This window comes from Bradyrhizobium denitrificans (assembly GCF_013179005.1).
GTDB lineage: Bacteria > Pseudomonadota > Alphaproteobacteria > Rhizobiales > Xanthobacteraceae > Bradyrhizobium > Bradyrhizobium denitrificans.
Map to the genome: position 1 here is coordinate 1 of NZ_JABFDP010000038.1, position 57090 is coordinate 57090.

50 protein-coding genes and 1 pseudogene (1 of these 51 only partly in view) are annotated in these 57090 nt (G+C 65.4%); 25 read left to right on the top strand and 26 right to left on the bottom strand.

Annotated features, from left to right (window positions below; genetic code table 11):
• Positions 1–203: 203 nt before the first annotated feature.
• Positions 204–1334 (bottom strand): annotated as a pseudogene (locus HL671_RS32750) (alpha-hydroxy acid oxidase); the annotation flags it as partial.
• 393 nt (positions 1335–1727) lie between these two features.
• Here HL671_RS32750 and glmM point away from each other — a divergent pair.
• From glmM to HL671_RS32775, 5 genes are all read left to right on the top strand, one after another.
• A complete protein-coding gene (gene glmM, locus HL671_RS32755) occupies positions 1728–3077 on the top strand; it encodes a phosphoglucosamine mutase (protein ID WP_012042050.1) in 1350 nt (449 codons plus the stop codon).
• 445 nt (positions 3078–3522) lie between these two features.
• Positions 3523–4368, top strand: a complete 846-nt coding sequence (locus tag HL671_RS32760) for an outer membrane protein (protein ID WP_083780627.1) — start codon at positions 3523–3525, stop codon at positions 4366–4368.
• Between the two features lie 180 nt (positions 4369–4548).
• Complete coding sequence (locus HL671_RS32765) at positions 4549–5439, top strand: outer membrane protein (RefSeq protein ID WP_172242293.1); 891 nt, start codon at positions 4549–4551, stop codon at positions 5437–5439.
• Positions 5440–5522: 83 nt separating this feature from the next.
• Entirely contained in the window at positions 5523–6113 is a 591-nt protein-coding gene (locus tag HL671_RS32770) for a glutathione S-transferase family protein (RefSeq protein ID WP_172242296.1), read from the top strand.
• A 34-nt stretch (positions 6114–6147) separates the two neighbouring features.
• Entirely contained in the window at positions 6148–6603 is a 456-nt protein-coding gene (locus HL671_RS32775) for a GNAT family N-acetyltransferase (protein ID WP_172242299.1), read from the top strand.
• Positions 6604–6609: 6 nt separating this feature from the next.
• Here the strand turns inward: HL671_RS32775 and HL671_RS32780 are convergent, their stop codons facing one another.
• Positions 6610–7461, bottom strand: coding sequence for an amidohydrolase family protein (locus HL671_RS32780; protein WP_172242302.1), 852 nt, complete (start codon positions 7459–7461; stop codon positions 6610–6612).
• Positions 7458–8444, bottom strand: coding sequence for an aldo/keto reductase (locus tag HL671_RS32785; RefSeq protein ID WP_012042056.1), 987 nt, complete (start codon positions 8442–8444; stop codon positions 7458–7460). The genes HL671_RS32780 and HL671_RS32785 overlap by 4 nt, the downstream gene beginning before the upstream one ends.
• Before the next feature lie 116 nt (positions 8445–8560).
• Between HL671_RS32785 and HL671_RS32790 the strand changes: the two genes are divergently transcribed.
• The 5 genes from HL671_RS32790 to HL671_RS32810 all read left to right on the top strand — a co-directional run bounded on the left by HL671_RS32790 (position 8561) and on the right by HL671_RS32810 (position 15939).
• Complete coding sequence (locus HL671_RS32790; protein WP_012042057.1) at positions 8561–8851, top strand: hypothetical protein; 291 nt, start codon at positions 8561–8563, stop codon at positions 8849–8851.
• A gap of 142 nt (positions 8852–8993) precedes the next feature.
• Entirely contained in the window at positions 8994–10166 is a 1173-nt protein-coding gene (locus HL671_RS32795) for a phosphoserine transaminase (RefSeq protein ID WP_012042058.1), read from the top strand.
• Between the two features lie 264 nt (positions 10167–10430).
• A complete protein-coding gene (gene serA / locus HL671_RS32800) occupies positions 10431–12020 on the top strand; it encodes a phosphoglycerate dehydrogenase (protein WP_172242305.1) in 1590 nt (529 codons plus the stop codon).
• A 197-nt stretch (positions 12021–12217) separates the two neighbouring features.
• Complete coding sequence (locus tag HL671_RS32805; protein WP_172242419.1) at positions 12218–13873, top strand: mucoidy inhibitor MuiA family protein; 1656 nt, start codon at positions 12218–12220, stop codon at positions 13871–13873.
• A 491-nt stretch (positions 13874–14364) separates the two neighbouring features.
• Complete coding sequence (locus tag HL671_RS32810; RefSeq protein WP_172242308.1) at positions 14365–15939, top strand: ABC transporter substrate-binding protein; 1575 nt, start codon at positions 14365–14367, stop codon at positions 15937–15939.
• Between the two features lie 84 nt (positions 15940–16023).
• Here HL671_RS32810 and HL671_RS32815 read toward each other — a convergent pair whose 3' ends face one another.
• The 9 genes from HL671_RS32815 to HL671_RS32855 all read right to left on the bottom strand — a co-directional run bounded on the left by HL671_RS32815 (position 16024) and on the right by HL671_RS32855 (position 24413).
• Positions 16024–16371, bottom strand: a complete 348-nt coding sequence (locus tag HL671_RS32815) for a RidA family protein (protein WP_172242311.1) — start codon at positions 16369–16371, stop codon at positions 16024–16026.
• Positions 16372–16378: 7 nt separating this feature from the next.
• Entirely contained in the window at positions 16379–17512 is a 1134-nt protein-coding gene (locus HL671_RS32820) for an NAD(P)/FAD-dependent oxidoreductase (RefSeq protein ID WP_172242314.1), read from the bottom strand.
• Positions 17509–18915, bottom strand: coding sequence for an NAD(P)/FAD-dependent oxidoreductase (locus HL671_RS32825; protein WP_172242317.1), 1407 nt, complete (start codon positions 18913–18915; stop codon positions 17509–17511). Before HL671_RS32825 ends, HL671_RS32820 begins: the two co-directional genes overlap by 4 nt.
• Complete coding sequence (locus HL671_RS32830) at positions 18912–19208, bottom strand: (2Fe-2S)-binding protein (RefSeq protein WP_012042065.1); 297 nt, start codon at positions 19206–19208, stop codon at positions 18912–18914. The genes HL671_RS32825 and HL671_RS32830 overlap by 4 nt, the downstream gene beginning before the upstream one ends.
• A 31-nt stretch (positions 19209–19239) precedes the next feature.
• Entirely contained in the window at positions 19240–20379 is a 1140-nt protein-coding gene (locus HL671_RS32835; RefSeq protein WP_172242320.1) for an NAD(P)/FAD-dependent oxidoreductase, read from the bottom strand.
• An 8-nt stretch (positions 20380–20387) separates the two neighbouring features.
• On the bottom strand, positions 20388–21197 hold the full coding sequence (locus HL671_RS32840) for an ABC transporter permease (protein WP_172242323.1): 810 nt from the start codon (positions 21195–21197) through the stop codon (positions 20388–20390).
• Positions 21194–22075 (bottom strand): ABC transporter permease, encoded by an 882-nt coding sequence (locus HL671_RS32845; RefSeq protein ID WP_172242326.1) that lies wholly within the window; start codon positions 22073–22075, stop codon positions 21194–21196. Before HL671_RS32845 ends, HL671_RS32840 begins: the two co-directional genes overlap by 4 nt.
• On the bottom strand, positions 22072–23112 hold the full coding sequence (locus tag HL671_RS32850; RefSeq protein WP_172242329.1) for an ABC transporter ATP-binding protein: 1041 nt from the start codon (positions 23110–23112) through the stop codon (positions 22072–22074). Before HL671_RS32850 ends, HL671_RS32845 begins: the two co-directional genes overlap by 4 nt.
• A 269-nt stretch (positions 23113–23381) precedes the next feature.
• Entirely contained in the window at positions 23382–24413 is a 1032-nt protein-coding gene (locus HL671_RS32855) for an ABC transporter substrate-binding protein (protein ID WP_172242332.1), read from the bottom strand.
• 204 nt (positions 24414–24617) lie between these two features.
• Here HL671_RS32855 and HL671_RS32860 point away from each other — a divergent pair, with 204 nt between their 5' ends.
• The 3 genes from HL671_RS32860 (at position 24618) to HL671_RS32870 (ending at position 29313) form a co-directional block, all read left to right on the top strand.
• Complete coding sequence (locus HL671_RS32860; RefSeq protein WP_049795480.1) at positions 24618–25565, top strand: LysR substrate-binding domain-containing protein; 948 nt, start codon at positions 24618–24620, stop codon at positions 25563–25565.
• 97 nt (positions 25566–25662) lie between these two features.
• A complete protein-coding gene (ftsH, locus tag HL671_RS32865) occupies positions 25663–27519 on the top strand; it encodes an ATP-dependent zinc metalloprotease FtsH (RefSeq protein ID WP_172242335.1) in 1857 nt (618 codons plus the stop codon).
• Between the two features lie 108 nt (positions 27520–27627).
• Positions 27628–29313 carry a methyl-accepting chemotaxis protein gene (locus HL671_RS32870; RefSeq protein WP_012042073.1) on the top strand — a complete coding sequence of 562 codons (1686 nt, stop codon included), beginning with the start codon at positions 27628–27630 and terminating at the stop codon, positions 29311–29313.
• Positions 29314–29380: 67 nt separating this feature from the next.
• Here HL671_RS32870 and HL671_RS32875 read toward each other — a convergent pair whose 3' ends face one another.
• A complete protein-coding gene (locus HL671_RS32875; RefSeq protein ID WP_172242338.1) occupies positions 29381–30736 on the bottom strand; it encodes an esterase-like activity of phytase family protein in 1356 nt (451 codons plus the stop codon).
• Positions 30737–30834: 98 nt separating this feature from the next.
• Positions 30835–31809, bottom strand: coding sequence for a DMT family transporter (locus tag HL671_RS32880; protein ID WP_172242341.1), 975 nt, complete (start codon positions 31807–31809; stop codon positions 30835–30837).
• Between the two features lie 181 nt (positions 31810–31990).
• Between HL671_RS32880 and HL671_RS32885 the strand changes: the two genes are divergently transcribed.
• Together HL671_RS32885 and HL671_RS32890 are read left to right on the top strand one after the other, a co-directional pair.
• Positions 31991–32596: a TetR/AcrR family transcriptional regulator gene (locus tag HL671_RS32885; protein WP_172242344.1), complete on the top strand. Its 606-nt coding sequence runs from the start codon at positions 31991–31993 to the stop codon at positions 32594–32596.
• A 37-nt stretch (positions 32597–32633) separates the two neighbouring features.
• On the top strand, positions 32634–33416 hold the full coding sequence (locus HL671_RS32890) for a sulfite exporter TauE/SafE family protein (RefSeq protein ID WP_172242347.1): 783 nt from the start codon (positions 32634–32636) through the stop codon (positions 33414–33416).
• Positions 33417–33437: 21 nt separating this feature from the next.
• On the opposite strand, the gene HL671_RS32895 is transcribed toward HL671_RS32890, so the two are convergent.
• A complete protein-coding gene (locus HL671_RS32895; RefSeq protein ID WP_172242350.1) occupies positions 33438–34367 on the bottom strand; it encodes a DMT family transporter in 930 nt (309 codons plus the stop codon).
• A 144-nt stretch (positions 34368–34511) separates the two neighbouring features.
• Complete coding sequence (gene mgtA / locus HL671_RS32900) at positions 34512–37076, bottom strand: magnesium-translocating P-type ATPase (RefSeq protein WP_172242353.1); 2565 nt, start codon at positions 37074–37076, stop codon at positions 34512–34514.
• A 207-nt stretch (positions 37077–37283) separates the two neighbouring features.
• On the opposite strand from mgtA, the gene HL671_RS32905 reads away from it, so the two are divergent.
• From HL671_RS32905 to HL671_RS32935, 7 genes are all read left to right on the top strand, one after another.
• Positions 37284–38549: an efflux RND transporter periplasmic adaptor subunit gene (locus tag HL671_RS32905; protein WP_172242356.1), complete on the top strand. Its 1266-nt coding sequence runs from the start codon at positions 37284–37286 to the stop codon at positions 38547–38549.
• A complete protein-coding gene (locus HL671_RS32910; protein WP_172242359.1) occupies positions 38546–39772 on the top strand; it encodes an ABC transporter permease in 1227 nt (408 codons plus the stop codon). Before HL671_RS32905 ends, HL671_RS32910 begins: the two co-directional genes overlap by 4 nt.
• Positions 39765–40469 carry an ABC transporter ATP-binding protein gene (locus tag HL671_RS32915; RefSeq protein ID WP_172242362.1) on the top strand — a complete coding sequence of 235 codons (705 nt, stop codon included), beginning with the start codon at positions 39765–39767 and terminating at the stop codon, positions 40467–40469. Before HL671_RS32910 ends, HL671_RS32915 begins: the two co-directional genes overlap by 8 nt.
• Before the next feature lie 324 nt (positions 40470–40793).
• Positions 40794–42086, top strand: a complete 1293-nt coding sequence (locus tag HL671_RS32920) for an adenylosuccinate synthase (RefSeq protein ID WP_012042083.1) — start codon at positions 40794–40796, stop codon at positions 42084–42086.
• A gap of 36 nt (positions 42087–42122) precedes the next feature.
• Positions 42123–43763, top strand: coding sequence for a hypothetical protein (locus HL671_RS32925; protein WP_172242365.1), 1641 nt, complete (start codon positions 42123–42125; stop codon positions 43761–43763).
• A gap of 54 nt (positions 43764–43817) precedes the next feature.
• The gene (locus HL671_RS32930; protein ID WP_012042085.1) at positions 43818–44264 is read left to right on the top strand and encodes a DUF5413 family protein; all 447 of its coding nucleotides are present in this window, start codon (positions 43818–43820) and stop codon (positions 44262–44264) included.
• Between the two features lie 48 nt (positions 44265–44312).
• A complete protein-coding gene (locus tag HL671_RS32935; RefSeq protein ID WP_012042086.1) occupies positions 44313–44864 on the top strand; it encodes a DUF4112 domain-containing protein in 552 nt (183 codons plus the stop codon).
• 84 nt (positions 44865–44948) lie between these two features.
• Here the strand turns inward: HL671_RS32935 and HL671_RS32940 are convergent, their stop codons facing one another.
• From HL671_RS32940 to msrA, 3 genes are all read right to left on the bottom strand, one after another.
• Positions 44949–45233: a hypothetical protein gene (locus tag HL671_RS32940; protein ID WP_012042087.1), complete on the bottom strand. Its 285-nt coding sequence runs from the start codon at positions 45231–45233 to the stop codon at positions 44949–44951.
• A gap of 398 nt (positions 45234–45631) precedes the next feature.
• Entirely contained in the window at positions 45632–46042 is a 411-nt protein-coding gene (msrB, locus tag HL671_RS32945) for a peptide-methionine (R)-S-oxide reductase MsrB (RefSeq protein WP_172242368.1), read from the bottom strand.
• A gap of 105 nt (positions 46043–46147) precedes the next feature.
• Positions 46148–46864 carry a peptide-methionine (S)-S-oxide reductase MsrA gene (gene msrA, locus HL671_RS32950; RefSeq protein ID WP_172242371.1) on the bottom strand — a complete coding sequence of 239 codons (717 nt, stop codon included), beginning with the start codon at positions 46862–46864 and terminating at the stop codon, positions 46148–46150.
• Positions 46865–47416: 552 nt separating this feature from the next.
• Between msrA and HL671_RS32955 the strand changes: the two genes are divergently transcribed.
• Positions 47417–47683 carry a hypothetical protein gene (locus HL671_RS32955; protein WP_172242374.1) on the top strand — a complete coding sequence of 89 codons (267 nt, stop codon included), beginning with the start codon at positions 47417–47419 and terminating at the stop codon, positions 47681–47683.
• 60 nt (positions 47684–47743) lie between these two features.
• Here the strand turns inward: HL671_RS32955 and ppk2 are convergent, their stop codons facing one another.
• From ppk2 to napE, 7 genes are all read right to left on the bottom strand, one after another.
• Complete coding sequence (ppk2, locus tag HL671_RS32960) at positions 47744–48871, bottom strand: polyphosphate kinase 2 (protein ID WP_172242377.1); 1128 nt, start codon at positions 48869–48871, stop codon at positions 47744–47746.
• A 147-nt stretch (positions 48872–49018) separates the two neighbouring features.
• Complete coding sequence (locus tag HL671_RS32965) at positions 49019–50128, bottom strand: ATP-dependent DNA helicase (protein ID WP_172242380.1); 1110 nt, start codon at positions 50126–50128, stop codon at positions 49019–49021.
• A gap of 271 nt (positions 50129–50399) precedes the next feature.
• Positions 50400–51062 (bottom strand): NapC/NirT family cytochrome c, encoded by a 663-nt coding sequence (locus HL671_RS32970; protein WP_246579741.1) that lies wholly within the window; start codon positions 51060–51062, stop codon positions 50400–50402.
• A complete protein-coding gene (locus HL671_RS32975; protein WP_374050124.1) occupies positions 51059–51511 on the bottom strand; it encodes a nitrate reductase cytochrome c-type subunit in 453 nt (150 codons plus the stop codon). The genes HL671_RS32970 and HL671_RS32975 overlap by 4 nt, the downstream gene beginning before the upstream one ends.
• Positions 51512–51534: 23 nt before the next feature.
• Positions 51535–54039, bottom strand: a complete 2505-nt coding sequence (napA, locus tag HL671_RS32980) for a nitrate reductase catalytic subunit NapA (RefSeq protein ID WP_012042095.1) — start codon at positions 54037–54039, stop codon at positions 51535–51537.
• Between the two features lie 15 nt (positions 54040–54054).
• Positions 54055–54375, bottom strand: a complete 321-nt coding sequence (locus tag HL671_RS32985; RefSeq protein WP_172242386.1) for a chaperone NapD — start codon at positions 54373–54375, stop codon at positions 54055–54057.
• Between the two features lie 17 nt (positions 54376–54392).
• On the bottom strand, positions 54393–54578 hold the full coding sequence (napE, locus tag HL671_RS32990) for a periplasmic nitrate reductase, NapE protein (protein ID WP_012042097.1): 186 nt from the start codon (positions 54576–54578) through the stop codon (positions 54393–54395).
• 384 nt (positions 54579–54962) lie between these two features.
• Between napE and HL671_RS32995 the strand changes: the two genes are divergently transcribed.
• Positions 54963–55919, top strand: coding sequence for an aliphatic sulfonate ABC transporter substrate-binding protein (locus HL671_RS32995; protein ID WP_172242389.1), 957 nt, complete (start codon positions 54963–54965; stop codon positions 55917–55919).
• A 34-nt stretch (positions 55920–55953) separates the two neighbouring features.
• Positions 55954–57090, top strand: partial view of an FMNH2-dependent alkanesulfonate monooxygenase gene (gene ssuD, locus HL671_RS33000; protein ID WP_172242392.1) — the 5' portion only. Its footprint extends 39 nt past the window's final position; only the first 1137 of its 1176 coding nucleotides appear in the window; its start codon is at positions 55954–55956; its stop codon lies off the right edge, out of view.

A 57090-nucleotide genomic window follows, 5' to 3' on the forward strand; every position in this document is an offset into this window, starting at 1 on the left:
ACACTCAAATCCGACCGAAAGCAGACTTCTTCAACGGCCTGTTAGAGCATGATCCGGAAAAGTGGAAACCGTTTTTCCGAAAAGATCATGCTCAAACAAAGAGGAAAGATCATGATGCGTTTCCGTGGAAACGCATCATGATCTAGTCCGCCAGCACCTTGCGGTCGATCTCGGCCACCGTGTTGACGCCGCACAGGCCCNTCCGCCAGCACCTTGCGGTCGATCTCGGCCACCGTGTTGACGCCGCACAGGCCCATTGTGGTCAGCAGCTCGTTGCGGATGATGTCGATGGCCTTGGCGACGCCGGCCTGGCCGCCGGCGCCGAGACCGTGGGCATAGGCGCGGCCGATCATGCAGGACTTGGCGCCGAGCGCGAGCGCGCGCATCACGTCCTGTCCGGAGCGGATGCCGCCATCGAACATGATCTCGATCTTGTCGCCGACCGCGTCCGCGATGCCCGGCAGCACGTGGATCGAGGACGGGGCACCGTCGAGCTGGCGGCCGCCATGGTTGGAGACGACCATCGCCTGCGCGCCGGTTTCGACCGCGAGCTTGGCGTCCTCGATGTCATGGATGCCCTTGATGATCAGCTTGCCCGGCCAGATCGAGCGGATCCAGTCGACATCCTTCCAGTTCAGCGAGGTGTCGAACTGCGAGGCGGTCCAGGCCGAGAGCTTGGTGAGATCCTCGGTGTTCTTCACGTGCCCGGCGATGTTGCCGAAGGTGCGGCGCTTGCCCTGCAGCACGCCCTGCACCCAGGCCGGCTTGGTGGCGAAGTCGAACAGCTTCGACAGCGACCATTCCGGCGGCACGCTCATGCCATTCTTGATGTCCTGATGGCGCTGGCCGATCACCTGCAGGTCGACCGTCAGGCACAACGCGGTGCACTTGGCGGCGATGGCGCGCTCGACGAGCGCCTTGATGAAGCCGCGGTCCTTCATGACGTAGAGCTGGAACCAGAACGGCTTCTCGACGCTGCCCGCGATGTCCTCGATCGAGCAGATCGACATCGTGCTCTGGGTGAAGGGAATGCCGGCGGCCTGCGCGGCGCGGCAGGCGTGGATCTCGCCGTCGCCATGTTGCATGCCGAGCAGGCCCACCGGGGCGAGGATCAGCGGCATCGACGAGGGCTCGCCGAGGATCGTCGTCGAGAGATCGCGCTTGGAGACGTCGACCAGGATGCGCTGGCGAAACTTGATCTTCTGCAGATCGTCGCGGTTGGCGCGCAGCGTCTCCTCCGCATAGGAGCCGCGATCAGCATAGTCGAAGAAGGCTTTGGGAACGCGGCGCTTGTGCAGCAGACGCAGGTCTTCGATACAGGTAATGTGTTTCATCGCGGTCTTCGGCTCCCCACCGACGGTCTTGCTCAGCTTGCCAGTCCTCTAGCATCTTTGCGGCGGCTGCCAAATCCGGCGCGGGCGATCCGCCGCAACCGCGCCCGACCAGCAAACCTCTGGATGTTGTGCGGCATATAAGCACCTCCAGCGAGCTGCCGCAGTGCGGGCCGCCGCCGTCAAGGCGCCGTCCTATGCCGTCGCGGCATCAGGGAAAAATTAGTCTTAACAATGTCTTATGGACGTGATGGCGGTTTCGTGGTAATGATTCATCACATTTTTTGAAGCCATCTTAGCTTTAAGGCGACTATAACCCGCGGACTAAACGGGCGGCCGGATGCCGTGATTCGGCGCGGTCGGCCCGGACTATCGAGAGCTGTTGCTGGGGGTCGTATGAGCCGTAACTATTTCGGGACCGATGGGATTCGTGGCCGCGCCAATGGCCTGATCACGCCGGAACTCGCGCTCAAGGTCGGACAGGCCGCGGGTCTTCTGTTCCAGCGCGGCGAGCACCGCCATCGGGTCGTGATCGGCAAGGACACGCGCCTGTCCGGCTACATGATCGAATATGCGATGGTCGCCGGCTTCACCTCGGTGGGCATGGATGTGCTGCTGGTCGGTCCGATGCCGACGCCGGCCGTGGCGATGCTGACCAAGTCGATGCGCGCCGATCTCGGCGTCATGATTTCGGCCTCGCACAATCTGTTCGAGGACAACGGCATCAAGCTGTTCGGCCCTCAGGGCTTCAAGTTGTCCGATGACGTCGAGAAGCAGATCGAGCAGCTGCTCGACGAGTCGCTCGACAAGAAGCTGGCGCAGAGCGCGAGCCTCGGCCGCGCCCGCCGCATCGATGGCGTGCATGATCGCTACATCGAGTTCGCCAAGCGCACTTTGCCGCGTGACCTCTCGCTCGACGGCCTGCGCGTGGTCGTCGATTGCGCCAACGGCGCCGCCTACAAGGTGGTGCCCGAGGCGCTGTGGGAGCTCGGCGCCGACGTGATCTCGATCGGCGTGGAGCCGGACGGCTTCAACATCAACAAGGAATGCGGCTCGACCTCGCCGGAGGCTCTTTGTCGGAAGGTCCGTGAAATGCGCGCCGACATCGGCATCGCGCTCGACGGTGACGCCGATCGCGTCATCCTGGTCGACGAGCGCGGCCATATCGTCGACGGCGATCAGCTGCTCGCCGTCATCGCGCAGAGCTGGAAGGAAGACGGCCGCCTGGCGCGGCCCGGCATCGTCGCGACCGTGATGTCCAATCTCGGCCTGGAGCGCTTCCTGCAGGGGCAGGGGCTCGAACTGGTACGTACCCCGGTCGGCGACCGCTACGTGCTCGAGCGCATGCTGGCCGACGGCTACAATCTCGGCGGCGAGCAGTCCGGCCACATCATCCTGTCGGACTATGCGACGACGGGCGACGGCTTCGTTGCCGCGTTGCAGGTGCTTGCGACCGTGCAGCGGCTGCGCCGTCCGGTCTCCGAGGTCTGCCACAAGTTTGACCCGCTGCCGCAGATCCTGAAGAACGTGCGCTATCGCAGCGGCAAGCCGCTCGACGCCGACGCGGTGAAATCGGCTATCGACACCGGGCAGAAGCGCCTCAACGGCCATGGCCGCCTGCTGGTGCGCTCCTCCGGAACTGAGCCCGTGATCCGCGTGATGGGCGAGGGCGATGATCGTGATCTGGTCGAGGAGGTGGTCGACGATATCGTCACCGCCGTCGGCAACGCCGCAGCCGCAGCCTGATCAGCCGCAGCCAGATTGGCAATCGAGGCCTGCCATCCCGATCGGGTGGCAGGCCTTTTTCGCATCTGTCCATGACCGAGGCCGTGATCGGCTCGCGTCTGCCGCAGCCGGCAGTGCATCGGCATGCGAGGAGCAGGCGTGTGGTCGGCTTCGTTCCATCGCGCCGTGGTTGCTTCGTCCGTAGCGCGCTCCGCTCGCTTCGGATCCTGATCGGTTCGCCGGCGGCAACTAATTAGTTGGTGTGCCGCAAGCCTGACGCGAAGCGTCGCTAACGATTTGTTAGGATGCGTTGACGGGCGATGAATAGCTGTAGATCGATCAGGGAACGTCAACCTTAATTATTAGGGTTAAGCGCTGCTTAAGCATTTGCTGCGATTGTACGGAGGTCAGTTTTGATGTGGGGCCGCGCTTTCCGATGGCCTCACCGGCCGAAGGGACGAAGCCAATGCGTAGCGTTAAGTCTTTGATCGCCGCCGGAGCGGCCTCTCTGTTTTCCACTTTGGCCTTCGCGGCCGACATGCCGATTGCTCCTCCTCCGGTCTACGCGCCGCCACCGGCGGCGGACTTTGGCGGCTGGTACCTGCGCGGCGACATCGGCTTCAGCAATCAGAAGGTCAAAGACGTTCATTACACGCGCGAATCGGCCTATACGCCGATGACGTCGTTCAATCAGACCTCCGCGTTTGACACCGCCGGCATCTACGGCGTCGGCGTCGGCTATCGCTTCAACAGCTGGTTCCGTGCCGATATCACCGGCCAGTATCGCGGCAATTCGAACTTCAAGGGCACCGATCGCTTCAACGCCACTGCGAACGGCGTGCCCTACAGCGGCATCGACAATTACAGCGCCAGCAAGTCCGAATGGCTTGTGCTCGCCAATGCCTATGTCGATCTCGGGACCTGGTGGTGCATCACGCCGTTCGTCGGTGCGGGCGTCGGCGGTGCGCGGGTCACGATCGCGAACTTCACCGACACGGGCATCAACAGCTTCACGAACGCGCCCAGCCTCGCCAGCGCGCCGACCTCCTCGAAGTGGAATTTCGCCTGGGCCGCACATGCGGGCTTGGCCTACAATGTCAATCCGAACCTGGTGCTCGAACTGGCGTACAGCTATGTCGATATGGGCGAGGGACGAACTGGCGTGCTGACGACCTATGATGGCCAGACCACCGGCAACATCTTCAAGTTCAAGGACATCACCTCGCACGATCTGAAGCTCGGCCTGCGCTGGAATTTCGACAATCCGCCGCCGCCGCCTCCGCCGATGATGCCCCTGATCCGCAAGGGCTGAGAGACGCGCGACTCCATCAGTTGGTCTGACGGCGCGGGGCCCCCCCGCGCCGTTTTGCTTTTTCCGAGTCGCGGGCAGGTTTGGTAAAAGAATTGTCAGTCCGCGTGCCGCGGCAACCAATGATTAAGGTTAACGCGCGATGATCGCTCCAGAGTGAAGTGGCTGATTTGGAGCGTTGCGATGCGTAGCCTGGTGATGGCGGTCTCGGTGTTTGGCATGGTCTCGGCTGCGCAGGCGGCCGACATGCCGGATCTCCCGGTCCTGCGCGGTGGCTTGACCGAAGGGCTCAACGGCGCACGCGCCAATTGGGACGGATACTATGTCGGTGGCCAATTCGGCTACGGGACATCGGACATGGATTTCAGCGGCGGCCAGCGCGCGCTGACGAATTACATTTTCCGCAACACCGAGCTGCAGTCCCCGACCTCGAATTGGTCGGTTCTCAACAAGCAGCACGTGCAGGGATCGAGCTTCGGCGCGTTTGTCGGCCGCAATTGGCAGTGGGACGATGCCGTTTTCGGTCTTGAGGTCAACTACAACTACATGAATCGCATGGCCGGCGCGTCATCGGGCACCCTGGGGCCGATCCTGGTACCTGCCTCCGGCGCGCCTCAGAACCATGTCTATAACTACAGCACGACGATCAGCGCTGGATCAGCCCTGACGATCAAGGATGTGGTGACGCTGCGCGGGAGGGTCGGCTGGGCGGCCGACAATTTTCTGCCATATGTGTTCGGTGGCTTGGCTGTCGGGCGCATGGAGGTGTCGCGGTTTGCGACCACCAATGTTCAGCTGAGGGATGACTATACGCAAACCGTTACGATCACGGGCCTCGGAACCGTGACAAACACGACGACGACTTACAGCCCTTTGGCAGGGGTTTCCAAGACCTATGGCGAGAGCCGCACCAACAGCTTCGTCGGCGGCTGGACGGGCGGTCTCGGATTTGAATACATGATGTGGGGCGGGCTGTTTGCGCGCGGCGAATGGGAATACGTCAAGTTCATGACGGTGAAGGATACGGCGGTGACGCTCAACTCGTTCCGCGCCGGCGTCGGCTACAAATTCTAGGCTGCTTCGCCCTGCGGATCGCCGGGCGATTGACAGCGCCGGCTGCGCCTGATGCTCTCCATTCGACGGCAACGGAGGATGGAATGCGGATCCTGGGCGATCTCAAATCGGGCAATTGTCTGAAGGTCAAATGGGTGTGCGATCATCTGGCGCTGCCCTATGACTGGGTTGACGTCGATATCATGACCGGCGGGAGCCGCACCCCGGATTTCCTGGCGCTGAACCCGTGGGGCCAGGTCCCCACGATCGTGCTGGATGACGGCCGTCCACTGGCGCAGTCGAACGCGATCATCCGCTTTCTTGCCCGCGGCAGCCGGCTCATTCCGTCGGACGCCTATGCACAGGGACGGATGGACGAGTGGCTGTTCTGGGAGCAGTACAGCCACGAGCCTTACGTCGCGACCTGCCGCTTCCACATGGTCTATCTCGGCAAGCCGGCCTCCGAGCTCGATCTGGAGAAGGTGAAGCGCGGTTATGCGGCGCTCGATCATCTGCAGCGTCAGCTCGCGCGTTCGCGCTTTCTCGTCGGTGAAACCCTGACCTTGGCCGATATCGCGCTGCTGGCCTATACGCGCGTGGCGCACGAGGGCGGTTTCGATTTGTCGGGCCGTGATGCGGTCAGGCGCTGGATCGGCGACGCCGAGCAGGCGCTCGGCCTGCGGCCGGCCGGCTGAGCGACATGGAGATGACAGGGGAATGACAGGGCGCATGGCGGTCACCATTCGAGCGGCGCGGCGCGACGATGTCGGCGCCATCGTTGCCATGCTCGCCGACGATCACCTCGGCCGGGCACGGGAGCGCGTCGAGGATCCGTTGCCCGCGTCATACTATGCGGCGTTCGAGGCAATCTCGGGCGATGCCAATATCAGTCTGATGGTGGCCGAGGACGCGGGCAAGGTGGTCGGCTGCCTGCAGCTCTGCATCCTGCCTGGCCTGAGCTCGCAGGGCGCATCGCGCGCGCTGGTCGAGGATGTCCGTGTCGCGGCGGACCGGCGCAGCCGCGGTATTGGCGAACTGCTTCTGCGATGGGCGATCGACGAGGCGCGCGGCCGGGGCTGCAACCTGGTCGAGCTGATGACGCATCAGAGCCGCACAGATGCCCAGCGCTTCTACGAGCGGCTTGGCTTCGCCAAGAGCCATTTCGGCATGGTGATGCGGTTCTGAGATCGATCAGGCTGGCAGCCGGTAGGCAGCGATCGTGTTGGGGCCGAACGCCTTGTTGCGGATATCGGAGCCGAGCTGCGTCAGGCAGTGCTCCAGCGCCTGCTTGATGGCACCATAGTGGCCGGCGAGCAGACAGACCGGCCAGTCCGAACCGAAGATCAGTTTGTCGGGGCCGAAGCAGCGCGCCACATGCGCCACATAGGGCGAAAGCCGCTCGGCGTTCCAATCGCGCCAGATCGCCTCGGTCGCCAGCCCTGAGATCTTGCACCAGACGTTGCCGCAGGCCGCGAGCTCCGCGATGCGATCGGCCCAATTCTGATCGAACCCGTTCGCGATCGGCGGTTTGGCGGCGTGGTCCAGCACAAAGTGCGCCTGCGGAAAGGCGCGCACCGTCGCGATCGCGGCCGGCAGCTCGCGCGTGCGGACCAGGAGATCGTAGGTCAGGTCGTGAGCGAAGACCCGCTCGAGGCCGCGCCTGACATCGCCGCGATAGATCCACGCCGGATCGGCTTCGTCATGAACCTGATGGCGGATGCCGACCAGCCTGTCGCCGCCAGGCAGGCGGCGCAGCCGATCGATCGTGGCGTCGAGCTGCGGATCGGTCAGGTCGACCCAGCCGACGACACCGGCAACGAACGGCGTCTCCTGTGCAATGCGCAGGAACTCCTCGGTCTCGTCGAGCGATGACCGCGTCTGCACCAGGATGGAGGCGTCGAGACCGTTTTCAGCGAGCAGCGGGGCGAGATCCGCAGGGCCGAATGGGCGACGGATCGGCGCCAGCGCGTCGCCCGCCATCCACGGATAATCGGCGCGGCCGGGATCCCAGAAATGCTGATGCGCGTCGATGGTGCGGCTCATCGTGCCTCTCCCGGTAGCGGTGCATGCGCATCGATCAGCTGGCTGGCACGCAGCGCGTGCCAGAACGCCGCAGGGATCGGGGCATGGGCCATCGCGATATTGTCGGCCGCCTCCTGCGCCGTGCGAGCCCCCTGCAGGCCGATGGTGACGGCAGGATGGGCGAGGCAGAACTGGATCGCAGCCGCCTTCAGCGCGATGCCATGCTGTTTGCACAAGGCATCGAGCGCGCGCGCACGGGCCACCAGGCTGGCATCGGCATCCTCATAGTTGAACTTCGCCTGGCCATGAGGGTTCGCCAGGATGCCGCTGTTGTAGATGCCGCCGAGCAGGATGGCGATGTTCTTCCTCGTGCAGATCGGAAACAGCGTCGTCAGCGCGCCCTGATCGAGCAGCGTGTAGCGGCCGGCGAGCAGGAAGCAGTCCACCGGAGCGGCGTCCGCGAAGCGCGCCAGCATCTCGGATTGGTTCATTCCGGCGCCGATCGCCTTGATGCTGCCGTCGTCGCGCAGGCGCTGCAGCGCCCGGAACGCGCCGGCAACCGCCTCGTCGTAATGATCGTCGGGATCATGCACCAGCAGAATATCGATCCGGTCGAGGCCGAGCCGGACCAGGCTCTCTTCCACGGAACGCATCACGCCATCATAGGAGTAATCGAACCGTGGTCTCAGCGGCGGGGTGCCCTTGTAGTGCGGATCCTCGCGCGGTGCGCCCACATCGGGTCGCAGCAGCCGCCCCACCTTGGTCGAGAGCACATAATTGTCGCGCGGCTGCTTGCGAAGGAACGCGCCGAGCCGCTGCTCGGCGAGGCCGAAGCCATAGAGCGGGGCGGTGTCGAAGAAACGGACTCCATGCGACCAGGCGGTTGCGATGGTGGCTTCGGCATCGCTGTCGCTGACCGGCTCGAACAGGCCGCCGAGCGGCGCCGTGCCGAGGCCGAGGCGGGTGACCTCGAGCGAGCTCCTGCCGAGACGGACGCGTTCCATATCTGTATCCTTCTTGTTGTGTGGGCGCGTGCAGCTTCGCGTCATTCTGCATGGATCGCCCGAGGAGACAACGTCGTCGCATTGTGCGGCACGGCAGCGGGGAGGATGAAGCAGAGATGTCGGCGATCAATCCAATCACGGCGCTCGGCGTCGTGCTGGCGACTGCGGCCACCGACGCAGTCTATGTCATGTTCACCTCGGCGGTCGTTGCGCGGCGGCGCCTTTCGGCCGCGACGTGGAGCTCGATCTGGTACATGCTCTCGTCATTCGCGGTGATCAGCTACACCGAGAACTGGATCTATGTTGGCTTTGCGGCCATCGGCTCGTGGATCGGCGCTTACGCCTCGATGACCTTCCTGCATCGGCCACCCAGCGGGCAGGCGCCCGTCGGCGCGGCGCCGGAATGAGGTTGTTTGCATGCCAGCCAATTCTGCGTGAACGCGCGACCAACAGCCCGCGAAGTTCCTTGACGCGGAACGGCCGTTCCCTTAATCACGCCAGCGGGACACCTCCCCCCAACGGGAGGCTTACTATCTGGAAGGATAGACGATGACTGCAGCGAAGCCTTCGCAGCGGCCTGCCGTGCCGCATTTCTCCTCCGGCCCCTGCGCCAAGCGCCCCGGATGGACCGCCGAAAATCTCAAGGACGCCCCGCTCGGCCGCTCGCATCGCGCGAAGATCGGCAAAGCCAAGCTCAAGCAGGCCATCGAGCTGACGCGCGACGTGCTCGAAGTGCCGGCCGACTACAAGATCGGCATCGTGCCGGCGTCCGACACCGGCGCGGTCGAGATGGCGCTGTGGTCGCTGCTCGGCGCGCGGCCGGTCACGACGATCGCCTGGGAATCCTTCGGCGAAGGCTGGGTCAGCGACATCGTCAAGGAGCTGAAGCTCAAGGACGTCACCAAGCTGCATGCGGGCTATGGCGAGATTCCGGATCTGTCGAAGGCCGATCCGGCCACCGACATCGTCTTCACCTGGAACGGCACGACCTCCGGCGTGCGCGTGCCGAATGCCGACTGGATCAGCGCGAGCCGTGAAGGCCTGACGATCTGCGACGCCACCTCGGCCGCCTTCGCGCAAGCCCTGGATTGGCCGAAGCTCGACGTCGTCACCTTCTCCTGGCAGAAGGCGCTCGGCGGCGAGGCCGCGCATGGCATGCTCATCCTTTCGCCGCGCGCAGTCGAGCGGCTCGAGACCTACAAGCCGGCCTGGCCGCTGCCGAAGATCTTCCGCCTCACCAAAGGCGGCAAGCTCAATGCCGGCATCTTCGAGGGCGAGACCATCAACACGCCGTCGATGCTGTGCGTCGAGGACTATCTGGATGCGCTCAACTGGGGCAAGTCGATCGGCGGCCTCAAGGCGCTGATCGCGCGCGCCGACGCCAACACCAAGGTGCTGGCGGACTGGAAGGCGCGCACGCCCTGGATCGATTTCCTCGCCCAGGATCCGGCGATCCGCTCCAACACCTCGGTGTGCTTGAAGGTGGTCGATCCCGCCATCACGGCGCTGTCGGCCGATGCCCAGGCCGAGTTTGCCAAGAAGCTGGTGTCGCTGGTCGAGAAGGAAAACGCCGGCTTCGATTTCGCGCATTACCGCGACGCGCCGGCCGGCCTGCGCATCTGGTGCGGCGCGACCGTGGAAGCCAGCGACGTCGCGCTGCTGACGCAGTGGATCGACTGGGCGTTCGCGGAAGCCAAGGCCGCGCTGCCGAAGGCCGCCTGAGGTTCGCGCGACGCCGCCATTGCGAGCGCAGCGAAGCAATCCAGGGCCGAACAGGACGTCTGGATTGCCTCGTCGCAAGTGCTCCTCGCAATGACGAAATAAGTTGCGAGAGTTGAGCTAAGCGTAGCGCGCTGTGCCCAACATCTATGTAACCTGACGCGAGAGAGCGGTGGGCACGCTTTGCTTTGCCCACCCCACGAGCTTTCCCCTCATCCCGGCGCGCTGCGCCGCCCTCCTCGATGGAAGGCGTGAAGGACCATCGTCATGTCAAAGCCCAAGGTTCTCATCTCCGATGCTCTGTCCCCGGCCGCCGTGCAGATCTTCAAAGATCGCGGCGTCGAGGTCGACTTCCAGCCCAATCTCGGCAAGGACAAGGATAAGCTCGCCGACATCATCGGCGATTATGACGGCCTTGCCATTCGCTCGGCCACCAAGGCGACGGCCAAGATCATCGAGCGCGCCAAGCGGCTCAAGGTGATCGGCCGCGCCGGCATCGGCGTCGACAATGTCGAGATTCCCGCGGCGACCGCCAAGGGCATCATCGTGATGAACACGCCGTTCGGCAATTCGATCACCACCGCCGAGCATGCGATCACCATGATGCTGTCGCTGGCCCGCGAGATCCCGCAGGCCGACGCCTCGACGCAGGCCGGCAAGTGGGAGAAGAACCGCTTCATGGGCGTCGAGATCACCGGCAAGACGCTGGGCGTGATCGGCTGCGGCAATATCGGCTCGATCGTCTGCGACCGTGCCCAGGGCCTGCGCATGAAGGTGATCGGCTTCGATCCGTTCCTGACCGAGGAGCGTGCGCGCGATCTCGGCGTCGAGAAGGTCGAGCTCGACGAGCTCTTGAAGCGCGCCGACTTCATCACCTTGCACACGCCGCTGACCGACAAGACCCGCAACATCATCGACGCCGCCGCGATCGCCAAGATGAAGCAGGGCGTGCGTATCATCAATTGCGCGCGCGGCGGCCTGATCGACGAGCAGGCGCTGCTCGCGGCGCTCAACAGCAAGCATGTCGCGGGCGCCGCCCTCGATGTGTTCGCCGAGGAGCCCGCCACCAGCAATCCGTTGTTCGGCCACGCTTCCGTGATCTGCACGCCGCATCTCGGCGCCTCGACTACGGAAGCGCAGGAGAACGTCGCGCTGCAGATCGCCGAGCAGATGTCCGACTATCTGCTGACCGGCGCGATCTCGAATGCGATCAACTTCCCCTCGATCACCGCGGAGGAAGCGCCGAAGCTGAAGCCGTTCATCGCGCTCGCCGAGAAGCTCGGCTCGTTCGCCGGACAGCTCACCGAGAGCAGCATCACCAAGATCCAGATCACCTATGAGGGCCAGGTCGCGGAGATGAAGACCAAGGCGCTGACCTCGGCTGTGCTGGCAGGCCTGCTGCGGCCGATGCTGGGCGAGGTCAACGTGGTGTCGGCGCCGGTCATCGCCAAGGAGCGCGGCATGATCGTCGACGAGGTGCTGCGTGCCGGCGAGAGCGACTATGAGAGCCTGATCACGGTCGCGGTGACGACTGAGCAGCAGGAGCGCGCGGTGTCCGGCACGGTCTATGCCGACGGCAAGCCGCGCCTCGTGGACATCAAGGGCATCCGCGTCGACGCCGAGTTCGGCAAGTCGATGATCTATGTCACCAACGAGGACAAGCCGGGCTTCATCGGCAAGTTCGCAAGCCTCTTGGGCGACGCCAAGATCAACATCGCGACCTTCCATCTCGGCCGCGTCGCCGCCGGCAGCGACGCCATCGCGCTGGTCGAGATCGACGGCGCCGTGCCGGCCGAACTGCTTGCCAAGATCCAGGCGCTGCCGCAGGTCAAGCAGGCCAAGGCGCTGACGTTCTGACCGCAAGGCGGGATCCCGACGTCCCGAAAAAGGCAGCGCGGAAGATCGCCGCGCTGCCTTTTTTCATTCTCGACGACGCTCGAATGATCGTCTTCGGACCTGATTGAACCCGCTTCACTTTCCCCACGTCTAAAAGCCCGATGAAGGGCCGGCTGATCCGGTCTCGTGGGCGCTGGGCTGCGGAGAAAGTGATGATCATGCGACACAGAGGCCTGACGGCCACGGGGCTCGTTCTCGGCGCAGCGCTGAGTGCTGCGCCCGGCCATGCTGCCAACCGCGACGTGACCTCGACCGTCGATGCCGTCACCGTCTATCCCGACGGCGCCAGCGTCACGCGAGTCATCGCGCTCGACCTTCCCGCCGGTGATACGACGGCGATCGCCAAGGATTTTCCGCTCGGGCTCGATGCGTCCTCGCTGCGCGTCGAGGGCGAGGCCGGTGCAAAACTCGTCATCGGCACCGTCGATGCCAAGCCGCCGCGCGCAGCTCCGTCGGCCAACGTGCCGGAGATCGACAAGCGCATCGAGAGCTTGAAGGACGAGCGTGCCAATCTCGACGGTGCCATTGCTGCCGCCCTTGCGCGCAAGAAGTTTGCCGAGCGGTTCGCCGCGGCGTCGCCGGCCGGTCTCGGCGAGAAGGGCGAGGCACGGCCTGTCGCGGAGTGGCGCAACGCCTTTGCCGCGGTCGGCGAGGAGGTCGGCCAGGCCGATGCCGCGATCCGCGACGCCGAGCGCAAGCAGCGCGACATTGACCGCGAGATTGCGCGGCTGCAGGCGGATCGCGCGGACAAGCCGCCGAGCAAGCTGGAGGTTCAGATCGAGCTCTCGGCCGCGGCCGCGACCAAGGCTGTCTTGCGTGTGACCTACACGGTCCGCAACGCCCATTGGATGCCGCTTTACGACGCGCGTCTCGAGACGTCGGCGAAGGACCGCAAGCCGGCGCTGGAACTGGTGCGACGCGCGGAGGTCCTTCAGGCCACCGGCGAGGATTGGTCCGATGTCGCACTCTCGGTCTCGACGGTGCGAACGGGACGGGGCGGCAGCGCGCCCGAGCTCAAGACGGTGATCGCGCAATATCCGCCGCCGCCGAGGCCGGCGGTTCCCAGCGCGGCACGCGGACTCCCGGAGATTCGGCAGGAATTCCGGTTCAACGGCGGGACGAGCTTTGGCGACGTCGCGGACAAGGCCCTCGAGCAGGAGACGGTCGCGGAGATCAGCGCGTTCCAGACCGTCTTCCGTCTTCCCGGCCGCGTCACTGTCGGGGCGAATGAGGGCGCCAAGAATCTGCGCATCTCGACCGCGACGATCACGCCCGATTTGATCATCCGTTCGGCGCCCATCGTCGATCCCACCGCCTATCTCGAAGCGAGCTTCCCGCAGACCGAGGACGCGCCGCTGCTGCCGGGCAAGGTCTCGATCTATCGGGACGGCATGTTCGTCGGCACCTCGAACATGGCCCATGCCGGCAAGGGCGAGCCGGTTCGCGTCGGCTTCGGCGCCGATGACAAGGTCAAGATCGAGCGCAGCGTGATCAAACGCAATGAAGGCTCGGCGGGCCTGATCGTGACGACCGCGAAGATCGATGAGCGCGCCTTCAAGACCACGATTCGGAACGCGCATGATTTCCCGGTGAAGGTCGCGATCCAGGATCAGCTGCCGGTCAGCGAGAATGAGGAGATCGCGGTCGAGATGCTGCCCTCCACGACGCCGCCGACATCGCTCAATGTTCGCGACCGGCGCGGGGTGACCGAATGGATCGTCGATGCCAAGCCCGGCGAGACGAAGGACATCTCGTTTGCGTGGCGGGTGCGCTGGCCGAAGGACAAGACCATCGTGCTCAATCCGTCAGGCTAACTGATATTCAGAGCCTATCATTCAACGGACCGCCTGGTCAGACGGTCCGTCGAACGCGCGCCTTTCATCAACTCGAGATCAGGCCGCAGCTGTCGTTGAAACCCGAGGTGTTAGTTCGATCCGGGCCAATGCAGCTGCGGCATCATTGCGTCGCGCTTGCCCTCATCTGAACTCAAAGCGGTCGTAGATGCCGGGAATGTCGTGTCTTTGCCCAGACACGGACGCAAGTCACAATCGGCGGTATTCGGACATCAACGCTGCGGGATACGGGAAAACAATAGCTTTCGCGCGATCCAGGCGGCGGCAGGAAGAATTGACCGGCCCCGACTGTCGGGGCCGGCTAGCAGAATTTTCCTGATGTTTCCGGCATTCCCCATCGTCATGACGATATCCGAATTACCGCAATCGATGGTCATCCCGGTTGGCCTCATCCTTGCGTTCGGTCTATGCGAGACGCGCGGCGGAGAGCAACGGAGGTCTCGGTCTACCAGATGCAATATCTGTCTTTCGCCTCGTGCATCACGCGGCATTCGCTTCGACCGGCGGTGTTGTCCGCCGTCATCATCGCCGCACATGCGAGTGGGGCCGCCGCGGCCGACAGTGTGAACGTGGTCCGCGAGCTGGCCGGCCGTGTCGGCCCGATCCTCGGTTCCGCCCAGGCCTGCACCAGCATCGCGACACGCCGCGTTCAAGTGATGCTCGGCAAGTTTCAGCAGGCGATCCGCGAGGCCTCGGCCAACCCGAACGACCGCAACGAGCTGGCACGCGAGTTCGAGAAGAACATCGCCGATGGCCGGACTGCGGTGAATCGTGGACGGGCCGATTGCAGGCTGGTCGAACGCCAGCTCGCCGATCTCGAAGGAAGCGTCGGCGCGCCGCCGGCGCCGGCCGCCGCGCCGCTCGCCGGCAATGCGGCCAGCCCTGCACGGCCGGCCGCTGCTGGCCAGGTGCGAGGCGTGACCGATCAGGAAATCCGCTTCGGAATGGTGATCCCCTACACGGGAAGCGCCAAGGAGAACGGGCAGAGCTACAAGCGCGGTATCGAGGTGGCGTTCGCGCGGGCCAATGCCGGCGGCGGCGTCCATGGCCGGACGCTCAAGCTGATTGCCGCCGACGATGGTTTCGAACCGACGCGGACCTTGGACGCGATGAAGCTGCTTTGGGACAAGGAGCAGGTGTTCGGCTTTCTCGGCAATTTGGGCACGCCGACCGCGGCGGTCGCCGTGCCATTTGCGCTCGAGCGCAAGGTGCTGTTCTTCGCGCCGTTCACCGGCGGCAGCGTGGTGCGGCACGATCCGCCGGACCGTTATGTCTTCAACTACCGGCCGAGCTTCGTCGAGGAAGCCGACGCCGCGGTGCGCTATCTCCTGAAGATGCGCAAGATCAGGCCGAACCAGATCGCCGTGTTTGGCCAGAATGACGATCTGGGCGAGCAGGGCTTCGCCGGTGTCGCCAAGGCCTATCGTGCCGCCGGTCTCAACGACTCGACGATCCTGCGGCTGGTCTATAACCGCAACTCCATCGACATGGACGAGGCCGTCGCCCAGTTGAAGCAGCAGAGGGTGCCGATCAAGGCGATCGTGATGGTCGGCACCACGCGCCCGGCGGCGAAATTCATCGAGAAGACGCGCGATCTGTTTCCCGGCATGATCTACACCAACATGTCGATCGTCGGCGCCACGGCGCTGGCGCAGGAATTGATGCTGCTGGGACCGCGCTTCACCGAGAATGTCATCGTGACGCAGGCCGTGCCGGCCGTCTCCGGCTATTCGAGCACCGTGCTCGAATTCAAGACGGCGCTGGCCCAGGTGGCGCCCGGCGAGGTGCCGGACTACATCTCGCTCGAAGGCTATATCGCGGCGAACCTGCTGATCGACGCGCTGAAGCGCTGCGGACCGCAGCTCGACACCGAACGCCTGGTGGAGACGCTGGAGAGCACGCGGAATCTCGACATGGGGCTCGGCGCCGCGCTCAATCTGAGCCGCGGCGATCACCAGGCCCTGCACAAGGTCTGGGGCACCCAGCTCGACAAGACGGGCGTCTATCAGCCGATCGATCTGGAATGAGTCTGGGGGACGGGCCGGGCGGCCCGTCATCCCAATGCGTCTGCGCCGGCCCGAACCGCCGGGCCGGCAACGGCCGTGGCGCGATCAGTCCTTGACCGCGGTCACCACGATTTCGATCAGCGCGCCACCGCCGAGATCGGCGACGCCGACGGTGGCACGGGTCGGCAGATCCTCGCCGAAGAATTCGGTCCAGGCCGCATCCATCTCCTTCTTCTTCGACAAGTCCGTCACGAAGATCTGGCCGGAGACGACACGCGACCGGTCGGTGCCGGCCTCTTTCAGAAAGCCGTCGATCTTGCCGAGGATGTTGCGGGTCTGCTCGCCCATCGACACCGATGTGTCGTCGGCGATGGTGCCGCCGATGAAGACGAAGCCATTGGCTTCGACGATGCGGTGATGGATGGCCGAGCGGATCTTGCGGGTGATGGTCATGCTGTCCTCATGCTGTTGCTGAAGGGGAGGCGTTGCGGAAGCGCTCGATGCTGAGCTCTCGGATCCGGGTCTGCGTGCCGCCATGCACGATCAGTTCGGCCATGACGGCGCCCGCGCCGGGGCCGAGCTGGAAGCCATGCAGCGAAAAGCCGAATTGATGAAACAGGCCCTCATGCACGGCGCTTGGCCCGAACACCGGGATGTCGTCCTGCATGCGCGCCTCGATGCCGGCCCAGGCCCGCATGATGGTGGCGCTGCGCATCGCCGGGAATAGCTCGAACACGGTGCGCGCGCTGATGGCGAGGCTGCGCCAGTCGAGCACCGTCTCGTTGCGATCCTGATCCGGCGCCGCGAGATGGCCGCCACCGATCAGCACGGTACCGTTCTTGAACTGCTTGAACGACAGTTTGCGGCCGCGCAGGATCACCACGGGATCGATGAAGTGCGGGACCGGCGAGCTGATCATCAGCATCGGCGCCACGGTCGTGACCGGCACCGGCTCGCCGAGCGCGGCGGCGATGTGGCCGCCCCAGGCGCCGGCGGCATTGACCAGAATGGGGGCGGCATAGGTGTCGCCGCCGACATCGACGCGCCAGAGCCGATCCTCCTTGCGGATGTTGCCGGCGGTCACGCCCTCGCGGATGATGGCGCCGAGCTGCTCGGCCTTGCGGCGAAACGCCGTCGTGGTCTTGGCGGGCTGTGCCGCACCGTCACGGCGCGAGACGATCCCGCCAGGACAGCTCTCTGCCACCGCCGGCACCAGCCGGCGCAGCTCGGCGCTGTCGATCAGCTCCTCATGGCTGAAGCCGCGCGCGTTGAGATCGGCGACCCGCTCACGGCAGGCGGCGAGCTCGGCCGCGTTCTCCGCGACAAGCACCTGGCCATGGCTTTCGAAGCCGCAATCATCGTCGACCAGTGCGGCGATGCTCTCCCAGATTCCCATCGACCGGATCGACAACGGAATCTCGGCGACGTCGCGCGCGAGCTGGCGCACGCCGCCGGCATTGACGCCGGAGGCGTGGCGGCCCGCATAGTCCTTTTCGATCAGCACCGGCTTCAAGCCGGCGAGACAGAGATGCAGCGCGGTCGAGCAGCCGTGGATGCCGCCACCCACGATGATGGCATCCGTGTTGATCGTCATCCGCGCACCACCGCCTTGGTGGCCTCGTCGCTCTTGGGCAGGCTTGCGAGCTCCGACAGCATGATCGGCTTCACCGGCGCGCGCAGCCGATAATAGCCGATTTCCTGCGGGCTCTTGCCGCGCGCTTCCGCCATCAGCTCGGTGACGGTAAGGCCGCACAGCCGGCCCTGGCATGGGCCCATGCCGGTGCGGCGATAGGCCTTGAGCTGGTTCGGCCCAGTCGCGCCGATTGCGACGGAATCGAGCACGTCTTTGGCGGTGATCTCCTCGCAGCGGCAGACGATGGTGTCGCCTTGCGGAATGCGGAACTGCTTCGCCGGCTTGAACAGGATGTCGAGGAAGGCGCGACCGCGCTCGGCGCGCTTCAACTGCGGTGAAAGATCGGAGACCTTGGCGGTCGGGCGAAGCGCCTTGATCGCGCGTTCTGCCGCAATGCGCCCGCGCCACAGCGCCGCCTGCGCGCCGCCGATGCCGGCGCCATCGCCGGCGATCGCGATGCCGGGAATCGAGCTGTTGCCGTCGGCATCGAGCACGGGCGTCCAGCACAATTGCAGCTCGTTCCAGCGATGCTCGACACCGGCGGCCATCGCCAGGTTGACGTTAGGTACCACGCCGTGATGCAGCAGCAGCAGCTCGACCGGCAGCGTCTCGCGCCGGCCGCCGGCCGTGACATAGCTGACCGACTCCAGCCGGTCCGTGCCCGCCGCCGCCAGCTCCGTCACGCCGGTGGTGACTTTCACGTTGGCGCGGACCTCACGCATCATCGCCAGCCCCTTCACGAAATAAAGCGAGGTCATGAAGGCGAAGGCATGGGGCAGCGCGGCCAGGTAGTTGGCGCGCGGCGTGGTGTCGAGCACGCGGTCGATGCGGCCGCCGAGGCGCAGGATCTGCGCGGCGAGCAGCCACAGCAGCGGTCCCTGGCCGGCGAGGACCGTCGGGCCATCCGGCACCAGGCCGGACGATTTCAGCATCGTCTGCGCCGCGCCGGCCGTCATCACGCCGGGCAGGGTCCAGCCTGGAATCGGAAACGGCCGCTCCTGGGCGCCGGTCGCGATGATGACCCGCTTGGCCTTGATGAAGGCCGAGCCGCCGCCGACGGAGACGCCGAGCTCGAGATTGCGGTCGAGACTCCACACCGTCGCGCGATGGATGATCTCGGCGCCGCCGTCGCGGGCGGCCCTGGCGATCTCGGCGCCCGACCAGTAATCGGCGCCGAGCAGCGCTTCATTCTTGACTGGCGTTGCGCCGATCGCGCGCCAGACCTGGCCGCCGGGACCGGCGTTCTCGTCGAGCAGCAGCGTCGACAGGCCGGCGCGGGCCGTTGCGGTTGTCGCGGCGAGTCCGGCCGGACCGGCGCCGATCACGACGACGTCGTATTGCTCATGCTTCGGCGCGGCGCTCATTTGCCGATCTCCCGCTTGCCCTTCTGGATTTCGATTTGCATGCCCTCGGCCACGGGCACGAGGCAGCCCTGGCGGTTGCCGACGCCGTCGATGGTGACGAGGCAGTCGAAGCATACGCCCATCATACAGTAGGGCAGTCGCTTGGCGCCGCTCACCGCGGTGTCGCGCCTGACGTCGAGACCCGAGGCGAGCAGCGCGGCCGACACCGTGTCGCCTTCGCGCGCCGAGATCGCCTGGCCCTCGACATGGATGGTCAGCGCTCGCCTGCCATCATCCTCAGCTCGTTTGAACATCATCGTCTCCGTGGCGGCGTTCGCCGCGATCTCAGTAATAGCCACTGCCGCCCGCGCCGATTTCGTCGGCGAAGCGCTTGGCTGTGAAGGCGCCGACCAGTTCGGGCTCCAACGCGCCGTCCTTCACCATGCGGGCGATCTCGAAGGCGTGGTTGGCGGCCAAGGTCACGCCGGAATGGCAGCAGGCGACGAAGGCCCCCGGATGGGTCTCGGACTGCTCGTAGATCGGGAAGCCGTCCTTCGGCATCACCCGGATGCCGGTCCAGCTCCTGACGACATTGAGGCGCGCCAGATGCGGGAACATGCGCTGGGCCCGGTCGGCCATCACGGCGTTGATCGGATGGTTCTGGACGCGATCGTCGAGCTCGTCCTCCTTGCTGTCGCCGATCATCACCGTGCCCTCATCGGTCTGGCGGATCGTCGTCAGCGGATGCGGCAGGAACGGCATCGTGCGCTCGGTCACGACGATCTGGCCGCGAGTCGGTCCCATCGGCGCCGACAGCCCGACCATCGGCGCCAGCGTCTGGTTGGCGTTGCCTGCCGCGAGCACGACCTTGGCGGCCCGCAGCTCGCCTTGCGCCGTGGTCAGCCTGAACTCGTTGCCCTCGCGCGCAATGGCGCTGACGGCGCGCTCGGGCAGATAGTCGACCCCGAACTGCTTCATGCCGGCATGCAGCGCGCGGAAGGTGCGCAGCGAGTTCACATGGCCGTCGAACGGACAGAAGCTACCGCCGGACACGTCGGGCCCGATCAGCGGCAGCATCTTCTTCACCGCTGCGGCGGTCAGCATCTCCATGTGGTAGTCGGCCGCACCGACCTGGTTGTGCATGCGCGCGACGAGCTGGCTGCGCTGCTCGTATTCGGCCTCTCCCAGGCAGAGATGAAAGCCGCCATTCTGCTGCAGCACGACGTCGAGCCCGGTCTGCGCCTTCAGCTCCTCCGCGAGCTTCGGCCACGCCTTGGCGCCGCGCACGGTCCAGCCCGTATAGGCCGGCATGCCCAGTCCCTTGCTCTGCACCCAGACCAGCGCGAAATTGGCGCGGGACGCCCGCTTGGCGATGTCGCCCTCGTCGAGCACCGCGACGCGCTGGCCGAGCCGGCCCAGCCCCCAGGCGATGGCAGAGCCGAGCAGGCCGCCGCCGACGATGGCGACGTCGTAATCTCTCATCATGGTCTCTCCTATCGCCCTGCGTCGCCGCCCTTGGCGGTGAGCACCCGGTCGAGTCCGTAGCAGCGATCGAGCAGGATCAGGACGGTCATGGTGATGGCGATGACGCTGGCGGACACCGATGTCACCAGCGGATCGATGTTGTCCTGGATGTACAGGAACATCCGCACCGGCAGCGTCTCGGTGCCGGGCGTTGCCAGGAAGATGGTCATGGTCAGATCGTCGAATGATTGAATGAAGGCGAGCATCCAGCCCGAGACGATGCCGGGCAGGATCGCCGGCAGGGTGACGCGGCGGAACATGGTCCAGCCGTCGGCGCCGAGCGAGATCGCTGCCATCTCGACCGAGCGATCCATGCCGGTGGCCGCCGCCAGCGTCAGCCGCAGTGCAAAGGGAAACACGACCACCACATGCGCGATCACCAGCGCCAGAAATGTGCCGCCGATGCCGGCCGACGTGAAGAAGCGCAGAAAGGCGATGCCGAGCACGACATGGGGAATCATCAAGGGCGAGAGAAACAGCGCCGACAGGGCGTCGCGGCCGCGGAACTGATACCGGCTGAGCGCGAGCGCGGCCGGCACCGCAAACAGCAGCGCGACACAGGACGACAGCGCCCCGAGCCACAGGCTCACGGCGAAGGCATGGACGAATTCCGGATAATTGGCGAGCGCCTTGAACCAGCGCAGCGAGAAGTTCGTCGTCGGAATCGACAGGAAGCCCTCGGGTGTGAACGCGACCCAGCAGACGACGACGATCGGCGCCACCATGAACACCACGAACAGTGTGTGGAAGACCAGCGCGACGGGACCATTCCGGCTCATCGGAACATCTCCTGATAGCGGCGCTCGATCAGCGCATTCGATCCGACCACGATCAGCACCAGCGCGATCAGCAGCAGCACGGCGACCGCCGCGCCGAGCGGCCAGTTCAACGTGTTGAGGAATTCGTCATAAGCGAGGGTCGCCGCGACCTTGAGCCGGCGTCCGCCGATGATCGCGGGCGTGGCGAAGGCACTCGCCGACAGCGAGAACACGATGATGGCGCCCGACAGCACGCCGGGCATGATCTGCGGCAGGACGATGCGGCGGATCACGGTGAACGAGCCGGCGCCGAGCGACAGCGCGGCGTTCTCGACCTGCGGATCGAGCCGCTGCAGCGCGGTCCACACCGCGAGCACCATGAACGGCATCATCGCATGGGCCAGCGCGATCACCATGCCGGTCTCGGTGAACATGAAGCGGAGCGGCGAGGCGATCAGTCCGGACGTCATCAAGAGCTTGTTGACGAGGCCGTTGTTGCCGCCGAACAACAGCGCCCAGCCGAGCGTCCGCGCGACCACTGAGATCAGCAGCGGTCCGATGATGATGAGCAGGAAGAGACCTTTCCATGGTCCCTGCATGCGGTTGAGAATGTAGGCCTCGGGCACGCCGAACACCGCCGTGATCAGGGTCGCGAGGACGGCGACGCGGAAGGTGCGCCAGAACATCTCGGCATAATAGGGATCGTCGACAATCTCGATCCAGTTCTTCAGGATGAAGACCGGCTCGATGCCCTTGTACTGGCCCCAATCATGGAACGACAGCAGCACGGTCATCGCCAGCGGAATCACGACGACCCCGGTGAACAGCATCAATGCCGGCAGCGCCAGCGTCAGCCCGGTTCGCGCGTCGGACGGGTTCGCGGAGACGGTCGTGCTCATGCGGCCACGCTCGCCCGCAGGCTCATGTCGGAGTTCTGCCAGATCAGGTGCACTGTTTCGCCCTGGTCCGGCTGCGGCTGGCCGTCATTCTGACGGATCACGATCGCGGGGCCGCATTCCGTGTCGCACTGGAACAGCCAGTGATTGCCCTGGAAGATGCGGCTGGTGATCCGCCCCGCGAGGCCGGAACTGCCGAAGCTGATGCGCTCGGGGCGCACGCTGATGGTCACCGTCCCGGTGGCGCCGGCCGGCGCCGGCGCGCTCCACGAGCCCGCAACGAGCCTGGCTAACCCGGCAGTGCGCTCCACCTCGGCCGCGAACTCATTGGTCTTGCCGAGAAACTGCGCGACGAAGGCCGAAGCCGGCTGCTCATAGACCTGCTGCGGCGTGCCGATCTGCTCGATCTTGCCTTTGCTCATCACGACGATGCGGTCGGACAGCGACATTGCCTCGATCTGGTCGTGGGTCACGAGGATCGTCGTGGTGCCGAGATTGCGCTGGATCTGGCGCAGCTCGATCTGCATGTCCTCGCGCAGCCGCGCATCCAGATTGGACAAGGGTTCGTCGAGCAGCAGCACCGAGGGGCGGATGACCAGCGCGCGTGCCAGCGCGACACGCTGCTGCTGGCCGCCGGACATGCGGCGCGGGTGCCGGCCTTCGTAGCCGGCCAGACCGACAAGCGCGAGCGCCTTGCGCACGCGCTCGTCACGCTCGTCGCGCGGCACTTTGCGCATCTCGAGCCCGAAGGCGACGTTCTCGGCCGCCGTCATGTGCGGAAACAGTGCATAGCTCTGAAACACGATGCCGAGCCCGCGCTTGGCCGGCGGCATGGCGACGAGGTCCTTGCCTTCGAGCCTAATCGTGCCGTGGGACGGATCGAGGAAGCCCGCGATCATCTGCAAAGTCGTCGTCTTGCCGCAGCCGGACGGGCCGAGAAACGAGATGAACTCGCCCTTGGTGACAGCGAGGCTGAACTCTTCGACGGCCGTGTTGGGGCCGAAGGATTTTCCGACGCGGTCGAGTTCGAGGAGGGACATGCGGGTTTCCGGGACGACACAAGGATGGCGCTGGACAAGGCGATGCTTCTGCAATGCCAGACATCATCGGCGTCTAGCAACGCGTTCGCTGCAACCTCGCCCCGCTTGCGGCGAGAGGTCGGATGGCATCGCAAGATGCCATCCGTGTGAGGGGGGACAGGTCTAACAATTCGTACCGATCGGGCCGCTGCCCCTCACCCCAGCCCTCTCCCCGTGAAGAACGGGGAGAGGGAGCGCAGCGGTGCGAGAGAGAGCTCGCGGCAAACTTCTCAGCGCTCGACCTCGCGATTCCAGCGCTTGGTCCATTCCTCGCGCTTCTCGTTGACCACGGTCCAATCGGGCGCATAGACCTTGGTCGCACGCTCGCCGATCGGCGCCATCGCGCCGACGCCTTCGGGCACCACGACGGATTTCACGACCGGGCCGTAGCCATATTCCTTGAGCATGGTGAGCTGGATCTTCGGATCGAGCAGCAGCTTGATGAAGCTCGATGCCAAAGGCGAGGTCGAGGTCTTGGCGATCGGGCACGCCGTCGTCAGCAGGCTGACCGCACCTTCCTTCGGATAGACGAAGTCGACCGGGAAGCCGGTGTTCGCAAAGCTCTGCACACGGCCCGAGCCCCACACCGCGATAACGGCCTGGCCCGACTGGAACAGCTCGGTCATCTTGCCGGGCGAGGGCTCATAGGCCAGCACGTTGGGATTGATGTCGTTCTTGAAGATCTTGAAGCCGGGCTCGACGTTGGTCTCGCTGCCGCCGTTCATCTTCGCCAGCATCAACAGGGCGTTCAGGCCGTAGGTGTTATTGATCGGCGGAATGACCAGCTGCTGCTTGTATTTTGGGTCCTTGAGGTCGTTCCACGAGGTCGGCGGCGCCCAGCCTTTCTCGGTAAACACCTTCTTGTTGTACATGAGGCCGGTGGCCACGAGGCCGATGGCGACGGCACGGTCGTCCTTGAAATGCGCGATGTCGAGGAGATCGCCGGGGAGGCCCGTCACCTTGTCGCAGAAGCCGAGCTGGATCGCCTGATACATCGGACCATCGTCCAGGATGGCGACGTCGATCTGCTGGTTGCCCTTCTGGGCCTGCAGCTTGGCCAGCGTATCGGTGGAATTGCCGGCGACATATTCGACCTTTACGCCATTGGCCTGCTCGAATGGCGGGATCACCTCGTCGCGGATCGTCTTCTCGAACGAGCCGCCATAGCCGGCCACGTACAGCGTCTTCTGCTGAGCCCAGGCCTGAGAGGCCGAGGCGAGGACGGCAAGGCTGACCATCGTCAGAACGTTCAGGTGCTTCATGAAGGATCTCCCCTTATGTGCGCGCCGGTCTCGAGGACCGCCGTGAGATCCAGCTGCGCGTTCGGACGTCCCACCCCGCGTTGCGGCCGGGTAGCCTAAAAAACGAGCCGTCTCTCCAACTGATGAAAAAGATCGCAGCCCCACCTTTTATCGTCCAATGAATAATGGCAAGCTATTCATGCTCAAATGTTATGAATGGCGGCCATGGCCAGGATCAATTCGCGACAAGTCGAGGCCTTCAGGGCGATGATGCTGACGGGCAGCGTCACGGAGGCGGCCAAGCTCATGGCGGTGACGCAACCGGCGGTCAGCCGCCTGCTGCGCGACTTCCAGGCGCTGCTCAAGATGGAGCTGTTCGAGCGGCGCGGCACCGGCCTGGTGCCGACCGCGGCGGCCACGGCCCTTTACATGGAGGTCGAGCGCTCCTTTGTCGGGCTCGATCGCATCACGGCGGCGGCCGAGGAGATCCGCGGCCGTCGCACCGGCACGCTGCGGATCGCGGCGCTGCCGGCGCTGGCCAATGGTTATTTGCCCCGGCTGGCCGGGCACTTCCTGATCGAGCGGCCGAATCTCAACCTGGCGTTTTTCGGCGTGATCTCGCCGATCGTGATCGACTGGGTGCTGAATGCGCAATGTGACGTCGGCTTTGCCGAGGTCCCCATTGCCCATGCCGGTTTGCCGAGCGTCAAATTGCCGGCGCTGGCGCGCGTGGCCGTTCTTCCGGCCGGTCATCGTTTGTGTGCCAAGCAGGCCTTGATGCCCGGCGATTTCGAGGGGGAGACTTTCATCTCGCTGTCGGCCGGATCCACCAGCCGGCATGTCATCGACCAGATCTTTCATCGCGAGGATGTCAGACGGGTGCTGCGGGTCGAGACGACGCTGTCGGAGATCATGTGCGGCATGGTGTCGTCGGGATTGGGCGTCGCGATCTGCGATCCGTTCACGGCGCGCGAGTTCGACGGACGCGGCGTTACCGTGCGTCCGTTCCTGCCGCGCATCGATTTCGAGTTCGCGGCCGTGTTTCCGCCGCAGCGCAGCCCGTCGCCGGTCGCCTTGGATCTCGTCGAGACGGTTCGGCGCGCGCTGGAGGCGTTCGGCCGCGATGCGCCGTCGATGCGCGACACGGTGGCCGCGCCGTCGCTTGATCCATGACAAGCCGTGCTGCCGAGAGCCTGTTATGCGCGACGGGAGCCATTCGGTCCCGCTCCCCCGATGAGCGGCGAGCGAGCTGCCCGAAAGAGAGCGTGACATGGAATCCGATCCCAACACCCGCAAGCAAGCCATCGCGGTCAGCTACATCTTTCTTGCCGGGGTCGGCATGCTGCTGCTGCAATGGCTGCTGACGACCTACAACACGGTCGAGACCATTCCCTACAGCCAGTTCGAGCAACTGGTCGAGCAAGGCAAGATTGCGGAAGTGTCCGTCAGCCAGGACACCATCCAGGGCAAGTTCAAGGACAAGCAGCAGGACGGCAAGACCTCGTTCATCACCGCGCGCGTCGATCCTGCGCTGGCGGAAAAGATGGCGTCCAAGGGCGTCACGGTGACCGGCGTGCCCTCGGGCGGTGTGATCCAGACGCTGCTGTCCTGGATCGTGCCGGCGTTGATGTTCTATCTGATCTGGGTGTTCCTCGGCCGCAAGGTGATGGACCGGCAGGGCTTTGGCGGGCTGATGTCGATCGGCAAGTCGCGCGCCAAGGTCTATGTCGAGACCGACACCAAGGTCACCTTCGCCGACGTTGCCGGCGTCGACGAGGCGAAGTTCGAGCTGCAGGAGGTGGTGCAGTTCCTGAAGGACCCGAAGAGCTATGGCCGTCTCGGCGCGCATGTGCCGAAAGGCATTCTGCTGGTCGGCCCGCCCGGCACCGGCAAGACCCTGCTGGCGCGCGCCGTCGCAGGCGAGGCCGGTGTGGCGTTCTTCTCGATCTCCGGCTCGGAATTCGTCGAGATGTTCGTCGGCGTCGGCGCCGCGCGAGTGCGCGATCTGTTCGAGCAGGCGCGCAAGGCCGCGCCCTGCATCATCTTCATCGACGAGCTCGACGCGCTCGGGCGCAGCCGGACCGCCGGCGGCGGGCTCGGCGGCTATGACGAGAAGGAGCAGACGCTCAACCAGCTGCTCGCCGAGCTCGACGGCTTCGATCCGAGCGCCGGCGTGATCCTGCTCGCCGCCACCAACCGGCCGGAGATCCTCGATCCGGCCCTGCTGCGCGCCGGTCGCTTCGACCGCCAGGTGCTGGTCGACCGGCCCGACAAAGGCGGACGGCTGGCGATCCTCAAGGTGCATGTCCGCAAGATCACGATGGCCGAGAGCGTCGATCTCGACAAGGTCGCCGCGCTGACCGCGGGCTTCACTGGCGCCGACCTTGCCAATCTGATCAACGAGGCCGCCATCGCTGCGACCCGCCGCAGAGGACATGAGGTCACCTTCGACGATTTCACCGCCGCGATCGAGCGGATCGTGGCCGGCCTGGAAAAGAAGAGCCGAGTGCTCAATCCCGCTGAACGGCGGCGTGTCGCCTATCACGAGATGGGCCATGCGCTGGTCGCCGCCAATCTGGCCGGCGTCGATCCGGTGCAGAAGGTGTCGATCATTCCGCGCGGTGTTGGCGCGCTCGGCTATACCATGCAGCGCCCGACCGAGGACCGCTTCCTGCTGGCCGTCAGCGAGTTGAAGAACCGCATCGCAGTGCTGATGGGCGGACGCGCGTCCGAGCAATTGATCTTCGACGGTGATGTGTCCACCGGCGCGGCCGACGATCTGCAGCGTGCGACCGAGATCGCGATCGAGATGGTCACCAAATACGGCATGGACGCGACGGTCGGCCAGCGCACCTACGCGCCGCGGCCGCAGGCCTCGTTCCTGCAGCCGCAGGATCAGCTCGTGTCGGCGGCCGAGCAGACTGGACGGGAGATCGACCTTGCCGTGCGCGATCTCATCGCGGAGGGCGGCGCGCGCGCCCGTGCGATCCTCGATGCGCATCGCCGCGATCTCGAGCAGGGCGTCGCGCTGCTGATCGCAAAGGAGACGCTGACCGCCGAGGAGTTCGCGCCGCTGCGGCCGGTGTCCATGAAGGCACCGGTGGACGACGTCCGCGCGACAGGTTGATCCGGGTTTTTACGGGTCTTCCCGGCAACGGAGCTCTAACCATCGCGTGATGAATTCATCGGCAGTTTACGTTTGGCGACCGATCGCGTCGGTCGGGTGGAGTGTCGCGTGCTGCTGAACAATATCAGGATCGCCCCCAAGCTCGGGATCGTCGTCGGCGTTGCGCTGTTGGGGCTTGCAGCCGCGGGCACATTTGCGGGCAATCTGATGCAGCGGGAGATGGTCAACGCGCGCATCGAGCAGTGCCGGGCGATCGTCGAGACGGCACGCAACATGGCGCTCGGCCTGATCAAGGAGGTCGAGGCCGGCAGGATGACGAAAGAGGCCGCGATCGACGAGTTCGTCAAGCGCGGCAGCACCATGACGTTCGACAAGGGCATGGGCTATTTGTTTTCCTACACGATGGAAGGCAATGTCATCCTGTCCCAGGATCCCAAGCAGCGCGGCCAGAACGTCATCGATTTCGAGCTCAACGGGCGCAAGCTCGTGGTGGAGCTGCGCGACGGCGTCGCCAAGAATGGCGAGGTCACCTTGCATTATGAATATCTCCGTCCCGGCCAGGAGCAGCCGACGCGCAAGATCTCCTATGCGCTCGCCATTCCGGCCTGGAACGCCTTCGTCGGCACCGGTGTCTATGTCGACGATCTCGATGCCAAGCTGAAGCCGCTGAAATGGATGATGTGGCTGGCTTGCGCGGGCATCGCCGTGATTGCCGGCGGCATCGCCTGGCTGATCGGCCGCAGTATCAGCGTGCCGCTCGATCGCCTCGGCGGCCGCATGCGCGAGATCGCCGACGGACGGCTCGAGGGTGAGATTCCCGGCGTCGGTCGCGGCGATGAGATCGGCTCGATGGCGGCCACCGTGCAGATTTTCAAGGACAACGCGCTGCGGATGCGCGAGCTCGAGCAGGCGGAAGCTGCGACCCAGCAGCGCGCGCTGGCCGAGCGCCGGTCCGCGATGGAAAATCTCGCTGCCGACTTCGAACGCAGCGTCAACGGCATTGTCCGTTCGGTGGCGTCGGCTGCGGAGGGCATGCAGCACACGGCGCAGTCGATGACATCGACCGCCAGCGATGCCAGCGCGCGCGCCTCTACGGTCAGCGCCGCCACGCAGAGCGCGAACGACAATGTCGGTACCGTGGCCGCCGCCGCGGAGGAACTGTCGAGCTCGGTGGCGGAGATCTCGCGTCAGGTGGCTCGTTCCAGCGAGGTCGCGAGCCAGGCGGTGAACGATGCCGAGCGCACCAATGCCACGGTGCAGGTGCTGTCGAGCGGTGCCGAGAAGATCGGGGAAGTCGTCAAGCTGATCCACTCGATTGCGGCCCAGACCAACCTGCTCGCCCTCAACGCGACCATCGAGGCGGCGCGCGCCGGGGAATCCGGCAAGGGCTTCGCAGTCGTCGCCTCAGAGGTCAAGGCCTTGGCCAATCAGACCGCCAAAGCGACGGAGGAGATCTCCGCGCAGGTCGTGGCCATGCAGACCTCGACCCAGGATGCGGTCGCCGCCATCACCGGGATCACCCAGACCATCGCGCAGATGAGCGAGATCACCAACTCGATCTCGAGCTCGATCGCGCAGCAGGGCGATGCGACGCGCGAGATCGCGCGCAACATCCAGTCGGTGGCCGCGGGGTCGAACGAGATCAGCGCCCATATTGGCGGTGTCACCAAGGCCGCGGAGGCGACCGGCATGGCGGCCTCCGAGGTGCTCTCCAGCGCACGCGAGCTCGACAGCCAATCCGGCCTGTTGCAGCAGGCCGTCGACGGCTTCATGGCGAAGGTGCGAACGGCTTGATTTGTCTGCGGTCCGCCGTCGACCGAGACAGGCTCTCGGCGCGACGGCGGCTGCAATCGATGTGCCGTTACTTCGCCTTCAGGAAGCCGCCGACTTCGAGCAGCACGAACTCATCATCATCCGCCTTGTTCGGCTCGCGGCTTGACGAGAACGGCAGGTTGTTGTCGTTGCCGACGATGATGTGCGTGTCGTCGACGCGATCGACATTCTCGATCGTGAAGAACGGGAAGGTGAGGACGCCGTCGTTGAGCGGCTTGCGCGCCTTCTTGTCCGGATCCTTGATCTTCATCAGGTCGATATAGGCGATCTTGCGCACCGGCTTGCCGACATTGGCGTCGGACAGTTCGATCTTGTAGACGCGCTTGAACTTCGCGACGTCCGGGAAACAGTTCTCGCCGCGGACGCCCTGCGGGCAGGCCTTGTCGCTGGTGCCCTCGCCATTGTCGCGCTCGATGACCAGGCCCTGGCTCGGGTCGATCATGTTGAAGTCGCCGATCGCATTGCCGTTCTGCTCGAACGCGTATTGCCAATAACGGCCGGTGAACTTCTCGGCGGCGACGTCAAATTCGAGGATGCGCGACGCTTCCTTGCCATCGACCTTCTCCCATTCCTTCTTCTCGCCATCCCAGAGCGGGCCTTCGAGCAGGCCGTAGATGAATTTACCGTCGACGGACGAGGCGAAGCCCTCGAAGCCCTTCGAGCGCCGCAGATTGACATTGCTGTAGGTCGCGCCGGGAGCGCCGGGCGATTGCACCGCCCAATGGTCGGGCGATCGAACCGGCTTGCCGTCCGCAACCGTCTCGAACACGGCGAGCACCTTGCCGCCTTTGTCGGCCTTGATGATGTAGGGACCGAACTCGTCGCCGATCCAGAGATTGTCGCCGATGATCTGGAAGCCTTCGGTGTCGAAATCGGCGCCGGTGAGATAGCGCCTGGCGGTGTCTTCGTGGATGATGCGGAACGGCACCTTCCGCTCAGGATCGTGCAGGAAGATGGTCTCGAGCCGTTCGACCTTCCCGGTGCTCCAGTCGATCTTGTAGTGGTTCAGATAGAGCATCGAGTCCGGCGAGTTGTAGCGCGAGCCCATGCCGTTGTCGGTAAGTACCCAGAAGGTGCCGTCAGCCATCTTCTTGATGCCGGAATGGCCCTGCAACGGCTGGCCCTTGAACGGCAGGGACACCCCGGTGGCGCGTTCGTAGGACTTGCCCATCACGGTCCCGATCGCGTCGATGCGCTTGCCGGTCGTGTATTTGCCCGAAGTCTTGAGATCAACGGGCGCATCGGCGGGGGCGTCGACGAAGGACTCGGCCGGCATCACCGCGTGGCCTGCCAGTGTCGCGGGGAATTCGCCCTCGCCCTGGGCCAGTGCCGCACCGGCGGTCAGAACGACGGCGGCGACGGTGGTAAGCAGATATCGATGCATGCGAAGCCTCCTGAAAGCTTGAACCATGCGCCGTTCTGATCAGGAGCCCTAACGCGATGCTGACATTTCGATGACAACTGGATGATGCCTGCCGGCCTTCATGAGGCGTCTTGCCGCAACGAGCCGTCCTTGCGCTGATCGCCGGCTCGAGCGGGCCGGAGCGGCGAGCGCGATGCCACGATCACGCCGCCGATCACCAGCGCGTAGCCGGCGAGGTGGAAAGCCTTGAGCTCTTCGCCGAGCAGAACGATCGCCAGCACCGAGCCGAACAGGGGCACCAGGTGCAGGAACGGCGCGGCGCGGTTCGGCCCGATCAGGCTGATGCCGCGGTTGAAGAACAAATAGGCCAGCGCCGAGGCGAACACCACGACATAGCCGAGTGTTGCGATCGACAGCAGGTCGGGCGTGAGCACGGAGCCGGATGAATATTCCCAGATCGCCAAGGGCAGCAGCAGCACGGCTCCCATTGCCGTGCAGCATGAGATCAGGGAGAGCTGGTGCACGGCCGGCCGGCGCGTCATGACGGCGGAGTAGAGTCCGAAAACCAGTAGCGCGGAGGCGAACATCAGGTCGCCCCGGTTGAACTGGATCGCACCGAGCGCGCCGAGATCGCCGCGAAGCAGGATCACGAGAACGCCGGTCAGCGACATCGCAATGCCCATCAGCTGCCCCACGCTCAACCGCACCCCGAACAAAGCGAGCGACCACAGCGCCACGAACAACGGCGCCGAGGATTGAATCAGCAGCCCGTTGAGCGCCTGCGTATATTGCATCGCCCAATAGGATAGCGCGTTATTGACGGCAAAGCCGGTCAGCGCCAGCAGCAGCAGAAGCGGCCAATGTGCGAGCAGCGTCCGCCAGTCGCGCGCCAGATGCGTCCGGGCGAAGGGCCACAGCATCAGGAATGTTCCGATCCAGCGGATGCAGGACAGCGTCAGCGGCGGCACATGCCCGGCCACATAGCGCGCCAGCACAATGTTGCCAGCCCAGAACAGCGAGGCCAGCGTGAGCAGCACATAGGGCTGATTGTTGAGCCAGGCGAACGGAGAGCGTGGTTGCGAGGGGGCAGGCAAGGTTCCAGCTTCGATTGTTGACGCGAGCTTGTGCCCGAAAGCGGAGCCAAGACAAGAGCGCGCGATGGGAGGCCGCCATGTCCGAACATGCGACAATGCCCTTTACAAAAAGAATATTCGTTTTTTATGATGCAGGGGAAACATGATCCCCGTCTGGCGCGTGTTCTGACCGGAGCTGTGCATGCCGAAGCTGAAGCCCGCGACGATGGCGGCGCGCCGCGATGAGATCCTGCGGGCAGCGGAGGCCTGCTTCGCTCGCCAGGGCTTTCATCAAACCACAATTTCCGACGTGATTGCTGAAGCGGGCCTGAGCGCAGGGTGCATCTACGGGCATTTTGCCAGCAAGGACGAGCTGATTCAGGCGATCGGCGAACGCCGCCATGGCCGCGACGCCGCTCTGCTGGCGGCTGCGCGTGACAGTGCGGATCCGCTCGACGGGCTGCGCGCGATCGCGCGTGCCTCGCTCGTGGATATGCAGAAGGAGGAAGGGCTGCGGAGCCGGCGCATCGCTTTGCAGCTCTGGGCCGAGGCGTTGCGAGACGAAGCGATTTGCGAGCAGGTGGTCGACGGGGTTCGCAAGCCGGTCGCCGTGATCACCGAACTGCTGCAGCGCGGCCAACGGTTGGGCGTCGTCGACCGGGCCGTCAACCCGCGCAGTATCGCCCGGACCATGGTCGCCATGTTCCAGGGCTTCGTGCTGCAGCGCCTTTGGGGCGAGCCTTTCTCCTCCTCCGACGCCATGACGGCGTTCGAGGCGCTGCTATCCGGCATCGCGACGAGGCGATGATGCACGAAAGCTCGAACCAGCAGCATCCGGTGCGCCGATGACAAACGGTCTCGAGCTGGTCGGCGGACTCGGCACCGGCCTGATCGGCGGCTTCACCTCGGGCCTGCTGGGTGTCAGTCCCGGCGGTGGTCTCGTCGTGTTCGCAGTTCTCCTGCTCGGCGCCGAGCAACACGTGGCGCAAGGCCTGTCTCTGGTGGCGCAAATTCCGCCGACCAGCCTCGCCGGCATCAAGCGCTATTGGGACGAGGGCGGCCGGGTGTCGCCGTCGATGGTGGTATGGCTGGGGTCTGGTTTTCTGCTGGGCGGCGTCATTGGCGCCGTGATCGCCAACGGAACCGCGGCGACCGTGCTGCAATGGGCTTATGTGATCTATCTGCTGCTGCTCGATGTGCTGCTGTTGCGTCGGTCGTCACATCGCGAGCCGGCCCAGACGATGGATGCCGAGCTTGATCCAGGCGCCCTTGCGCTGCTTGGGGTCGGCTGCGCGGCCGGCGTGTCGTCCGGCTTTCTCGGCATCGGCGGAGGGCTGGCCACCGTGGTCGGCTTGAGCGCAGTGCTCGGGATGGCTCAGCATCGCGCCCAGATGATCAGCCTGGTGCTGACACTGGTGCCAACGACCATCCCGTCAGCCTGGATCTACTGGCGGCACGGCGCCTTGCCGCCCTGGTCGACGCTGCTCACTGTCATCATCGGACTGGTGATCGGAACCGATGTGGGAGCTCGCCTGGCCAATGCCGTGTCGCCAGCGCGATTGCGCGTCCTGCTGATCGGCTTTGTGTCGGTGATGGCGCTCTACATGACAGTCGAGGCGATCCGATAGCGGCTGGCCTTTGCAGGAGTCTCACGTCGCCTGCTTGCGGGAGGCGATGAAGACGCCGCCGAGCACCAGCGCGAAGGCGATGACGTGAAAGATCTCCGGCTGCTCGCCGAGGAAGACAAAGGCCATGATCGAGCCGAACACCGGCACCACGTGCAGGAACGGGGCGGCACGGTTGGCGCCGATCAAGAGGACGCCGCGATTGAAGCAGAGATAGGCGATGGTCGACGGAAAGATCGCGACATAGAGCAAAGAGAGCAGGTTCTTGGCATCCAGGACCATCACCGGGCGGGCGTGAAGTTCCCAGACCAGCAGGGGGATCAAACTCGCGGCGCCGCAGCCGAACGTGAACGCCACCATCGACAGGCCGTGAATCTGCGGGCGCTTCAGCGATAGCACCGAGTAGAAACCGAAGATGGCCATGGCCAGCAGGAAGATCAGGTCGCCGCGGTTGAAGGTGATGCTGGCGAGCGCCGTCGGATGGCCCCGCGTCAGAATCAGCAGCACGCCAGCGAGCGACAACACGATGCCGATCGCCTGCGCCGCGGTCAGATGCACGCGCAGCAGCAGCAGCGACCACACCGCCACGATCAGCGGGCCGGAGGATTGCAGCAACAGCGTGTTGAGCGCCTGGGTGTATTCCAGTGACCAATATTGCAAGGTGTTGAAGGCGCCGATGCCGGTCAGGGAGAGCGCGATCATGATGCCGAGCCGCGACCGGATTGCCGGCCAGTCCTGACGGAGCTGTTTCCAGGCGAGCGGCAGGATCAGCAGGAAGGCGAGCGACCAGCGCAGGAACGACAGCGTCACCGGCGGGATATGGCCGGCAGCGAGCCGGCCGACGATCGCATTGCCGGCCCAGCACAGCGCCGTGATGCTGAGCAGCACATAGGGTTGGTTCGCGATCCAGGCGCGTTTGGGCGCGGCGGATGCGGTGGGATCGGCGGCGGACATGGGTCGGTGTTGGCCCCGGTTCGGTAGGCCGCGGCATTCGGCCGGCGGGACCCGGCCGGCGTTCCTCCCCGGCTCTTGCGAGAGACACCAATCCCGGCTGCCTATCAAGAGGGCAGATGCATCGCGACTATGCAGCCAGGGCGGTCACGCAGCTCGGTGGTGAGCGGGATGCGGCCGGCGCGATCGCCCGGGGCCGGCTTGTATCGCGAAGGACTTCAGCCATTCCGCGCAGAGCAGATAGGCGGCGACAAGGGCCATGATGGCCATGAGCAGGGGGACCGGCGGTGTTACAAAGCCGAACCAGGCGCCGGCGGGTGTGAACGGCACGACCAGCGCAACGACGAGCGCGATCAACGAGGAGGCCGTCAACATCGGATCGGCGCGATTGCTCCATGGCCGGCCATTGGTCCGGATGATGAAGATGACGAGAATCTGGGTGGCCATGGATTCGAGAAACCAGGCGGTGCGAAATTCGTCGGGCGTCGCCTGGAACAGATAGAGCAGCGCGCCGAAGGTCAGGAAATCGAACACCGACGAGAGCGGTCCCATGATGGCTGCAAAGCGGAGCAGACGCTTCATGTCCCAGCGCTGCGGACGTGCCGTGGCCTGCGGACTGACGCGGTCGAAGGGGATGCCGAGTTCCGACAGGTCATAGAGCAGGTTGTTGAGCAGGATCTGCGTCGGCAGCATGGGCAGGAACGGCAGCATGATCGATGCGACCGCCATCGAGAGCATGTTACCGAAATTCGAGCTCGCGCCCATCCGGACGTATTTGAGGATGTTGGCGAAGGTGCGCCGGCCTTCCTCGACGCCGTCGGCGACGACCTCCAGATCGGAGGCGAGCAGGATCATGTCAGCCGCCGATTGCGCCACGCCGGTGGCTCCGTCGACGGACAGGCCGATGTCTGCGACCTTCAGGGCCGGTGCATCATTGATGCCGTCACCGAGGAAGCCGACGACCTCGCCCGAAGCCTGCAGCGCCTTGACGATCCGTGATTTCTGATCCGGCGCGAGCCGGCCGAAGGCGTCGGTGGACCGCACTTGCACCGCGAGCGCATCGTCGCTGAGCTCGGCAATGTCGCTGCCGGACAGCACACGATCCGCTTTCAGCCCGACCAGGCCGGCCAGCCGCTTGACCACCACCGGATCGTCGCCGGACAGAATCTTGAGCGTAATGCCGGCGCGGGCGAGCTGCGCGATCGCGGCCGCGGCGGTCGGCTTCGGCGGATCAGCGAAGGCGCATAATCCCTCGAAGATCAGCTCCTGCTCGTCATCCGTTTCAATCTCGCGTGGTGCGCCGCTCCAGGGCCGCGAGGCGATCGCCACGGTGCGCAGGCCCTCCTGCGCCAATGCATGAACCCGCGCGCTGATGGCGGCGCCGCCCTCGTCATCGATTGGTGCGACCGTCCCGCCCTGCCGCTGCTGCGTGCAGAGCGGGATCACCGCTTCGGGCGCGCCCTTCACGATCAGGATCTGGTCCTGCCCGCGCATCGCCAGCACCGAGCCGAGGCGGCGCGAGAAGTCGAAGGCCTGCTGGCCTCCCAGGCTCCATCCTGACGCGGCATGATCGGCGCCCGCGATCAGCGCGGCGTCGAGTGAGCCGCGGTCGCCGCCGAGCGCGGCGGCGATGGCGCCGAGCTCGGCGGCGCGCGGAGCCTCGCTGCCGTCGGGCCCGACGCTGCGGGCAAGCGTAATCTCCGCGGATGTCAGTGTCCCCGTCTTGTCGGTGCACAGCACCGACATCGCGCCGAGATCGTGGATCGCAGCGAGCCGCTTCACGATGACGTTGCGCTTGGCCATGCGCAGCGCGCCGCGCGACAAGGTCACGGTGGTGATCATCGGCAGCAATTCGGGTGTCAGCCCCACCGCCAGCGCGACGGAGAACAGGAGCGAATCGAGGACGTCGCGGCCGAACACGACCCGGACCGCGAGCACGATGAGCACGAGCGCCAGCGTGAGCCGGGCGATGACGAGGCCGAATTCATGCAGGTCGCGCTCGAACGCCGTGCGGCCCTGCACCTCGGCCAGCGCCGAGGCGGCGGCACCGAACATTGTATTCGGTCCGGTGTTGACGACCAGCGCGACGGCCTCGCCGGTCTGCGCCACCGAGCCGCGGAACAGCGCGGTCGACGTGTCGCTCTCATCCGTCGGAACGCCGGTCTGCTTGGTGACGGGATAGGGCTCGCCGGTCAGCGCGGCCTCGCCCGCGGTGAAGGCCTTGGATTCGATGACCAGCGCGTCCGCAGGAATGATGTCGCCGGCGCGCACGCGCATGATGTCGCCGGGCACGACCTCCTCGACATCGATCTCGCGATAGGTGCCGTCGCGCAGCACCTCGGCCTTCAAGGCGACCGAGCGGCGGAGCTCCTCGGCGGCCCTGACGGCGTGTCCCTCCTGAACCGTATCGAGTCCGATCGAGAGCGCCAGGATCATGACGATGATCGCGCCACCGATCACGTCGCCGGTGCCCATCGAGATGATGCCAGCCACCAGCAGAATGAGCGACAGCGGCTCGAGCAGCCGGCGCAGCACGGCGCGCAGAGGGCCGACCACGTGCGACGGCATGTCGGCGTTGCGGCCGTAGCGCTGGAGGCGCTGTTCAGCGTCGGTCTGGCTGAGGCCATTCAGGCCGCAGCCCAAGCTGCCGCAGATCGTCGCCTGCGGAAGGTGCCAGAAGCGGTTGAGGCTCGAGGTGGTGTTGCTGCTCACGTGGCCCCGTTGATGTTTGTGGACGAATGTTCATGGCCATTGGTCCTGATTTGCACGATGCGCCGCATCGCGGTTGACCTAGCGCAAGATGCTGATGCTGCGATGACCTACTTTACCGGTGCGGGCCGTGGGGCTGGCGCGCCGCATGGTCAGGCATGCGCGGACGAAACTCCGCCCGTTTCTTTGGGCGCTTACGTATTGACAGAGATGGTCGATCAAACTGCAGCCCTCCCACGTCAGAAAGCCAGCTCGCTGTCCGCCCTCGGGTCCGCCGTCTGGGCGCACCGCTGGTTCGTCCTTGCCGTTATGCTGTTGCTTGGCTTCGGCGGCTGGCAGAGCGTGCGTGCGGTCCTTGGTCCAGCGGTGGTGGTTGATCTGGTCCGGCGTGGTGATCTGGTCGAGACTGTGGTCGCCAGCGGCCATGTCGAGACGCCCTTTCGCGTCGAGATCGGCAGCCAGATCACCGGAACCGTTGACGACGTACTGGTGCAGGAAGGGCAGCGTGTCACCAAGGGCCAGCCTCTGATCTCGCTCGAGGCGCGCGAACTGAAGGCCGCCGTGCTGCAGGCGCAGGGCGCCGTCGCGCAGGCGGAGGCGCGCATGCGCCAACTCGCCGAGCTGACCTTGCCGTCGGCCAAGGAAGCGCTGCGTCAGGCGCAGGCGACCCTGCTCAATGCCCAGCAAACCTACGACCGTACATCGCAACTGGCCAGCAATGGCTACGCCACCCGGGCTGCGCTCGACGAGGCGCAGAAGACGCTCGATGTGGCCCTGGCGCAGAAGCGCGCGGCCGAGTTTCAGGTGTTCACGGCGAGTCCCGGCGGCAGCGACTCCGTGATGGCCGAGACCCAGCTCAACCAGGCGCGCGCCAATCTCGACACGGCGCAATCCCGTCTCGGCTACGCCACCATTCTGGCCCCGCGCGACGGCGTATTGATCACGCGCAACGTCGAGAAGGGCGCCGTGGCGCAGCCCGGCAAAGCGCTGCTGGTGCTGGCGCCGGCCGGAGACGTCCAACTCGTGCTGCAGATCGACGAGCGCAATCTCGGCAAGCTGGCGCTGGGCCAGACCGCGCTGGCCTCGGCCGACGCCTATCCCGACCGGCGCTTCGCTGCGGTCGTCAGCTACATCAATCCCGGCGTCGATATCTCCCGCGCCTCCGTGCAGGTCAAGCTGACCGTCAAGGATCCGCCGGATTATCTGCGCCAGGACATGACGGTGTCTGTCGACATCGAGGTTGCGGCTCGTCGGGATACTCTGGAGCTGCCGGTGCGTTCGGTTCATGACCTCACCTCGGGCCAGCCCTGGGTGCTCGGCGTCAAGGACGGTCGCGCGGCCAAGATTCCGGTTCGCGTCGGCATCCGCGGCAACAGCCATGTCGAGATCGTCGCTGGCTTGAGCGCCGGGGATGTCGCGGTTCCCCAGAGTTCCGGCGTCGTGACCGGCCAGCGTTTCCGTGCGGTGCTGCCGTGAACCGCTGGCTGCCGTTCGAGTGGATCGCGGCCGTGCGCTTCCTGCGTGAAGGGCGGCTCCAGACCTTGTTCATCATCGGCGGCATCGCGATCGGGGTGGGCGTGATCGTCTTCATGTCGGCGATGCTGGCGGGGCTCGAGGCCAATTTCATCAAGCGCGTGCTGACCTCGCAGCCGCAGATCCAATTGCTGACGCCCGATCAGGTCGCACGTCCCTTGCGCAATGACCACGGTGTAATCGAGGACGCTATCGTGCAGCGCCCGAGCCAGCGCGTGATCTCGATCGATCAATGGCCCAAGATCCGCAATCAGATGCAGGCGATGCCGGAGATCACGGCGGTGTCGCCGACCATCTCGGGCTCCGCTCTCGCCATTCGTGGCGACGCCAGTCGCGCCGTCACGCTCTCGGGGATCGAGCCGGAGAGCTATTTCACGATCGTGCGCGTACCGGACTACATCGCGGCCGGCGAGCCGCGGCTGACCAGCGACGACATCATCATCGGGATCGAACTGGCCAAGGATCTCGGCGCGGTCGTCGGCGACAAGCTCAACGTCCAGGCGGCATCCGGCGCCAACCGCGTGCTGACAGTTACCGGCCTCGTCGATCTCGGCAACAAGGGCGTCAATCAGCGGGCGGCCTATGTCGCGCTGCGCACGGCGCAGTCGCTGCTCGGCATGGTCGGCGGCGTCACCACGATCGACATCACCGTGCAGGACATCTATGCCGCCGAGGACATCGCGCAGCGCATCCAGGCGGCCAATCTGGTGAAGGCCGACAGCTGGATCAAGACCAATGCGCAGTTCTTCACCGCCGTGCGCGCCCAGGAGACCTCCAACACGCTGATCCGGGTCTTCGTCGGGTTGTCGGTCGCGTTCGGCATTGCCGCGGTGCTGATCGTTTCAGTGATCCAGCGCTCCAAGGAGATCGGCATCTTGCGCGCGATGGGGACCTCGCGCGGCCAGATCATGCGCCTGTTTCTCCTGCAGGGCGGCCTGCTCGGTTTCATCGGGTCGCTGTTCGGCGCCGCGATGGGCGCCGGTGCGTTGATCTATTGGCACGCGGTACAGCGCCAGGCCGACGGTTCGGAGCTGTTTCCGCTGATCCTGGAGCGGCGCCTGTTCCTGATCACGGCGGTGCTCGCCACCGTGACGGGATTGCTCGCCGCGATGGCGCCGGCGTTGCGCGCTGCCAGGCTCGATCCGGTGGTGGCGATCCGTGGCTGAGGACATCCTGCGCCTGGAGAAGGTGTGCAAGGCCTATAACGTCGGCCAGCCGACCGAGACCGAGGTGCTGCATGACATCGACCTCGAGGTCGATCGCGGCGAGTTCGTCGCGCTGATTGGTCCGTCCGGCTCCGGCAAGAGCACCCTTCTCAATATCGTCGGCCTGCTCGACCGGCCGACCTCCGGCCGGCTGACGATCAAGGGTCAGGATACGGCGGTGCTCGGCGATACCGAACTCACTCATCTGCGGGGGCACACCATCGGCTTCATCTTCCAATCTCATCTCCTGATCTCGGCCTTCACGGCCAAGGAGAATGTGATGATGCCCCTCCTGGTCGATCGCGGCTTCCCCAGTCCCGAGATCGAGGCCCAGGCCTCGCGCCTGCTGGACCAGGTCGGCCTCGCCAAATTCGCCAACCATCTCGCGAGCAACATGTCGGGTGGTCAGCAGCAGCGGGTCGCGGTGGCCAGGGCGCTGGCCATGAATCCCGATCTGGTTCTGGCGGACGAGCCCACCGGCAATCTCGACACCAAATCCGCAGAAGCGGTGTTCGGGCTGATGCGGGAGGTCAATCGCGCGGTCGGCACCAGCTTTCTGCTGGTCACCCACAACCTCGACCTGGCACGGCGCTGTGATCGCATCATCGAGGTTGTCGATGGACGGATCCAGCCTGACGGCGCGCCGCTTCGATCGTAGAATCGCCGCCGTTCGGGTGTTCAATGCGGGACCTGGATCATTGCGCCGCCAGAAGCGCAAGGGCCGGGTCGCCCGATCCGCAGCCGGGGCGGCTTGAAATTTTGGGGCTTATCAAAGGCTTGGTGGCGCTCTCTGTGCTCCTGGGGCCCGTTCTTGCTTGCCTAGCCCGGCGGCTTCCTTTATCCGGTGGGTCGCCTCGCAAGCGAGCGGTCCCGGCCGCGATTAGGGCTGGGCGCATGGTTGGCCAGGCTGGCCCCTCATCGGAAGCGATATCGCCCGAGCCGATCGTGCTGTTTTGGATCTTGGCACAGGAAAGAGCTGCGCATGGCTAACGTCGTGGTCGTCGGCGCCCAGTGGGGTGACGAGGGGAAGGGCAAGATCGTCGATTGGCTGTCGGAGCAGGCCGACATCGTCGTGCGCTTCCAGGGCGGTCACAACGCCGGCCACACCCTCGTCATCAACGGCGCGACCTACAAGCTCGCGCTGCTGCCGTCCGGCGTGCTGCGGACCGGGAAGCTGTCGGTGATCGGCAATGGCGTGGTGTTCGACCCCCAGGCTTTCCTGGACGAGGTCAGCAAGCTGCAGTCGCAGGGCGTTGCTATCAGCCCGGACAATCTGCGCGTCGCCGAGAATGTCACGCTGATCCTGCCGCTCCACCGCGAGCTCGACGCGCTCAGGGAATCCGCCAGCGCCGCGACCGCGATCGGCACCACGCGCCGCGGCATCGGCCCGGCCTATGAGGACAAGGTCGGCCGGCGCGCGATCCGGCTGATGGATCTGGCCGATCTCGACACGCTGCCGCATAAGATCGATCGCCTGCTCGCCCATCACAACGCGCTGCGCCGTGGTCTCGGCCTGGAGCAGATCGACGGCAAGGACATCCTGCGCGAGCTGACGGCATTCGCACCGAAGCTGCTGCCTTATGCCGAAACGGTCTGGCGGCTGCTCGACATCAAGCGCCGCGAGGGCAAGCGGATGCTGTTCGAGGGCGCACAGGGCGCACTGCTCGACGTCGATCACGGCACCTATCCCTACGTGACCTCGTCCAACACCGTGGCGGCGCAGGCCGCGACCGGCGCCGGCCTTGGGCCGGGCGCGATCGGCTACGTGCTCGGCCTGTGCAAGGCCTACACGACGCGGGTCGGGCAGGGGCCGTTCCCGACCGAGCAAGACAACGAGACGGGTCGCAAGATCGGCGAGCGTGGCCGTGAATTCGGAACAAACACCGGCCGGCCGCGTCGTTGCGGCTGGTTCGATGCCGTTCTGGTTCGCCAGGCGGTGCGGACGTGCGGCATTAACGGTCTTGCGCTGACCAAGCTGGACATTCTCGATGGTTTTGACACGATCGATGTCTGCACCGGCTATCGGCTGGACGGTAAGGAGATCGATCATTTCCCGGCAGGCGAGGGCGCACAGGCCCGGGTCGAACCGATCTATGAGACCATCGAAGGCTGGAAGCAGCCGACCGCGAATGCGCGCTCCTGGGCCGATCTGCCGGCACAGGCTATCAAATACGTCCGGCGGATCGAGGAACTGGTGGGTTGTCCGATCGCGCTGCTTTCCACGAGCCCCGAACGCGAGGATACTATTCTGGTCCAGAATCCCTTTGAGGCATGACGGGACCCGACAGCGCAGCCCGCGAATTGAGTTGATATGGCCGACTACTACCCGCTGATAGCCCGTGCCATTGCCGGATTGGACCCCAATGCTCCCGGCGAGAGCCGGCGCGCGCTCTATGAGCGGGCTCGGGCGGCGCTGATCGCCCAGCTGCGGAGCGTCCAGCCGCCACTCAGCGAGTCCGAGATCACGCGTGAGCGGTTGTCGCTGGAGGAGGCCGTCCGCAAGGTGGAAGCGGAGGCAGCCCAGCGCGCCCGCGAGGCGCAGCGGGCGTCCAGCGGCGCCGCGCGTCCAGGCGATGCCTTGCGGCGGGCCGGAGCGCGCAATCCGGATGGGCCGGCGGCGCCGGTGGCCCAGCCCGGGCCCGGACCGGACCAGGCGCCATCTCCCGCCCCTCGGCCTCGGCCCGCGGCAGTGCCGCCGATGTCCCGCGATGATCGTCCGCCGCTCGGCTCCGAGCCGCCGGACGCAAGGCCTGCCCGTGCCCCGCGGCCTGATCTGCCACCCGCCGCTGCCGCGCCGACGGCTCCGCTGCGTCCCCAGCCGCCGCAAGCGGCAGCTCAGGACGCACCGCCTCCGCCGGTGCGCGAACGAACCGCCGCTCCGCGCCGCGGTCCGGACAGCAGCGGCCCCGCTGCAACGCCGGCGATGCGCGGCTTCCGCGACATCACGGCCGATGTCGACGACCTCGGCAAGGCGACCGCCCAGGCCAATCGCGCCGCGCGGAAGACCTACGCCAATGTTCCCGCGACCGAGCTCGATCGTCTCGACGGCGATGACGACCGGCCGCCACTGCCCGAGCCGCCTTATTCCTATGACGAGTCGGTCCAGGAGGCGGAACGTTACGCTCTGCCGGCCACGTCCGCCCGTCAGCGCGCCGGGGCGGAGCGCGAGGGCAAGAAGAAGTCGGAGCGGAGCGGCTCAACCTTCCCGTTCAAGGCCGCCATCGGTGCCGGCATCGTGCTGATCCTGATCGGCGCCGGCATTCTGTGGGGCCGGCCGCTGGTCAGCGCCGTCACCAACCTGTTCAAATCGTCCTCGACCGTCGAGGTACCGAAGGACAATGGCGCGCCGCTGACGAAGCCGAAGATCACCGACCGGGTCGGCCAGGCGCCGTCCTCGGACCAGATCGCGCCGGTCGCGCAGCGGGTCGTGCTCTATGACGAGGATCCCGGCGATCCCAAGGGCAAGCAATATATCGGATCGGTGGTCTGGCGCACCGAGCAGATCAAGGCGACGGGGACGCAGAAGGCGGATATCGCCGTTCGGGCGGACATCGAGATTCCTGATCGCAAGTTCAAGATGACGATGTCGTTCCGCCGCAACACCGACACGTCGCTGCCCGCGAGCCACACCGCCGAGCTGACCTTCATCCTGCCGCAGGATTTCTCCGGCGGTGGTGTCGGTAACGTGCCCGGCATCCTGATGAAATCCAACGAGCAGTCGCGCGGAACGCCACTGGCCGGCCTTGCGGTCAAGGTCACCGATGGCTTCTTCCTGGTCGGCCTGTCCAATGTGGACGCCGACCGGACCCGCAACGTTCAGCTGCTGAAGGAGCGCTCCTGGTTCGACGTGCCTCTGGTCTACACCAATCAGCGGCGGGCGATCATCGCGATCGAAAAGGGCGCACCGGGGGAGCGGGCCTTCAACGACGCGTTCACGCTGTGGGGTGACTGACCGGACGGCACGGGCTTCGCGGGTTCGGCCATTGAGCGAGGCAGGAGGTTTGGCATGAAGCGGTATCTGATCTTCGTTGCCGTCGGGCCGGCGCTGGGCGGCTTCGTGCTGCTCCTGGTCACCACCTATATGTCCGGCTATTGGACCAACACCGACGCGGGCGAGGTGGCCAAACTGTTCAAGGTGTTCGTCACCTCGCTGCAGTTCAGCTATCTGTTCGGCTTCCTGCCCGCCCTCATGATGTGCGCGATCGACGACATCCTGTTCCATGTCCGGCGCATTCCGCCGGGGCTGCGCATGCTGCTGGTCGGCAGCGTCGGCTTCCTGCTGGCCGGCTTCAACTATGCCTCGCATGGTTCCGATTCGGGGGCCCTGCAATGGATCCTCTATGGGATGGTCGGCTTCATTCCGGCGACGGTGTCGTCCTGGCTGGTTCATCGCTATGTCGACGAGCCGCTCCCCGGCGCCGCGCCCGGTCAGCCCCGCGAGCACAGCGCGTGACGGCGTGACGCAACTTGCGCGGCGCCGCCGCGTTTCTATGTGATGGGCATGCAAGACCAGGTCTCGACGACATCTCGCCGTCCAACCGGACGTGCCTCGCAGGCGCGCTTCAACGCGCATGAGGCGCGTGGGCCGATCATCGACCAGGACGGGCGGGAGATCCCGCAAGGACCGTTTCAGGGTCCGTCCGGCGGCGCCTTCGACGGGCCCGGCGGCCTCCGCTTCGACTTTCAGACCACCAACCCGTTCGGCAATCTGACCCGTGAGCAGCGCGTTGCGCGGCTCGAGGCGGTGGCCAAGCTTCTCGACGTCGCCTTCGTGCTGCCCGGCACCAATATTCGCTACGGCATCGACGGGATCATCGGCCTGATCCCGGTTGTCGGTGACCTCATCGCGACCGCGCTGTCGCTGTGGCTGGTGCGCGAGGCCCGCGCGCTCGGCGCGCCCTGGCACGTGATCACGCGCATGCTCGGCAATGTCGCGGTCGAGGGCGTGATCGGCATGGTGCCGGTCGCCGGCGACGCCTTCGACGTGCTGTTCCGCGCCAATATGCGCAACGCCAGGATCCTGCGGCGCTGGCTGGACACCCAGCCGCGGTGAGGCGCGGCGAAGCAGCACACGCAGGCCACAAAAAAACTGCCCCGCTCGAGGCGGGGCAGGGTTTCGTCTGAAGGCCTAGTCGGGTTACGCCGCGTCGGCGTCCGGAGCCTTCTCAACCGCACGGCGCGGCAGCGGGAACGCCTCGCTCTCATACAGGGTGCGGATGCCGTTCTGGTCGAAACGGGCCTCCTCGACCTGCAGATAGGCGCCATTCAGCGAGTCCGCCGGCAACTCTTCCATGGCGAAGCGGACTGCTTCAGCCGCAGTGCCGAACCGCCGATAGGCGAAGCCCGCCCGCTTCTTCTTGCGAATGGCGGCGGGGAACAGTTCGGCAGAAGTGTTGAAGTTGAACGGACGCATTGGACGCATGGTCTGAGACCTCTTCTTGTCGGCTAAGAGCGCTGACGCGAGCTTTCGAACGATCAAGCTTGGCAATGACGCCAGCGATTGCGGGAGTGGAGGGCGGTATATGCCGCTCCAGGCGGCCCAGCCCTGCATGTCAGTTACGACCCCTAATATAGGCCGATTTGACAGAAATGCGAATCCTGCCCGGTCACATCGTAAATCCAGCCTGCTGCGGGCCTGATGAAAATATTTTATCTTTTCAATGATTTAGTCGATCTGCAACTTGTGAATGCAGGGGAGGCCGATCCGCACAGCGAAAATCTCGCGCCGCGCGGCGGATTTTGGCCGCTCCGGACCGGGAAATTCGCCGCGCCGGCTCCCGATACCGCCGTGGAAGCGGCGCCGGGAGCATGCCATCGTCGTCACCGCGGCTTCAGCTTCAGTGCCGCCGAGTTGATGCAATAGCGCAGGCCGGTCGGCCCCGGACCGTCGGGGAACACGTGGCCGAGATGGCCCGAGCATTTTGAGCACAGCACCTCGGTGCGGACCATGCCGTGGGTATAGTCGGTCTCCTCGTCGATATGGTTTTCGACCGCCGGCTGGGTGAAGCTCGGCCAGCCGCAGCCGGAGTCGAACTTGGCGTCGGATTCGAACAGGGTCTGGCCGCAGCCGGCGCAGACATAGCTCCCGGCGCGGTGCTCATGCTCGTACTCGCCCGAGAACGGACGTTCGGTCGCCTTCTCGCGCAGCACGGCGTACTGCATCGGCGTCAGTTCCTTGCGCCACTCGGCCTCGGTTTTGACGACCTTGTCGCTCGTCTTGGTGTCGCTCATCTCAGCTCCTTCGGCGGACCAGCCCAGTCCGCTCCTTTCGATGACATCTCGGCCGGCAGCGTCGCCTCAAGCGATCGCTCGGCTCTTCATCGGCTCCGGTCACGCTCAGTTCGTCGCTTTCGCGTCGCTGACCAGCGTCGGCTTCTCGATATAGTTCTCCGCGAAGATCTTCTTCAGGTTCTCGATCTTCGGCAGGTCGTTATAGGCGATATAAGGCTGGCTCGGGTGCAGCGTCAGATAGTCCTGATGATAGGCTTCAGCCGGGTAGAACGCCTCGAGCTTGCCCACCTTGGTCACGATCGGCTTGCCGAACACCTTGGCCTTGTCGAGCTGGGCGATATAGGCCTCGGCCACCTTCTTCTGCGCGTCCGACGTGGTGAAGATCGCCGAGCGATATTGCGGGCCGGAGTCAGGGCCCTGGCGGTTGAGCTGGGTCGGATCGTGCACGACGGAGAAGAAGATCTGCAGGATCTTCCCGTAGCTGATCGTCTTCGGGTCGAACTTGATCTGCACCGATTCCGCATGGCCCGTGGTGCCGCTCGAGACCGTTCGATAGTCGGCTGTGGCCTTGGTGCCGCCGGCATAGCCAGACACCGCGCTGACCACGCCCGCGGTGTGCTGATAGACGCCCTGGACACCCCAGAAACAGCCGCCGGCGACCACGGCGGTCTCCAGCCCGTCGCCGGCCGGTTGGTCCTGTGCCGGCGGCGGGATCACCACCGCCTCCTCAGCGGCGTGCAGCGGCTGCCACGCCAGGAGTCCGGCCGCTGCGATGGCGCCGAGCAGGGCGGTCTTGATGAAAAGGGAGCGGGTGAGGCGCATCTTGGATCCTCGTCTGGGTGACTTGTTTCATGTCGCCGGCCGGAACACTGGCCCGTCCCGGCCTCTGTCGCAAGATACGTCGGCGGTCTCTGGGCGTTACAGCGGCGGCCACACGACTGCGTGAACAAGCCGCCAGGGGCCTGCCGGTCCGCCTCGCCGACCGCGGAGCATGCGGCTGGCGAGGCCGGCCTCGCCCGAGGTACGACGTTCTTCGACCATTGATGTTCCTGCCGGTTCCGTCCGAGATCCGCCGCGACTATGTTCCGATCGGCCCTGCCGCTCCTGCGCGGACGTCATGCCGACCCGCTGGCGGCAAAGCAAAGCGACGCGCAAACCGTGGCGTTCAAGTCATGGTACACTTCGCTATCGATCGAATAATTGTCGCGCGGTCGTGATGCGTCCGGTGGACGATCGGCGTGGACGACCGATCCGATGCTCACCATATCCGGGCCAACAGCGATGAGGCGATCGCGCCTCTGACGGAAACGATCCTTCAAGAGAACCGGCCGAGTGAATCCGCGATCTCCCACCGCCAGAGATCGGAGACCCATCATGACATCTTGGAAAACGCTGACGGCAGCGCTGCTGCTGCCGACGATGGCGGCTGCCCCGGCATCGGCGCAGGGCTGGTTCTGGGGACAACAAGAGCCCGCGGCCTTTCAGGCGATGTATCCCAATCGCGACGTGCTCAATGGCGGCGCGCTGACGCCGGCCGGACGCATGGGGCTGGTGCGGACCCATGGCGCTGCGCCAGCCCATCCGCAACCCGCTCCCGCGCCGGGACGCTTCGGTCCGGCCGGCCCTGCGCATCGGCGCTGATGCGAGGAAGAGTGGCGAACCGCACGATGCGCGACGCGCGCTCGTGCGGGGAAGCTCGCCTCAGTTCGCGTGCTCCTCGCGCTCGTGGATGACGCTGGCGCGGCCGACGATGAGGTCATCGACATGGCCGATGCGCGACACGTCCTTGCCGGCATAGGGCAGAGAGTGCAGCACGCAGCGCATCGCGTTCAGCCGCGCGCGCTTCTTGTCGTCCGACTTGATCACGGTCCACGGACAGTCGGCGGTGTCGGTCGAGAAGAACATCGCCTCCTTGGCGCGGGTATAGTCGTCCCATTTGTCGAGCGAGGCGGTGTCGATCGGTGACAGCTTCCACTGCTTCAAGGGGTGCGCCTCGCGCTCCTTGAAGCGGCGGCGCTGCTCCTCGCGGCTGACCGAGAACCAGAACTTGATCAGGTGCATGCCGCTGCGCACGAGGTTACGCTCGAACTCCGGCACCTGGCGGAGAAATTCGTCATATTCGGCCTGAGAGCAGAAGCCCATCACGCGCTCGACGCCGGCGCGGTTGTACCAGGAGCGATCGAACAGCACGATCTCGCCCGCTGTCGGCAGGTGTTCGACATAGCGTTGAAAGTACCATTGGCCACGCTCGACGTCGCTCGGCTTGTCCAGCGCCACGACGCGGGCGCCGCGCGGGTTGAGGTGTTCCATGAAGCGCTTGATGGTGCCGCCCTTGCCCGCGGCGTCGCGGCCCTCGAACAAGAGTACCAGGCGCTGCCGCGCGTCCTTCATCCAGTTCTGCAGCTTGAGCAGCTCGGTCTGCAGGATGAATTTCTGCTCCTCATAGTCCTTGCGATACATGCGGTATTTGTAAGGGTAGCCGCCCTGTCGCCAATTGTCGGCGAGTTCGTCGGAGGTGTGGCGCTTGTCGCGTTTTGTCTCCCGGCCGTCGATCAGCGCCTTCATCAGCTTGGCATCATCGGGCGCGGCGCCGTCGAGCATGGCCCTCACCGGAGCGCTGTTCGCGTCGAGCCTCGGCGGTCCATTCAGCACGCTCTCGAAGGCCGACAGCTCGGTGATCTGCGCCGCCTGCATCGATTCATCGATCAGCGACTGGGCGATCGGATCGAGCGGAGCTGCGGATTGCCGTCGCGCGACGTTGGCCTTCGCGCTCGCGCGCCTGGTGCGTGACCCATTCGAGGCCGTGTCTTTCGTGGTCTTCCTTGCCATGCGATTGCGCCCCGCCTGCTGTTGTCGTGCAGAGATGTGAATCGATTTTTATCTGCCAAGCGTGCTGCGGCAGGTTGACCTGGATCAACTGGTCGCAGCTTGAGGCTGTGCGAGGCAGTGCGATACCGCCATCTCTCGATGCGAAGGTTAAACAACGATGGATAGGCGCTTCGCGGCGCGGGTGATGCCGGTGTAGAGCCAGCGCGCGCGGGCTTCCTGGAAGGCGAAGCTCTCGTCGAACAGCACGACGTCGTCCCATTGCGAGCCCTGCGACTTGTGCACGGTCAGCACGTAACCGTAGTCGAACTCATCATAGGGCTTGCGCTGGTCCCATGGGATGTCCTCGATACCGCCAGCGAAGCATTCGCCGCGCACCGAGACCTTGGTCACCGTGCGTCCGAGATCTTCATCGGGCGCGACGCGCATCGTGACGATCTTGGACTTGGAGGTGGCGCGCGACTTCACCCGCCACAGGCCGCCATTGAACAGGCCCTTCTTGCGGTTGTTGCGCAGGCAGACCAGCTTGTCGCCGGCCACGGGGAGCGCGTCCTCGATGTCGAGGCGCTGCCGGAACCGGTTGTTGTAGGCGCGGCGCGTGGCGTTGCGGCCGACCAGCACCTGGTCGGCCTCCATGACGCGGGACGGATCGAGTTCACGACGCTCGACCACCTCGCTCTCGCCATAACGACCGATGTCGAGCGTGTTGCCTTCGCGCACGTCCATCGACATCCGCACGATCGGATCGTCCTTGGCCTGGCGATGCACCTCGGTCAGCATCACGTCCGGCTCGCTCTCGGTGAAGAAGCCGCCGCCCTGCACCGGCGGCAGCTGCGCGGGATCGCCGAGCACCAATAGCGGACAGTCGAACGACAACAGGTCGCGGCCGAGATCGGCGTCGACCATCGAGCATTCGTCGATGATGATCAGCTTGGCCTTGGACGCCGGCGCGTCGTCCCACAATTCGAAGTTCGGCTGCTCCTCGCCGCTCTCGCGGGCGCGATAGATCAGTGAGTGGATGGTGGAGGCGTCGTCGCAGCCCTTGTTGCGCATCACCAGCGCCGCCTTGCCGGTGAAGGCCGCGAACTTGACCTCGCCATCGACGCCCTCGGCGATGTGGCGGGCGAGCGTGGTCTTGCCGGTTCCGGCATAGCCGAACAGCCGAAACACCTGCGGCGTGCCGTTCTGGCCGGGCTTCGCCTTCAGCCAGTCCGAAACGGCTTTGAGGGCGGAATCCTGGTGGGGGGAGAAGGTGGTCATGGCTCACGGGGAAGGAGCCGCAGGGCGACTCGGGACATTCTGTGAACCTAAGGGCTGCGGGCGGGAGATCAAGCGCTCGATGCGCATGGGTCCGAGCCTCCCCGCGTGCGGGGGAGGCCGCATCGCATCGAAAGATGCGCTGCGGGTGGGGGGAATGCTCCGGCGGGACTGCCCGTGTGGCGCCCCCACCCCAGCCCTCCCCCGCAGGCGGGGGAGGGGGCGCAGGGGGCTCGCGGCGATTGCTACGGCTCGATTCAGAAGGAAGGTGAGCCTACTGCCAGCCCGGCACGCCCCTCATGTCCGGCAGATGATGCGCGATGCCCTTGTGGCAGTCGATGCAGGTCTTTTCACCGGTGAAGAGGAAGCGCTGGTGGGCTTCGACGGCGCGCGGCGACTGCTTGGTGATGTCCATCGACTGCGCGCTGTGGCAGTTGCGGCACTCCAGGGAATCATTGGCCTTGAAGCGCGCCCATTCGTGCAGCGCCAGCTCGAGCCGGCGGTCGGTGAACTTCTCGCGGGTGTCGATCGAGCCGAACAGATGGCCCCAGACCTCCTTGGACGCCTGCATCTTGCGCGCGATCTTGTCGGTCCAGTTGTGCGGCACGTGGCAGTCCGGGCACGATGCGCGCACGCCGGAGCGGTTCGAGAAGTGCACGGTCGTCTTCAGCTCGGCGAACACGTTGTCCTTCATCTCGTGGCAGCCGGTGCAGAACTTCTCGGTGTTGGTGATCTCCAGCGCGGTGTTGAAGCCGCCCCAGAAGATCACGCCGGCGACGAAGCCGGCGAGTACCAGCACGCCGAGACCGAAGATCGAACTCGGCTTGAGCAGCACGTCGATCAGGTCGAGCACGAACTGCCAGGCGCGACGGACGAGGCCGAGCCGTTTTTCGGGGGCCGGCGCTCCCGTCCCCTGCGGGATGTCGGCGCTGCTCATCGTTTGCCACCCGGCTTGTCGTGCGACAGCACCGTGTCGATGTCGACGAAGTCGTTGCTGACGGGCGGATTGGCCATACTCTGCGGCACGTGGCATTGGGTGCAGAAGTAGCGGCGCGGCGACACCGAGGCCAGGAACTGTCCGTCACGATCCATGAAATGGGTGATCGAGAGCATCGGCGCCTTGGACTCTGCCGTACGGGCGCGGGCATGGCAGGACAGGCATTTGTTGCCCTGCATGTCGACCTGGTAGCCGTCGATCGAATGCGGGATCACCGGCGGCTGCTCGGGATAATTGCGCACCTCCTTCTCGGCGGTGTTTTTCATCGGCTGCATCGGCGGCGCCGGGCCCTCGTCATTGAGCGCAGCAGGGCCGCGCAGGGAGGAGGAGACGCTCTGGGCGAGCAGGGCGCTCGAGCCGGCCGCGAGGCTGGCCGCGAGCAGCATCATTGCAAGTTTCTTGATCATGGTCGTCACACCCGCTCGATGCGCACCGCGCATTTCTTGTAGTCGGTCTGCAGCGAGATCGGATCGGTGGCGTCGAGCGTCACCTTGTTGATCAGCTTCGACTCGTCGAACCACGGCACGAAGACGAGGCCGCGCGGCGGCTTGTCGCGGCCGCGTGTCTCGACGCGGGCGCGGATGAAGCCGCGCCGCGAGGCGACCTTGACCTCGTCGCCACGCCTTAAGTTTGCTTCCTGCGCGTCGTCCGGATGCATGAAGCAGACGGCTTCGGGGAACGCCTTGTAGAGCTCGGGCACGCGGCGGGTCATCGTGCCGGAATGCCAGTGCTCGACCACGCGTCCCGTGGACAGCCAGAACGGATAATCCTTGTCGGGCGATTCCGCCGGCGGCTCGTAGGGCAGGGCGAAGATGCGCGCCTTGCCGTCGGGGAAGCCGTAGAACTGCACGCCGGTGCCGGCCTTGACGTAAGGGTCCGAACCCTCGCGGAAGCGCCAGCGCGTTTCCTTGCCGTCGACGACCGGCCAGCGCAGGCCGCGCTCCTTGTGATAGGCCTCGAACGGCGCGAGGTCGTGGCCATGGCCGCGGCCGAACGCGGCGTATTCCTCGAACAGGCCCTTGTGGACGTAGAAGCCGAACGCCTTGGACTCGTCGTTGGCATAGCCCGCCTCGATCTGGTCGAGCGGGAATTTGTCGACCTGGCCATTCTTGTAGAGCACGTCGAACAGCGTCTTGCCGCGGACATCCGGCTTCTTCGCGATCAGCTCCTCGGGCCAGACCTCCTCGATCTTGAAGCGCTTCGAGAACTCCATCAGCTGCCAGAGATCCGAGCGCGCCTCGCCCGGCGCCGACACCAGCTGGTGCCAGAACTGCGTGCGCCGCTCGGCATTGCCATAGGCGCCTTCCTTCTCGACCCACATCGCGGTCGGCAGGATCAGATCGGCGGCGAGCGCGGTGACGGAGGGATAGGCGTCGGAAACGACGATGAAATTGTCGGGGTTGCGGAAGCCGGGATAGGTCTCCTCGTTGGCGTTGGGGCCGGCCTGGAGATTGTTGTTGACCTGCACCCAATAGGCGTTGAGCAGGCCGTCCTTCAGCATCCGGCTCTGCAGCACCGCGTGATAGCCGGGCTTGTCCGGGATCGTGCCCTCCGGCAGCTGCCAGATGTGCTCCGCCTTGGTACGGTGCTCCTTGTTGGTGACGACCATGTCGGCGGGCAGGCGGTGCGAGAAGGTGCCGACCTCGCGCGCGGTGCCGCAGGCCGAGGGCTGGCCGGTCAGCGAGAACGGGCTGTTGCCGGCCTCGGCGATCTTTCCGGTCAGGAGATGGATGTTGTAGACGAGGTTGTTGCACCAGACGCCGCGGGTGTGCTGGTTGAAGCCCATGGTCCAGAACGAGACCACCTTGGTCTTGGGATCAGCATAGAGCTCGGCCAGCGCCTCGAGCCGGTTCAACGGCACGCCGGACATCTCGGCGGCCTTCTCCAGCGTGTAGTCCGAGACAAACTTGGCGTATTCGTCGAAGCTGATGTCGGTGGCGTCGTTGGCCTTGGCGGCACCCGTCGCCTTCTTCTGCAGCGGGTGCTCGGGCCGCAGGCCGTAGCCGATGTCGGTCTGGCCCTTCTTGAACACGGTATGCGCCTGGACGAAGTCCTTGTTGACGCGGCCGGTCTTGATGATGTGGTTGGCGATCGCGTTGAGCAAATAGAGATCGGTCTGCGGCTTGAACACCATGCCGATATCGGCGAGGTCGAACGAACGGTGCTCGAAGGTCGAGAGCACGGCGACCTTGACATGCGGCGCCGACAGCCGGCGGTCGGTGACGCGGGTCCACAGGATCGGATGCATCTCAGCCATGTTGGAGCCCCACAGCACGAACGCATCGGCGGCCTCGATGTCGTCGTAGCAGCCGGCCGGCTCATCGATACCGAAGGTGCGCATCATGCCGGCCACGGCCGAGGCCATGCAGTGCCGCGCATTGGGGTCGATGTTGTTGGTGCGGAAGCCGGCCTTGAACAGCTTCGAGGCCGCATAGCCCTCCCAGATCGTCCATTGTCCCGAGCCGAACATGCCGACGCCGGAGGGGCCGCGCTTCTTGAGCGCATCCTTGAACTTCAGCGCCATGATGTCGAACGCCTCGTCCCAGGAGACGGGCGTGAACTCGCCATTCTTGTCGTACTTGCCGTTGGTCTTGCGCAGCATCGGATGAGTCAGGCGATCATGCCCGTACATGATCTTGGACAGGAAGTAGCCCTTTACGCAGTTGAGGCCGCGATTGACCTCGGCCTTGATGTCGCCATGGGTGGCGACCACGCGGTTGTCCTTGGTCGCGACCATCACGCTGCAGCCGGTGCCGCAGAAGCGGCAGGCGGCCTTGTCCCATTTGAGTTCGCTGGCCTCCCGCTCGGTAACGAGGTTGGCCGCGAGCGAGGTGCTGGGCATGCCGGCGGCGGCTGCCGCGATGGCGGCGGCCTCCAGCTTCAGCATCTGGCGACGATCGATCTTCATGTCGGTCATGGTGGTCTCGGTTGATTAGCCGGCGTCGATGGCGTGAAAGACGAGGCAGGCGGAATGCACGCAGGGAATTGCGGAGATCGTGGTCATGGTGGCGCCGAGCGCAGCGGCGTTCGGGGCATCGACGACGACGATCAGCTTGCCGCGCGCGTCGCGGCCGTGGATCTCGCAGCCGGCGAGCGCGAGGATTCCGGCGGCGACGCGGTCGAGCTGGTCGGGGCGGGTCTGCACGATGATCGAGGCGATCTCGCCCGAGGGCGGCGCGACCACGGGCTCGGCGGTGAGCACGCGGCCGGTGATCAGCGCGCGACGGTCGAGGGGAGTGCGGTGTGAGAGCATGAGAGCCGTCCTTGCGTTCAATGCGCTGCCGGCGGTCCGGGAGGACCTGCCATCATCTGGTACACCCACACCGTCAGCCCGTAGGAGCCGACGGTGGCGACCGCAAGCGCGGGCATCAGCACGGCGGTGAGGAAGAGGAAGGCAAAAATTTCCATGCGTCTGCGACGCGCACGCGCGTTCGCATCGCTGCCAACGAGCGACATGAGAGAATTCTCTGCTAGGGGATGGGGAGTTTGCGGCATCCGGGCCGCGCCTGTTTGCACGCTAGCGGAACCCTGGGGAACTTGCGTTGACGTGGATCAAGGCATGGAACTCCGGACCTGCCTGTCCTACCGCCACATCGGATTCTCCGATCGCTCCCTTCGATCTTGGTTGATGGCGCGTGAAGATGCGTGATTGCGTCGCAGCCCCCTGAGAAATTCTCGCTGCTTTTCGCGGGCTATTTGAAACAAACCCTGCTTCCGACCGCGCGCGCATAGGACCGGCATCGCTATTTTTCCGGGGTGCTCGACACCAGTTTTGCCCGCCACCATCATTGTTTCTCGCGCTGCATCAACGTGGATGCGCAGTCATGGTCGGAGAGGTCAATGAAGCGTCGTGATTTTCTGAAACTGTCGTTGGCATCGACCGCGGTGATCGCTGGCGCGACGCCGCTGCGCGCCGAGGACAGGCCGAAGGAGATCCGCATCGGCACCCAGAAGGGCGGCTTCTTCCCGGCGGTGCGGGCGCGCGGCACCATCGAGAATGCCTTCAAGGCTGACGGCATCAACGTCGTCTGGGTCGACTTCCAGTTCGGGCCGCCGCTGCTCGAAGCCATCAATGTCGGCAGCGTCGATTTCGGCTATGTCGGCGATGCGCCGCCGATCTTCGCCCAGGCCGCCAATGCCAAGATCCGCTATGCCGCGGCCGTCAAGCAGAACGGCAGCAGCCAGGCGATCATCGTGCCCAAGGATTCGCCGATCAAGACGCTGGCCGATCTCAAGGGCAAGCGTGTCGCCTTCGGCAAGGGCTCCAGTGCGCACAATCTGCTGGTGGCCGCGCTCGAGAAGGCGGGGCTTGCCTGGAGCGACATCATCCCCGCGCCGCTGGCGCCGGCGGATGCCACTGCGGCCTTCGTCAAGGGCTCGGTCGACGCCTGGTCGATCTGGGATCCGTATCTGGCGCTGGCCGAGCTGAAGGAGAATGCGCGCGCCATCGTGTTCGACAAGGACGTGCATAAGCCGAACTCGTTCTACATCGTCGGCAGCGACTTCGTCGAAAAATATCCCGCCATCGTCGCCAGGCTCAACGCGGCCTTCGCCGCCGAGGGCGTGTGGGCCAACAGCCATCACGAGGACGTGGCGAAGGCGCAGGCGGAAGCGACCGGCGTCGACATCGAGGCCGTGCGCCGCTTCGTCGACCGCTCGATCTACAGCGTCGTGCCGCTCGACGACGACATCATCAAGAGCCAGCAGGCGGTCGCCGATCGTTTCGCCCGCGTCGGCCTCATTCCCAAGCAAGTCAACGTCGCCGACATCGTCTGGAAGTGGACGCCGTCCACCTGACGCCTGATCGCGGCCTCCATCGAAAGAGAATGGCATGAGTAACGCTTCGAAGCCGAATGTGCTGTGGTTCCTGCCGACCCATGGGGACGGCCGCTATCTCGGCACCTCAGAAGGCGGCCGCGAGGTCAATTTCAACTATCTGCGCCAGATCGCGCAGGCCGCCGACCAGCTCGGCTATTACGGCGTGCTGATCCCGACGGGGCGCAGCTGCGAGGATTCCTGGATCGTCGCCTCGGCGGTGGCGCCGTTCACCGAGAAGCTGCGCTATCTCGTGGCGGTGCGGCCGGGCCTGCAGTCGCCGGGCGTGGCGGCGCGGATGACCGCGACGCTCGACCGCGTTAGCAACGGGCGCCTGCTCGTCAACGTCGTCACCGGCGGCGACCCGGTCGAGAACAAGGGCGACGGCATTTTCCTGTCGCATGAGGAGCGCTACGAGGTCACCCGCGAATTCCTCACCGTCTACAACGCGCTGCTCGAGGGCGAGGCGGTCAATTTCTCCGGCAAGCACATCAAGGTCGAGGACGGCCGGCTGCTGTTTCCGCCGGTGCAGTCGCCGCGGCCGCCGCTGTTCTTCGGCGGCTCGTCGGACGCCGGCATCGATGTCGCCGTCGACACCGTGGAGAAGTATCTCACCTGGGGCGAGCCGCCGGCCGATGTCGCCGCCAAGATCGCCAAGGTCAGGGCCGTCGCCGACAAGCGTGGCCGCAAGCTGTCCTTCGGCATCCGCCTGCACGTGATCGTGCGTGAGACCAACGAAGAGGCTTGGGCTGCGGCTGACGACCTCATCAAGCACGTCACCGACGAGACCATCGCCTCGGCGCAGAAGATCTTCGCGCGCATGGACTCGGTCGGCCAGCAGCGCATGTCGCAGCTGCATGGTGGCCGGCGCGACAAGCTCGAGATCAGCCCGAATCTGTGGGCCGGTGTCGGCCTCGTGCGCGGCGGCGCCGGCACGGCGCTGGTCGGCGATCCCGACACGGTGGCGGCGCGCATCCGCGAATATCAGGATCTCGGCATCGACACCTTCATCCTCTCCGGCTACCCGCATCTCGAAGAAGCCTATCGCTTCGCCGAGCTGGTATTCCCGAAGCTCGGGCTGAACGTGACGGAGCAGGGCGGCAACGTGACCAAGCTCCGGGCCAATACCGGGCCGTTCGGCGAGACCATCGCC

Excerpts from the sequence above, each read along its gene's own strand:
- glmM (WP_012042050.1), top strand. The coding sequence starts at position 1,728 with ATGAGCCGTAACTATTTCGGGACCGATGGGATTCGTGGCCGCGCCAAT.
- HL671_RS32760 (WP_083780627.1), top strand. The coding sequence starts at position 3,523 with ATGCGTAGCGTTAAGTCTTTGATCGCCGCCGGAGCGGCCTCTCTGTTT.
- HL671_RS32765 (WP_172242293.1), top strand. The coding sequence starts at position 4,549 with ATGCGTAGCCTGGTGATGGCGGTCTCGGTGTTTGGCATGGTCTCGGCT.
- HL671_RS32770 (WP_172242296.1), top strand. The coding sequence starts at position 5,523 with ATGCGGATCCTGGGCGATCTCAAATCGGGCAATTGTCTGAAGGTCAAA.
- HL671_RS32775 (WP_172242299.1), top strand. The coding sequence starts at position 6,148 with ATGGCGGTCACCATTCGAGCGGCGCGGCGCGACGATGTCGGCGCCATC.
- HL671_RS32780 (WP_172242302.1), bottom strand. The coding sequence starts at position 7,461 with ATGAGCCGCACCATCGACGCGCATCAGCATTTCTGGGATCCCGGCCGC.
- HL671_RS32785 (WP_012042056.1), bottom strand. The coding sequence starts at position 8,444 with ATGGAACGCGTCCGTCTCGGCAGGAGCTCGCTCGAGGTCACCCGCCTC.
- HL671_RS32790 (WP_012042057.1), top strand. The coding sequence starts at position 8,561 with ATGTCGGCGATCAATCCAATCACGGCGCTCGGCGTCGTGCTGGCGACT.
- HL671_RS32795 (WP_012042058.1), top strand. The coding sequence starts at position 8,994 with ATGACTGCAGCGAAGCCTTCGCAGCGGCCTGCCGTGCCGCATTTCTCC.
- serA (WP_172242305.1), top strand. The coding sequence starts at position 10,431 with ATGTCAAAGCCCAAGGTTCTCATCTCCGATGCTCTGTCCCCGGCCGCC.
- HL671_RS32805 (WP_172242419.1), top strand. The coding sequence starts at position 12,218 with ATGCGACACAGAGGCCTGACGGCCACGGGGCTCGTTCTCGGCGCAGCG.
- HL671_RS32810 (WP_172242308.1), top strand. The coding sequence starts at position 14,365 with ATGCAATATCTGTCTTTCGCCTCGTGCATCACGCGGCATTCGCTTCGA.
- HL671_RS32815 (WP_172242311.1), bottom strand. The coding sequence starts at position 16,371 with ATGACCATCACCCGCAAGATCCGCTCGGCCATCCATCACCGCATCGTC.
- HL671_RS32820 (WP_172242314.1), bottom strand. The coding sequence starts at position 17,512 with ATGACGATCAACACGGATGCCATCATCGTGGGTGGCGGCATCCACGGC.
- HL671_RS32825 (WP_172242317.1), bottom strand. The coding sequence starts at position 18,915 with ATGAGCGCCGCGCCGAAGCATGAGCAATACGACGTCGTCGTGATCGGC.
- HL671_RS32830 (WP_012042065.1), bottom strand. The coding sequence starts at position 19,208 with ATGTTCAAACGAGCTGAGGATGATGGCAGGCGAGCGCTGACCATCCAT.
- HL671_RS32835 (WP_172242320.1), bottom strand. The coding sequence starts at position 20,379 with ATGATGAGAGATTACGACGTCGCCATCGTCGGCGGCGGCCTGCTCGGC.
- HL671_RS32840 (WP_172242323.1), bottom strand. The coding sequence starts at position 21,197 with ATGAGCCGGAATGGTCCCGTCGCGCTGGTCTTCCACACACTGTTCGTG.
- HL671_RS32845 (WP_172242326.1), bottom strand. The coding sequence starts at position 22,075 with ATGAGCACGACCGTCTCCGCGAACCCGTCCGACGCGCGAACCGGGCTG.
- HL671_RS32850 (WP_172242329.1), bottom strand. The coding sequence starts at position 23,112 with ATGTCCCTCCTCGAACTCGACCGCGTCGGAAAATCCTTCGGCCCCAAC.
- HL671_RS32855 (WP_172242332.1), bottom strand. The coding sequence starts at position 24,413 with ATGAAGCACCTGAACGTTCTGACGATGGTCAGCCTTGCCGTCCTCGCC.
- HL671_RS32860 (WP_049795480.1), top strand. The coding sequence starts at position 24,618 with ATGGCCAGGATCAATTCGCGACAAGTCGAGGCCTTCAGGGCGATGATG.
- ftsH (WP_172242335.1), top strand. The coding sequence starts at position 25,663 with ATGGAATCCGATCCCAACACCCGCAAGCAAGCCATCGCGGTCAGCTAC.
- HL671_RS32875 (WP_172242338.1), bottom strand. The coding sequence starts at position 30,736 with ATGCATCGATATCTGCTTACCACCGTCGCCGCCGTCGTTCTGACCGCC.
- HL671_RS32885 (WP_172242344.1), top strand. The coding sequence starts at position 31,991 with ATGCCGAAGCTGAAGCCCGCGACGATGGCGGCGCGCCGCGATGAGATC.
- HL671_RS32890 (WP_172242347.1), top strand. The coding sequence starts at position 32,634 with ATGACAAACGGTCTCGAGCTGGTCGGCGGACTCGGCACCGGCCTGATC.
- HL671_RS32895 (WP_172242350.1), bottom strand. The coding sequence starts at position 34,367 with ATGTCCGCCGCCGATCCCACCGCATCCGCCGCGCCCAAACGCGCCTGG.
- HL671_RS32905 (WP_172242356.1), top strand. The coding sequence starts at position 37,284 with ATGGTCGATCAAACTGCAGCCCTCCCACGTCAGAAAGCCAGCTCGCTG.
- HL671_RS32920 (WP_012042083.1), top strand. The coding sequence starts at position 40,794 with ATGGCTAACGTCGTGGTCGTCGGCGCCCAGTGGGGTGACGAGGGGAAG.
- HL671_RS32925 (WP_172242365.1), top strand. The coding sequence starts at position 42,123 with ATGGCCGACTACTACCCGCTGATAGCCCGTGCCATTGCCGGATTGGAC.
- HL671_RS32930 (WP_012042085.1), top strand. The coding sequence starts at position 43,818 with ATGAAGCGGTATCTGATCTTCGTTGCCGTCGGGCCGGCGCTGGGCGGC.
- HL671_RS32935 (WP_012042086.1), top strand. The coding sequence starts at position 44,313 with ATGCAAGACCAGGTCTCGACGACATCTCGCCGTCCAACCGGACGTGCC.
- HL671_RS32940 (WP_012042087.1), bottom strand. The coding sequence starts at position 45,233 with ATGCGTCCAATGCGTCCGTTCAACTTCAACACTTCTGCCGAACTGTTC.
- msrB (WP_172242368.1), bottom strand. The coding sequence starts at position 46,042 with ATGAGCGACACCAAGACGAGCGACAAGGTCGTCAAAACCGAGGCCGAG.
- msrA (WP_172242371.1), bottom strand. The coding sequence starts at position 46,864 with ATGCGCCTCACCCGCTCCCTTTTCATCAAGACCGCCCTGCTCGGCGCC.
- HL671_RS32955 (WP_172242374.1), top strand. The coding sequence starts at position 47,417 with ATGACATCTTGGAAAACGCTGACGGCAGCGCTGCTGCTGCCGACGATG.
- ppk2 (WP_172242377.1), bottom strand. The coding sequence starts at position 48,871 with ATGGCAAGGAAGACCACGAAAGACACGGCCTCGAATGGGTCACGCACC.
- HL671_RS32965 (WP_172242380.1), bottom strand. The coding sequence starts at position 50,128 with ATGACCACCTTCTCCCCCCACCAGGATTCCGCCCTCAAAGCCGTTTCG.
- HL671_RS32970 (WP_246579741.1), bottom strand. The coding sequence starts at position 51,062 with ATGAGCAGCGCCGACATCCCGCAGGGGACGGGAGCGCCGGCCCCCGAA.
- HL671_RS32975 (WP_374050124.1), bottom strand. The coding sequence starts at position 51,511 with ATGATGCTGCTCGCGGCCAGCCTCGCGGCCGGCTCGAGCGCCCTGCTC.
- napA (WP_012042095.1), bottom strand. The coding sequence starts at position 54,039 with ATGACCGACATGAAGATCGATCGTCGCCAGATGCTGAAGCTGGAGGCC.
- HL671_RS32985 (WP_172242386.1), bottom strand. The coding sequence starts at position 54,375 with ATGCTCTCACACCGCACTCCCCTCGACCGTCGCGCGCTGATCACCGGC.
- napE (WP_012042097.1), bottom strand. The coding sequence starts at position 54,578 with ATGTCGCTCGTTGGCAGCGATGCGAACGCGCGTGCGCGTCGCAGACGC.
- HL671_RS32995 (WP_172242389.1), top strand. The coding sequence starts at position 54,963 with ATGAAGCGTCGTGATTTTCTGAAACTGTCGTTGGCATCGACCGCGGTG.